General features: G+C 70.9%; 52 protein-coding genes, 3 tRNA genes and 1 other RNA gene (1 of these 56 running past the window's edge). 17 read left to right on the top strand and 39 right to left on the bottom strand.

All coding sequences use genetic code 11. From position 1 onward, the window contains the following. Window positions 1-265 carry the 5' end (the start) of a TetR/AcrR family transcriptional regulator gene (locus ACE3O1_RS02000; protein ID WP_374311895.1) on the bottom strand. 281 nt of this gene lie to the left of the window's left edge, so 265 of the gene's 546 nt are visible here — the first part of the coding sequence; it begins with the start codon at window positions 263-265; its stop codon lies off the left edge, out of view. Window positions 266-332: 67 nt separating this feature from the next. Between ACE3O1_RS02000 and ACE3O1_RS01995 the strand changes: the two genes are divergently transcribed. Next, complete coding sequence (locus ACE3O1_RS01995) at window positions 333-785, top strand: DUF2867 domain-containing protein (RefSeq protein ID WP_374311893.1); 453 nt, start codon at window positions 333-335, stop codon at window positions 783-785. A 1-nt stretch (window position 786) separates the two neighbouring features. Here the strand turns inward: ACE3O1_RS01995 and ACE3O1_RS01990 are convergent, their stop codons facing one another. The 6 genes from ACE3O1_RS01990 to sigK all read right to left on the bottom strand — a co-directional run bounded on the left by ACE3O1_RS01990 (window position 787) and on the right by sigK (window position 5,308). Further along, window positions 787-1,674: an aminodeoxychorismate lyase gene (locus tag ACE3O1_RS01990; protein ID WP_374311891.1), complete on the bottom strand. Its 888-nt coding sequence runs from the start codon at window positions 1,672-1,674 to the stop codon at window positions 787-789. A 443-nt stretch (window positions 1,675-2,117) separates the two neighbouring features. After that, the gene (locus ACE3O1_RS01985; protein ID WP_374311889.1) at window positions 2,118-2,756 is read right to left on the bottom strand and encodes a DNA-directed RNA polymerase subunit beta; all 639 of its coding nucleotides are present in this window, start codon (window positions 2,754-2,756) and stop codon (window positions 2,118-2,120) included. A gap of 169 nt (window positions 2,757-2,925) precedes the next feature. Then, window positions 2,926-3,333, bottom strand: a complete 408-nt coding sequence (locus ACE3O1_RS01980; RefSeq protein WP_374311887.1) for a VOC family protein — start codon at window positions 3,331-3,333, stop codon at window positions 2,926-2,928. Between the two features lie 59 nt (window positions 3,334-3,392). Beyond that, on the bottom strand, window positions 3,393-3,734 hold the full coding sequence (locus tag ACE3O1_RS01975; RefSeq protein ID WP_374311913.1) for a helix-turn-helix transcriptional regulator: 342 nt from the start codon (window positions 3,732-3,734) through the stop codon (window positions 3,393-3,395). Between the two features lie 123 nt (window positions 3,735-3,857). Continuing rightward, a complete protein-coding gene (locus ACE3O1_RS01970) occupies window positions 3,858-4,706 on the bottom strand; it encodes an anti-sigma factor domain-containing protein (RefSeq protein WP_374311911.1) in 849 nt (282 codons plus the stop codon). Then, window positions 4,706-5,308 carry an ECF RNA polymerase sigma factor SigK gene (sigK, locus tag ACE3O1_RS01965; protein WP_374311885.1) on the bottom strand — a complete coding sequence of 201 codons (603 nt, stop codon included), beginning with the start codon at window positions 5,306-5,308 and terminating at the stop codon, window positions 4,706-4,708. The genes ACE3O1_RS01970 and sigK overlap by 1 nt, the downstream gene beginning before the upstream one ends. Window positions 5,309-5,474: 166 nt before the next feature. Here sigK and ACE3O1_RS01960 point away from each other — a divergent pair, with 166 nt between their 5' ends. Both ACE3O1_RS01960 and ACE3O1_RS01955 read left to right on the top strand, forming a co-directional pair. Next, window positions 5,475-6,137: a fasciclin domain-containing protein gene (locus ACE3O1_RS01960; RefSeq protein WP_374311883.1), complete on the top strand. Its 663-nt coding sequence runs from the start codon at window positions 5,475-5,477 to the stop codon at window positions 6,135-6,137. 166 nt (window positions 6,138-6,303) lie between these two features. Further along, a complete protein-coding gene (locus ACE3O1_RS01955) occupies window positions 6,304-7,704 on the top strand; it encodes a protein kinase (RefSeq protein WP_374311881.1) in 1,401 nt (466 codons plus the stop codon). A gap of 43 nt (window positions 7,705-7,747) precedes the next feature. Here the strand turns inward: ACE3O1_RS01955 and ACE3O1_RS01950 are convergent, their stop codons facing one another. After that, window positions 7,748-8,056 (bottom strand): hypothetical protein, encoded by a 309-nt coding sequence (locus tag ACE3O1_RS01950; RefSeq protein WP_374311879.1) that lies wholly within the window; start codon window positions 8,054-8,056, stop codon window positions 7,748-7,750. A 168-nt stretch (window positions 8,057-8,224) separates the two neighbouring features. On the opposite strand from ACE3O1_RS01950, the gene ACE3O1_RS01945 reads away from it, so the two are divergent. Beyond that, window positions 8,225-8,296: transfer RNA gene (locus tag ACE3O1_RS01945), tRNA-Lys, on the top strand. A 158-nt stretch (window positions 8,297-8,454) separates the two neighbouring features. On the opposite strand, the gene ACE3O1_RS01940 is transcribed toward ACE3O1_RS01945, so the two are convergent. Genes ACE3O1_RS01940 through ACE3O1_RS01930 form a run of 3 tightly spaced genes read right to left on the bottom strand, consistent with a single transcriptional unit; the run spans window position 8,455 to window position 11,865 of the window. Next, window positions 8,455-9,000: a GNAT family N-acetyltransferase gene (locus tag ACE3O1_RS01940; protein WP_374311877.1), complete on the bottom strand. Its 546-nt coding sequence runs from the start codon at window positions 8,998-9,000 to the stop codon at window positions 8,455-8,457. Then, the gene (locus ACE3O1_RS01935) at window positions 8,993-9,571 is read right to left on the bottom strand and encodes an isochorismatase family protein (protein ID WP_374311875.1); all 579 of its coding nucleotides are present in this window, start codon (window positions 9,569-9,571) and stop codon (window positions 8,993-8,995) included. Before ACE3O1_RS01935 ends, ACE3O1_RS01940 begins: the two co-directional genes overlap by 8 nt. After that, window positions 9,568-11,865 (bottom strand): efflux RND transporter permease subunit, encoded by a 2,298-nt coding sequence (locus ACE3O1_RS01930; protein ID WP_374311873.1) that lies wholly within the window; start codon window positions 11,863-11,865, stop codon window positions 9,568-9,570. Before ACE3O1_RS01930 ends, ACE3O1_RS01935 begins: the two co-directional genes overlap by 4 nt. A gap of 55 nt (window positions 11,866-11,920) precedes the next feature. Here ACE3O1_RS01930 and ACE3O1_RS01925 point away from each other — a divergent pair, with 55 nt between their 5' ends. Beyond that, window positions 11,921-12,874 carry an EamA family transporter gene (locus ACE3O1_RS01925; protein WP_374311871.1) on the top strand — a complete coding sequence of 318 codons (954 nt, stop codon included), beginning with the start codon at window positions 11,921-11,923 and terminating at the stop codon, window positions 12,872-12,874. A 19-nt stretch (window positions 12,875-12,893) separates the two neighbouring features. Here the strand turns inward: ACE3O1_RS01925 and ACE3O1_RS01920 are convergent, their stop codons facing one another. Beyond that, window positions 12,894-13,289, bottom strand: a complete 396-nt coding sequence (locus tag ACE3O1_RS01920; RefSeq protein WP_374311869.1) for a hypothetical protein — start codon at window positions 13,287-13,289, stop codon at window positions 12,894-12,896. A 59-nt stretch (window positions 13,290-13,348) separates the two neighbouring features. Further along, window positions 13,349-13,421, bottom strand: a tRNA-Thr gene (locus tag ACE3O1_RS01915). A 215-nt stretch (window positions 13,422-13,636) separates the two neighbouring features. Here ACE3O1_RS01915 and ACE3O1_RS01910 point away from each other — a divergent pair. The 3 genes from ACE3O1_RS01910 to ACE3O1_RS01900 are packed head-to-tail and all read left to right on the top strand — an operon-like array spanning window position 13,637 to window position 16,286. Beyond that, the gene (locus ACE3O1_RS01910) at window positions 13,637-14,536 is read left to right on the top strand and encodes a MetQ/NlpA family ABC transporter substrate-binding protein (RefSeq protein WP_374311867.1); all 900 of its coding nucleotides are present in this window, start codon (window positions 13,637-13,639) and stop codon (window positions 14,534-14,536) included. Between the two features lie 60 nt (window positions 14,537-14,596). Then, complete coding sequence (locus ACE3O1_RS01905; RefSeq protein WP_374311865.1) at window positions 14,597-15,634, top strand: methionine ABC transporter ATP-binding protein; 1,038 nt, start codon at window positions 14,597-14,599, stop codon at window positions 15,632-15,634. Further along, entirely contained in the window at window positions 15,627-16,286 is a 660-nt protein-coding gene (locus ACE3O1_RS01900; protein ID WP_374311863.1) for an ABC transporter permease subunit, read from the top strand. The genes ACE3O1_RS01905 and ACE3O1_RS01900 overlap by 8 nt, the downstream gene beginning before the upstream one ends. Window positions 16,287-16,310: 24 nt before the next feature. On the opposite strand, the gene ACE3O1_RS01895 is transcribed toward ACE3O1_RS01900, so the two are convergent. The 9 genes from ACE3O1_RS01895 to ACE3O1_RS01855 all read right to left on the bottom strand — a co-directional run bounded on the left by ACE3O1_RS01895 (window position 16,311) and on the right by ACE3O1_RS01855 (window position 25,305). Then, on the bottom strand, window positions 16,311-17,867 hold the full coding sequence (locus ACE3O1_RS01895) for an alpha/beta hydrolase (protein ID WP_374311861.1): 1,557 nt from the start codon (window positions 17,865-17,867) through the stop codon (window positions 16,311-16,313). After that, entirely contained in the window at window positions 17,864-19,036 is a 1,173-nt protein-coding gene (locus tag ACE3O1_RS01890; protein ID WP_374311859.1) for a DNA polymerase III subunit delta', read from the bottom strand. The genes ACE3O1_RS01895 and ACE3O1_RS01890 overlap by 4 nt, the downstream gene beginning before the upstream one ends. Before the next feature lie 39 nt (window positions 19,037-19,075). Continuing rightward, window positions 19,076-19,711 carry a dTMP kinase gene (tmk, locus tag ACE3O1_RS01885; protein WP_374311857.1) on the bottom strand — a complete coding sequence of 212 codons (636 nt, stop codon included), beginning with the start codon at window positions 19,709-19,711 and terminating at the stop codon, window positions 19,076-19,078. Continuing rightward, entirely contained in the window at window positions 19,708-22,404 is a 2,697-nt protein-coding gene (topA, locus tag ACE3O1_RS01880; RefSeq protein ID WP_374311855.1) for a type I DNA topoisomerase, read from the bottom strand. The genes tmk and topA overlap by 4 nt, the downstream gene beginning before the upstream one ends. A 68-nt stretch (window positions 22,405-22,472) precedes the next feature. Beyond that, on the bottom strand, window positions 22,473-22,790 hold the full coding sequence (locus ACE3O1_RS01875; RefSeq protein ID WP_374311853.1) for an Rv3654c family TadE-like protein: 318 nt from the start codon (window positions 22,788-22,790) through the stop codon (window positions 22,473-22,475). Beyond that, on the bottom strand, window positions 22,790-23,125 hold the full coding sequence (locus tag ACE3O1_RS01870) for a TadE family type IV pilus minor pilin (RefSeq protein ID WP_374311851.1): 336 nt from the start codon (window positions 23,123-23,125) through the stop codon (window positions 22,790-22,792). The genes ACE3O1_RS01875 and ACE3O1_RS01870 overlap by 1 nt, the downstream gene beginning before the upstream one ends. Further along, on the bottom strand, window positions 23,122-23,343 hold the full coding sequence (locus ACE3O1_RS01865) for a DUF4244 domain-containing protein (RefSeq protein ID WP_374311849.1): 222 nt from the start codon (window positions 23,341-23,343) through the stop codon (window positions 23,122-23,124). The genes ACE3O1_RS01870 and ACE3O1_RS01865 overlap by 4 nt, the downstream gene beginning before the upstream one ends. 55 nt (window positions 23,344-23,398) lie before the next feature. Further along, window positions 23,399-24,307: a type II secretion system F family protein gene (locus ACE3O1_RS01860; RefSeq protein ID WP_374311847.1), complete on the bottom strand. Its 909-nt coding sequence runs from the start codon at window positions 24,305-24,307 to the stop codon at window positions 23,399-23,401. After that, window positions 24,295-25,305, bottom strand: a complete 1,011-nt coding sequence (locus ACE3O1_RS01855; protein WP_374311845.1) for a TadA family conjugal transfer-associated ATPase — start codon at window positions 25,303-25,305, stop codon at window positions 24,295-24,297. The genes ACE3O1_RS01860 and ACE3O1_RS01855 overlap by 13 nt, the downstream gene beginning before the upstream one ends. Window positions 25,306-25,727: 422 nt before the next feature. On the opposite strand from ACE3O1_RS01855, the gene acs reads away from it, so the two are divergent. Beyond that, complete coding sequence (acs, locus tag ACE3O1_RS01850) at window positions 25,728-27,695, top strand: acetate--CoA ligase (RefSeq protein WP_374311843.1); 1,968 nt, start codon at window positions 25,728-25,730, stop codon at window positions 27,693-27,695. 53 nt (window positions 27,696-27,748) lie between these two features. On the opposite strand, the gene ACE3O1_RS01845 is transcribed toward acs, so the two are convergent. Both ACE3O1_RS01845 and ACE3O1_RS01840 read right to left on the bottom strand, forming a co-directional pair. After that, window positions 27,749-28,216, bottom strand: coding sequence for a RidA family protein (locus ACE3O1_RS01845; RefSeq protein WP_374311841.1), 468 nt, complete (start codon window positions 28,214-28,216; stop codon window positions 27,749-27,751). Window positions 28,217-28,218: 2 nt separating this feature from the next. Beyond that, window positions 28,219-28,434 (bottom strand): hypothetical protein, encoded by a 216-nt coding sequence (locus ACE3O1_RS01840; protein ID WP_374311839.1) that lies wholly within the window; start codon window positions 28,432-28,434, stop codon window positions 28,219-28,221. A 111-nt stretch (window positions 28,435-28,545) separates the two neighbouring features. Here ACE3O1_RS01840 and ACE3O1_RS01835 point away from each other — a divergent pair, with 111 nt between their 5' ends. From ACE3O1_RS01835 to ACE3O1_RS01820, 4 genes are all read left to right on the top strand, one after another. After that, complete coding sequence (locus ACE3O1_RS01835) at window positions 28,546-31,275, top strand: transglycosylase domain-containing protein (protein WP_374311837.1); 2,730 nt, start codon at window positions 28,546-28,548, stop codon at window positions 31,273-31,275. Next, complete coding sequence (locus ACE3O1_RS01830; RefSeq protein ID WP_374311835.1) at window positions 31,275-32,216, top strand: metallophosphoesterase; 942 nt, start codon at window positions 31,275-31,277, stop codon at window positions 32,214-32,216. Before ACE3O1_RS01835 ends, ACE3O1_RS01830 begins: the two co-directional genes overlap by 1 nt. 62 nt (window positions 32,217-32,278) lie before the next feature. Beyond that, window positions 32,279-32,352, top strand: a tRNA-Pro gene (locus ACE3O1_RS01825). A gap of 26 nt (window positions 32,353-32,378) precedes the next feature. Beyond that, entirely contained in the window at window positions 32,379-33,146 is a 768-nt protein-coding gene (locus ACE3O1_RS01820) for an HAD-IIB family hydrolase (RefSeq protein ID WP_374311833.1), read from the top strand. 6 nt (window positions 33,147-33,152) lie between these two features. Here ACE3O1_RS01820 and ACE3O1_RS01815 read toward each other — a convergent pair whose 3' ends face one another. Both ACE3O1_RS01815 and ACE3O1_RS01810 read right to left on the bottom strand, forming a co-directional pair. Next, complete coding sequence (locus ACE3O1_RS01815; protein WP_374311831.1) at window positions 33,153-34,430, bottom strand: alpha-hydroxy-acid oxidizing protein; 1,278 nt, start codon at window positions 34,428-34,430, stop codon at window positions 33,153-33,155. Window positions 34,431-34,444: 14 nt separating this feature from the next. Beyond that, window positions 34,445-35,170 carry a FadR/GntR family transcriptional regulator gene (locus ACE3O1_RS01810; RefSeq protein WP_374311829.1) on the bottom strand — a complete coding sequence of 242 codons (726 nt, stop codon included), beginning with the start codon at window positions 35,168-35,170 and terminating at the stop codon, window positions 34,445-34,447. A 73-nt stretch (window positions 35,171-35,243) separates the two neighbouring features. Here ACE3O1_RS01810 and ACE3O1_RS01805 point away from each other — a divergent pair, with 73 nt between their 5' ends. Then, window positions 35,244-36,077 (top strand): DUF1295 domain-containing protein, encoded by an 834-nt coding sequence (locus ACE3O1_RS01805; RefSeq protein WP_374311827.1) that lies wholly within the window; start codon window positions 35,244-35,246, stop codon window positions 36,075-36,077. Window positions 36,078-36,080: 3 nt separating this feature from the next. Here the strand turns inward: ACE3O1_RS01805 and galE are convergent, their stop codons facing one another. The 12 genes from galE to pta form a co-directional block, all read right to left on the bottom strand. After that, window positions 36,081-37,097: a UDP-glucose 4-epimerase GalE gene (gene galE, locus ACE3O1_RS01800; protein WP_374311825.1), complete on the bottom strand. Its 1,017-nt coding sequence runs from the start codon at window positions 37,095-37,097 to the stop codon at window positions 36,081-36,083. A gap of 9 nt (window positions 37,098-37,106) precedes the next feature. Beyond that, window positions 37,107-37,766, bottom strand: coding sequence for a thymidine kinase (locus tag ACE3O1_RS01795; RefSeq protein ID WP_374311823.1), 660 nt, complete (start codon window positions 37,764-37,766; stop codon window positions 37,107-37,109). Between the two features lie 42 nt (window positions 37,767-37,808). Further along, window positions 37,809-39,284 (bottom strand): malate:quinone oxidoreductase, encoded by a 1,476-nt coding sequence (locus ACE3O1_RS01790; RefSeq protein ID WP_374311909.1) that lies wholly within the window; start codon window positions 39,282-39,284, stop codon window positions 37,809-37,811. Between the two features lie 151 nt (window positions 39,285-39,435). Then, window positions 39,436-40,506, bottom strand: coding sequence for an aspartate-semialdehyde dehydrogenase (locus ACE3O1_RS01785; protein ID WP_374311821.1), 1,071 nt, complete (start codon window positions 40,504-40,506; stop codon window positions 39,436-39,438). 257 nt (window positions 40,507-40,763) lie between these two features. Continuing rightward, entirely contained in the window at window positions 40,764-42,050 is a 1,287-nt protein-coding gene (locus ACE3O1_RS01780) for an aspartate kinase (RefSeq protein WP_374311819.1), read from the bottom strand. 97 nt (window positions 42,051-42,147) lie between these two features. Continuing rightward, window positions 42,148-43,116, bottom strand: a complete 969-nt coding sequence (locus ACE3O1_RS01775) for a DMT family transporter (protein ID WP_374311817.1) — start codon at window positions 43,114-43,116, stop codon at window positions 42,148-42,150. A 92-nt stretch (window positions 43,117-43,208) separates the two neighbouring features. Continuing rightward, window positions 43,209-43,802 carry a recombination mediator RecR gene (recR, locus tag ACE3O1_RS01770; RefSeq protein WP_374311815.1) on the bottom strand — a complete coding sequence of 198 codons (594 nt, stop codon included), beginning with the start codon at window positions 43,800-43,802 and terminating at the stop codon, window positions 43,209-43,211. Window positions 43,803-43,805: 3 nt separating this feature from the next. Next, window positions 43,806-45,965, bottom strand: a complete 2,160-nt coding sequence (locus tag ACE3O1_RS01765) for a DNA polymerase III subunit gamma and tau (protein WP_374311813.1) — start codon at window positions 45,963-45,965, stop codon at window positions 43,806-43,808. 40 nt (window positions 45,966-46,005) lie between these two features. Beyond that, a complete protein-coding gene (locus ACE3O1_RS01760) occupies window positions 46,006-48,528 on the bottom strand; it encodes a glycoside hydrolase family 65 protein (protein ID WP_374311811.1) in 2,523 nt (840 codons plus the stop codon). Further along, a complete protein-coding gene (locus ACE3O1_RS01755) occupies window positions 48,525-49,286 on the bottom strand; it encodes an HAD family hydrolase (protein WP_374311907.1) in 762 nt (253 codons plus the stop codon). Before ACE3O1_RS01755 ends, ACE3O1_RS01760 begins: the two co-directional genes overlap by 4 nt. 30 nt (window positions 49,287-49,316) lie before the next feature. Continuing rightward, the gene (locus ACE3O1_RS01750) at window positions 49,317-50,543 is read right to left on the bottom strand and encodes an acetate/propionate family kinase (protein WP_374311809.1); all 1,227 of its coding nucleotides are present in this window, start codon (window positions 50,541-50,543) and stop codon (window positions 49,317-49,319) included. After that, complete coding sequence (pta, locus tag ACE3O1_RS01745; protein WP_374311807.1) at window positions 50,540-52,684, bottom strand: phosphate acetyltransferase; 2,145 nt, start codon at window positions 52,682-52,684, stop codon at window positions 50,540-50,542. The genes ACE3O1_RS01750 and pta overlap by 4 nt, the downstream gene beginning before the upstream one ends. Before the next feature lie 71 nt (window positions 52,685-52,755). On the opposite strand from pta, the gene ACE3O1_RS01740 reads away from it, so the two are divergent. Then, window positions 52,756-53,439 (top strand): NUDIX domain-containing protein, encoded by a 684-nt coding sequence (locus tag ACE3O1_RS01740; protein ID WP_374311805.1) that lies wholly within the window; start codon window positions 52,756-52,758, stop codon window positions 53,437-53,439. Here the strand turns inward: ACE3O1_RS01740 and ffs are convergent. Next, window positions 53,434-53,530, bottom strand: an RNA gene (gene ffs, locus ACE3O1_RS01735) — signal recognition particle sRNA small type. The two genes, ACE3O1_RS01740 and ffs, sit on opposite strands and share 6 nt — an antisense overlap. A 154-nt stretch (window positions 53,531-53,684) precedes the next feature. On the opposite strand from ffs, the gene ACE3O1_RS01730 reads away from it, so the two are divergent. Continuing rightward, entirely contained in the window at window positions 53,685-54,722 is a 1,038-nt protein-coding gene (locus ACE3O1_RS01730; protein ID WP_374311803.1) for an AAA family ATPase, read from the top strand. A gap of 7 nt (window positions 54,723-54,729) precedes the next feature. Beyond that, window positions 54,730-55,817: DUF58 domain-containing protein (locus tag ACE3O1_RS01725; RefSeq protein ID WP_374311801.1), on the top strand; the 1,088-nt coding region annotated here is incomplete at its 3' end.

Raw genomic sequence — 55,817 nt, 5'->3', positions numbered from 1 at the left:
CGATGAGCTCGAGGAGTGCCGGCAGGCGAGCCGATGCGGGCTGGACGCGCTCCACCTCGTCGATCAGGTGCTCGGTCTCGAGCTCGCGCCAGCGGCCGAGGACGGCGTCGACCAGTTCGCGCCGGTCGGCGAAGTGCCAGTAGAACGAGCCCTTCGTGGCGCCGAGGGCGCGCGCCACGGGCTCGACGGCGACTGCCGTGATGCCGGCGGCGCTGAAGCTCTCGTACCCGGCGGCGATCCAGTCCTCACGGGTGAGCCTTGCCATTTCCGTACCGTACCGTATAGTCTCGCCTTCACGCACCATACGGATGCGTATGGCTCTCGGAGGCGGGATGAGGCAACCGGCGTTCTGGTCGCTCGCTTTGGCTGACATCAGCGACCCCGACTACACCCACGTGTGGATCGACGTGCTCCCCGCGCACGCCACGGCCGATCCGGCGGCGTGGGCGCGCAACCTCTTCTCGCGCGCCGCGCTCCCCCGCTGGCTGGCCGCCGCGGTCGTCGTCGGATCGATGCTGCGCCGCGAGCGGCCACGCTGCGACGCCTTCGCCGTGCGGCGCGTCGAGGGCGAGGAGGCCCTCGTGTCGGTCGATGCGCGCCGCGTCGACATGCGCGTCGGGATCGGCGTGGACGAGGAGCGCGCGCTCGTGCGTGTCGTGACCGCCATGCGGTTCAAGGGGCGCGGCGGGAGGCTGTGGTCGCTGCCGCTGCGGCTGTCGCTCGCCGTGCTCATGCGGGGCATGATCGCGCGCGCCCGCCGCGAACTGTCGGGCGTCACCCGCTGACTCAGTCCCGCGGGCTCAGCAGATACTCGTTGAAGGAAGCGGTCAGCGCGCGGTCGACCGCAAGCTCGGCGCCGTCGATGGCCGAGATCGGAGCCGCCAGACGCACGCTCGACAGCAGCCACGCGGCATCCGCTTCGGTCAGCGCCGAGACGGGGATCGTCTCGTACGCGGTCTCAAGACCGAGCTCTTCGAGATGCGCGAAGAGGCTCAACTGGGTCGTGCCGTGAAGGATGCCGGCATTCGGCGCCGGCGTGACGAAGCGGCCGCCCACCCGCAGGACGAGGGAGGCCGTCGGCGCCTCGAGCACGAAGCCGTCGGAGGTGACGAAGACGGCGTCGTCGGCGCCGCGCCGCTTCGCCTCGCGGATCGCGGCCATGTTGACCGCGTACGACAGCGTCTTCGCGCCGAGGAGCAGCCAGGGGGCCCGGGCAGGGGTGTCGATCGCGTAGCCCCGATCGAGCGTGACCACCCGCACGCCGCGCTCGCGCGGGACGGAGTTGTCCGGCGCCTGAGCCGCCGTCACCCATGCCGTGGGTGCCGGTCCGTGCTCGACGCCGCGGCTCAGGATGAGCTTGATCACGCCCTCTCCCTCCGGCGGGCAGTGGGCGGCCGCAGCGGCCACAGCCTGGCGCCACTGCGCGAGGTTCGGCGCGGGGAGGTCGCACAGCGACGCGGAGTGGGCGAGGCGCTCCAGGTGGGGCACGACCTCCTGCGCGTGGCCGTTCACGACGCCGATCGACTCGAAGATCCCGTCGCCCCGCTGCGTGCTGAGCTCGCCCACGCTCAGCGCCGGCGCCGCCGGATCGATCTCACGGAACGTCGGCGCGAAGTCGTCGCGGAGGTCGTCGGATGCCGCGGGTTCGAGCACGAGTGCGAAGCGCCAGGTCATGTCAAGAGCCTACGGCCGGGAATGCCCGGCGCCCCGCCTCGGTTACACTGGATCGGCCGGGCCGCAGTAACCCCGGGCTCCATCTTCTGCCGCTGCGAGCGGCCTCGCGCCGAGAGGCGTTCTGCGGCCCGGCACTTCTGACGCGGCGCGGATCGATGCGAGCGCAGCCCGCGTCGATGCGCGCCGGGTCACGGTTGAGTAAGCGCGCAGCGCCGTATCGAACCACACGGCCGCCCGCCCCTGCCGCTCCGGCCGCCCGCCCCTGCCGCCCCGGCCACCCGCGCCCGCCCCGGCCACCCGCGCCCGGCGCATAACTCCTGCAGTTTGGGAGGTTCGGCGGGCGAGCAGGGCGATATCCGGCCCGCAGCGGCGAAACTGCAGGAGTTATGCGCCGCTCAGACAGCGCCGGCGCCGCCTGAGAACGGCGATCCGGGATGCGCCGTTCAGGTCAGGGCGTCCCGCCGCCACAGCGCGGCGCACGCGGACAGGTCGGCGGCGTAATCCGAGAGCCGCAGCGCGCGCGTCGTCAGCACGGATCCCCGCTCCGGCTCGGTCGGGTCGTAATCGTCGGCGAGGTGCGTGGCGCCGGCCGCCTGGACGCGGCAGAATGCGGCCGCGCGGTCCAGCGCGACGGCGAAGTCCCCCTCGAAGAGACCCCGCAGGATCTGGTCGATGAGCGCCACGAGCTCGTCGGGTCCGGCCGGCGTCGGGGCTCCGGCGACGACCTCGTCCGCCGAGATGAGCTCGGCGCGGCCGCGCTCGTACAGCAGCGCCGCCGTCCTCGCATCGTCGTGGATCATCAGCTGCAGCAGGTACAGCCGCCAGAGCGCGCCGGGGAGGGTCTTCGCGGGCGAGCGGGACCACAGCTCGGCGATGTCGTCGATGCCGTGCTCGTCGGTGAACGCCACCAGGCGATCCACGACCTGCCCGTCGGGGTCGGCCCTCACGCGGGTGAGCAGGGCGTGCGCGGTCGAATGCGCGACGCGCGACACCTCGGCGGGGTCGTCGGCCGCGAACAGCCGGTCGAACAGCTCCGCCGGCCGGCGGACGGGCTTGTGGAAGCCGCGGTACTCGTCGCTCACCCCGTCAAGGCTACCGGCCTCCTCGGCACCGCTGGCCGGTGCGCGTCGACGCCGCCCCGAACGGAGGACATCTCAGCGGGAGAGCGGCGGGATGCGGCATCCGATGCGTCGACCGCGCCTTCAGCCCTGCTCCCTGGGCGCACAGCGGCGTCCCACGGCAGGCACATCGTCACACCTGGTTGATGCGGATGTGGTTGCCCGACGGGTCGCGGAACGCGCAGTCGCGCGGACCCCACGCCTGCTCGATGGGCTCCTGGAGCACTTCCGCGCCGAATGCCCGCAGGCGCTCGAACGTGGCGTCGATGTCGGTCGTCGAGAAGACGTACGGGCCGGGACCCGACCCCTTCACGACGAGGCGCTGCAGCGCATCGCCGTCCTCGGGCGAGCGGCCGGCGAGCGGATCGGACACGACGAGCGAGAGGCCCTCCTGTCCGGCCAGGCCGAAGCTCACCCAGCGGTGGCCGTCGTAGGCGACGTCGTTGACGATCTCGAGTCCGAGTCCGTCGCGATAGAACGGGATCGCGGCCTCGACGTCGTCGACGGTGATGGGACAGTAGGCGAGAGAGATGCTGGTCATGGATGCCACGCTAGATCAGGCCCCGCGGCCGTGCTTCTCCGATCCTGCTGGATCGCCCCTCACCGCCGCGGGCGCGTGAGGATCTTCGCGACGCACAGCGGCATCGCCTCGGCGGCGTCGTGGGGCCGCGACCGGTAGGAGCTCGGCGTCTCGCCGACGATCTCGGTGAACGTCGAGCTGAACGAGCCCAGCGACGTCGCACCGACGGCGGTGCAGGCATCCGTCACCGAGGCTCCCGCGCGCAGCAGCGCCATCGCGCGCTCGATGCGCCGCGTCATGAGGTACGCATACGGGGTCTCGCCGTACGCGGACTTGAACTCCCGGGAGAAGTGCGCGGGCGACATGAGCGCCTTCGCAGCCATCGTGGGCACGTCGAGAGGCTCGGCGTAGTCGCGGTCCATGAGGTCGCGTGCGCGGCGCAGGTGCACGAGAGTGTCGGTCGACTGAGGGGCGGATGCCACGCCCTCACGCTACCGCTCGTGCACCCCCACCGGCTCGGTCGGTCGGGCCCAGCCGTTCGGGGCTCAGGCGGTCGGGATCTGGACGATCGGCTCGGAGGACGGCTGGCCGTCCGGCGATCCGCCCTCGGGCTCGACCGTCACGGCGATGACGTCGCCGGCCTCCAGCGCGCCCTCGAGCAGGGTCGTCGAGCCGCCGTCCGCGGTCGGCTCGAACGTGCCCGCAGAGAGCGCCTCGCCGTCGCGGACGAACCACAGCTCGAAGCTCTGGTCCTCGGCGATCTCCGGGAGCCCCGTCGAGACCAGCACCGCCTTGCCGACCGACTCCGACCAGTGGGCGGTCATCGTGCCGCCGTCCTCGAGGTCGGCGGTGGCCGCCTGCGAGTCGGGGGCCGCCTCGATCTGCTGGAGGGCCGCCGTCTCGGGCGTGCGGTTGACGTACTCGTTGACCGTCGCCGCCCCGAAGCCCAGGACCACGAGGATCACGAGCGATGCCGCCAGCGTGAGGAGGCCGCGCGTCCAGTTGCGCCGTGAGATTGCCTGGATGGCTGTCGTCGTCGGCGCGGGATCGACGACCGGGGTGTCGCCGGGGACATCCGGTGCAGCGACGACGGGTTCCGCGGCGGCCACGGGATCGGCGGCCACGGGATCGGCGGCTGCGGCGGCCGCGGCGTCGATGTCAGGCAGTTGCGGCATCGTGGCGATGCGCGAGAGCAGGTTGGAGCGGAGGGTGAGCGGAGGTGCGGCGGAGGGAACGCCGTCGGCCAGAGCGTCGATGGTCGCGGCATCCGCCTCGATCCAGTGCTCCCATTCGGGGTGCGCGGCTCGCGCGGCGTCGAACGTGCGGCGATCGTCGGGCGACAGCGCGTCCAGCGCGTAACCGGCCGCCAGCTCGGCGAACTCCTTCTCGTCCATCACGCGGTCACCCCCATCTCTGCCCTCAGGCGGGACAAGCCGTCCCGCATCCTCGTCTTGATCGTCCCCAGTGGAGCGCCCACCAGTGCGGCGATCTCGCTCTGACTGTAACCGCCGTAGTACGCCAGGGTGAGGGCCTCGCGCTGCACTTCGGGCAACGCGGTGAGAGCGGCCGCGACCTTCTCGCCCTCGATGCGGAGCTCGACCTGCTCGGCCACTCCGTCATGTGGGACGTCGAGGTTGCGGAAGCCCGCACGGACGTCGCGATCCGTGCTCGCCTGCGCCGACCGCACGCGGTCGACGGCACGGCGATGCGCGATCGTGAGCACCCAGGACCTTCCCTGGCCTCTGTTCGGAGCGAAGCGGGAGGCGGATTGCCATACCTCGAGGAAGACCTCCTGCAGGACCTCCTCGCTCTGGGCCCGGTCGACGAGCACGCGCAGGATGAGTCCGAAGACGCGCGGCGAGATGAGGTCGTAGACCCGGGCGAACGCCGCCTGGTCGCCGCGCGCGACGCGCTGGAGCAGCTCTCCGACATGGTCGACGGGTTCGGCGCCGTCCTCCGGCACGTCGATCCCGTCGATCACCATGCCTTCCAGCATGCCGTACTCCCGGCCCGCTCCCCGGCATCGTTCGTCGCGATCCGGTTCCAATCCGTTTCGCGAGGCCTTCCGAACAGCCCGTGTAGCCGCTCCTGCGGCGCCACACCCCCGCACCGCGGGGCCCTGCAGATCACGGTCCACACCGGACCTCGAAGAGGAGAAAGTCATGTCCCGCATCACCAGGAAGCGCGTCTCGGCCGGTCTCGCCCTCGCACTCGCAGCCACCTTCGCCCTGTCGGCCTGTTCGATGGGCGGAACCGCCGCACCCTCCGAGGAGCCCTCGACCCCCGCGATGGAGGAGACCGAGGAGCCCATGGAGGAGATGGACCCGGCGGCCAACCTCGTCGGTCCCGGCTGCGCCGACTACGCGGAGGCCGTTCCGGACGGCGCCGGCTCGGTCGCAGGCATGGCGCAGGATCCGGTCGCCACGGCGGCTTCGAACAACCCGCTCCTGACGACGCTCGTCGCGGCGGTGAGCGGTCAGCTCAACCCCGAGGTCGACCTGGTCGACACGCTGAACGGTGACGAGTTCACCGTCTTCGCACCCGTCGACGAGGCCTTCGCCGCCATCGACCCGGCCACGATCGAAGCGCTCAAGACCGACACCGAGACGCTCACGTCGATCCTGACGTACCACGTGGTCCCCGGCCAGGTCGCACCCGCCGACATCCCCGGCACCCACACCACCGTGCAGGGTGCCGACCTCGAGGTGACCGGAGAGGGCGACGCCCTCATGGTCAACGGCGCGAACGTCATCTGCGGCGGCGTGCAGACCGCCAACGCGACCGTGTACCTCATCGACTCGGTGCTGATGCCTCCCGCTCAGTAACCGACCCGCCGGCTCCGGCCGGTTCGGGGGCGGCGTGGCCGCCGGTGCCTGGCGAGGTGCACCGGCGGCCTCGTCGCTGTATGCACGGATGCCGCGCGCGCGTCAAGGCCGTCGTCGCTCGGCCTGCGCGGGCGTAATGTCGGATCCCGTTCGGCCCGACCGTTCGATGCCCCCCGTCGACGGCGAGACCGGCGGGAGGACCATGTCGGATCTGCGCGAAGCCGGCGAGCTGTCGACCGGCGAGATTCTGGACCATCGCTACGTGCTGCGCGAGCGCATCGGCGAGGGCGGGATGGCGCGGGTGTACCGCGCCGACGACGAAGCGCTCGGACGCGCCGTCGCGATCAAGGTGCTGAGAGACGTCGACGCGATCGGATCTCTCGACCGCGCGAGGTCCGAGACGACGCTGCTCGCATCCCTCAACCACCACGGGCTCGTGACCCTGTTCGACGCGCACATCAGCGACGACACGGTCAGCTATCTGGTGATGGAGTACGTCGAGGGGATCACGCTGCGCGAGCGGATCGCGCAGGGGCCGATCCCTCCCCCGCAGGTCGCCTCGATCGCCGTCGACCTGGCGGAGGCGCTGCACGTCGCACACTCGGCCGGGATCGTCCACCGCGACATCAAGCCGTCCAACGTGCTGCTGTGGAAGTCGCCGCTGCCGGGCCGCGAGTGGCGGGCGAAGCTCGCCGACTTCGGGATCGCGCACCTCCTCGACTCCGCCCGCGTGACCACGCCGGGAATGATCATCGGAACGGTCGCCTACGTCGCGCCGGAACAGGCACGCGGCGACGCCCCCGCTCCCCCGGCCGACATCTATGCCCTCGGCCTGCTGCTCATGGAGGCGCTCACCGGAGAGCGGCCGTTCGCCGACGCGGAGGGGATCGGCGCGGTCATGGCCCGTCTCGCCGCCCCGCCGGAGGTTCCGGGCTCGCTCGAGCCGGAGTGGCGCGGCCTGCTGCGCGGCATGACCGCCATGCGGCCGGAGGACCGGCCGTCGGCGCTCGAAGTGGCCATCACCGCCGAGCGGCTGGCGCTCGGGGAAGCGCCGCTGCCGGCATCCCTCGCCGACGAGCCGACCCAGCAGGCGGCCATCCTCGACACCGGCCCGACGCGCCTGCTGCCCGCTGCGGCTGCAGTGGAGGGCGGGGTCACGGCGCCGATCGCTCCCCCTCTCCCGCCCGCGGTGCCGCCGGCGGGCGCTCTTCCGACCGCTGCGCCTCCGGCCTCCGATGACCAGCGACCGCGGACCAGGCTGATCGCGATCATCGTCGCAGCGCTGCTGGTGATCGGCGTGGCCACGGCCGCACTCTGGTGGTCGGCTCAGATGGGCGCGGACGGCAGCGAGCCCCAGCCCAGCCCGAGTGTGGTCGACACCCCAGAACCCCAGCCGAGCGAGACTCCGGCCGACACCCCGGCACCCGCGGAGGAGGAGGGCGCTGGGGACGATGGCGGCGCGGGAACCGGCAACGACAACAGCGGCCCCGGCAACAACAACGGGAACGGCAACGGCGGCGGAAACAGCGGGAACGGCAACGGCGGCGGAAACGGCAACGGACCCTGAGGGTCTTCTCTGCTGGTCTCCGCGAGCGAACGAGGCGGTGGCGCTACTCGACGCCTCTCATCGCCCGTGAGCGCCAGTTGTCACCGCCACGCTCGAGCGTGACGATCGCGTGGCAGTTCCGGCAGCGCACGTCGCACTTGGCAATCTCCTCGGCCAGCTTCGGGATGCTGAACCCCTCCTTCACCATCGCCATGACGTCCTTGCGCTTGGCGGTTCCTGGTCGGTGGTCGAAGTCGAGGACGCGAAGGTCGCCGAGGCCGCAGTCGACGCACGGGTGGGCGCGCAGGTACCCGACGAGGAATTCCTTGGCCTCCACCCGTCGCTTCGCGGTTCGCTCGACGATGAGGCGCACGTGCCGTTCACGGTTGCGCGCGTAATAGGCACGCGAGGATGCTCGGCTGCACTCGCGGCAGACCTCCTGCAGCCCATCCGCCCGCGATGCCTTTCGATTGAATTCCGCGAGTGGCTTAGACTGCCGACAGGTGCCGCAGAGTTTCGTCACGCCGCTCTCGCTCCTTCCGCCCCCGTAGCTCAGAGGCAGAGCAACCGGCTTTTAACCGGTGGGTCGAGATATCGTAATTCTCCGGGGGCACAACCGTTCTACCGCCCGCTTCCGACATGACGACGTCGTCGAGTCACCCCTCAGCTCAGCGCAGAGCGCGCCGTCCGCCGGGCGTGCGCGCTGAGGTCGGCACCCCGCCGGGCGAGGAACTCCTCGAGCCGCGCCGGACGGCGCCGGCCGTGAGCGGCTCAGGCATCGTCGATGGGTCGGGACATCTCGAGCTCCCGGCCGTTCTGGCCCACGATCGTGCCGCCGGTCGGGACGAAGCCCAGCCCCGCGTAGGCGGCGCGAGCACGCGCGTTGTCCTCGTGGACGTCGAGGAACAGGATGTCGCACCCGCGCGCGCCCGCCCACTCCGACGCCGCCGAGACCAGTCGGGCGAGGACACCGCGGCCGCGCTGCTCGGGGGCGACGTACACAGCGACCAGGAGCGCTGTGCCCGCCTCGCGGACGCGCCCGAAGTAGTCGGGCAGGGCGGGTTCGGGCACGAGGGCCGTCGCCGTGCCGACCCACGCGGATCCGAGCTCCGCGACGAACTGCGCCGTCGAGGACGACAGCGCTGCGGTCGCCGCTCGCTCGTCCCAGAAGGAGCCGGGCCGCGCAGCGGCGGCCTCGTGGGTCTCGAGGAACGCGATCCCCGCCGCCGGATCCTGCAGCGCCTCGAGGCGCAGCGCGCGCACCCGCGAGCCCTCGCCGGCGAGCACTCGCCGTACCCGCACCGGGGCGTCAGACACCGGACTCGGCGAGCTCGGCTCCGGCGTGGGCGAGTTCGGCGAGCGCGGCGTCGCTCGATGCGGCCGCGACCCCGGCGACGAGGTCGGTCAGCACGCGCACGCGGCGGCCGTGCTCGATCGCGTCGAGCGCCGACGCCCGCACGCAGTAGTCGGTGGCGATCCCGGCGATGTCGACGTCGACCACGCCGTTCTCCTCGAGGAGGTGCGCGACCGTCTCGCCGTCGTCGGTCGTGCCCTCGAACAGCGAGTACGCCGGGCGACCCTGCCCCTTCTTGACGTGGTGCGTCACCGCCCCGGTGTCGAGGCCGGGGTCGTAGTCGGCGCCCTCGGTGCCGCTCACGCAGTGCACCGGCCACGAGTCCACGAAGTCGGGTTCCGGGTGGAAGTGCCCGCCGTTGTCGTTGTGGGCGTCGTGCCAGTCGCGCGAGGCCACGATCACGGCGTAGTCGCCGGCATGACCTTCGAGGAATCGGGTGATCCGCTCGGCGACGGCGTCGCCGCCCTCGACCCCGAGCGCCCCGCCCTCGGTGAAGTCGTTCTGCACGTCGACGATGAACAGCGCCTTGCTCATGACTCGAGCGTACGCCTGTACTCCTCTCGTGTGAGCGGATGCCCGTCCTCGGCCACGTTCGCCGGCTCGTCCTCCGCCGCGCGGCCGGGCGCGGCATCCGCTCGTGTCTCCACACCCTGGCGCCACAGCTTCGACGGCCACCAGATCGCCCGGCCGATGTCGTACGAGAGAGCGGGGACGAGCAGCGAGCGCACGACGAACGTGTCCAGGAGCACGCCGAAGGCCACGATGAACGCGATCTGCGCGAGGAACAGGATGGGGATGACCCCGAGCGCCGCGAAGGTCGCCGCCAGCACGAGTCCAGCCGACGTGATGACGCCGCCGGTGGCGACCAGCCCTCGCAGGATGCCGGGTCTCGTGCCGTGCGGGACAGACTCCTCCCTCACCCGCGACATCAGGAAGATGTTGTAGTCCACGCCCAGCGCGACGAGGAAGACGAACCCGTAGAGCGGCACCGCGGGGTCGGCACCCGGGAAGGCGAAGATCCCGTCGAAGACGAGCGCGGCCACTCCGAGCGAGGTCGCGAACGAGAGGATCACGGTCGCGATGAGCAGCACCGGCGCGAGGATCGACCGCAGCAGCAGCATGAGGATCAGCAGGATCACCAGCAGGATCACCGGGATGATCACGGTGCGGTCGCGGATGGACGTGTCGTTCGAGTCGATGTCGGTCGCCGTCTCGCCGCCGACGATCGCCGTCCCCGCGCCGAGCGCCTCGTCGAGGTCGGTGCGCAGCTCGCGCACGGTTTCCTCGGCGGCGACGGAGTCTGCCGCGTCGGTCAGGGTTCCGATCACGAGCACGTCGCCCTCCGACACGGTCGGCTCCGGGGCGGGGGTGCCCGGCGGGCCCACCGCGGTGAATACCGGCTCGCCGTCCTCGACCTCGACGGCGGCCTGGCCGGTCGGCGAATCCTCGGATGCCACCGCCGCGGACTCGATGCCGTCGCTGGCCTCCAGGATCTCGACCGTGCCGGCGAGGTCCGCCTCGGGGACGATCACGTAGGCGGGGCTGCCCGATCCTGCCGGGAAGTGCTCCGCCAGGACCGCCTGCCCGTCGCGCGCCTCGGACTCGCCCAGCACGAGATCGCTCGAGGGGACGCCGTCGGCCTTCAGCTGCGTGATGCCCACCGCGCCGACGAGCAGCACCACCGTGCAGACGATCCACACCGCGCGGGCGTGCTGTGCGACGAAGCGCGCCTGACGGGGCCAGAGCCCCTTCACCGGCTGGGTGAGGTCGTCGGGGATGGTGGGGATCGGCTGCGTGGGGATGAACGGCCAGAACGCCGTCCGGCCGAACAGCGCCAGGAGCGCCGGGAGGAACGTCAGCGCCGAGAGGACCGAGAACGCGATGCCGATCGAGGCGATCGGTCCGAGTGCCCGGTTGGTCGCGAGGTCGGAGAGCAGCAGGCAGAGCAGTCCCGCGATGACCGTGCCGCCCGAGGCCAGGATCGGCTCGAACGAGCCGCGCCAGGCGCGCAGCGTGGCATCCCACCGCTTCTCGCCGTCGGCGATCGCCTCGCGGAACCGCGCCACGTACAGCAGCGCATAGTCGGTCGCCGCGCCGATCACGAGGATGAAGAGGATGCCCTGCACCTGGCCGTTGAGCACGAAGATCCCGGCGTAGGCGAGCCACCAGACCGTCAGCAGCGCGACGCACAGCGCGAACACCGAGGTCAGCAGCACGAGCACCGGGAGCAGCGGCGAGCGGTAGACGATGATCAGGATCACGAACACCGCGATGAGCGCGACGGCCAGGAGCAGTCCGTCGATGCCGAGGAATCCGGCCACGAGATCGGCCGTGAATCCCGCAGGGCCGGTCACCCAGCCCTCGAGGGGCGAGGCGAGGTCCTCGACGACGAGTGCCCGGATCTCGTCGACGATCTCGGCGACCTCGCCCGATGCGTCGACCGGGGCGAAGATCTGCGCGGCCTCGCCGTCCTCCGACACGATCGGCGGCGAAACTCCGTCGAGGACACCGTCGAGCTCGGCGATGTCGTCCGCCAGCGTCTGAACATCGGCCAGCTGCTCCTCCGTGAGGTCGCCGTCGCCGGTGACGACCACCACCGCGGGGATGCTGTCATCCCCGAGGAACTCCGGCAGCCGCTCGTTCACCTGCGTCGCGTCCGCGCTCTCGGGCAGGAAGGACGACCGGTCGTTGGAGGACACCTCGTCGACCTTGCCGAAGTACGGGCCGCCGACGGACCCGACGACCAGCCAGACGAGCACGAGCACAGCCGGAATGCCGATGCGCAGCCACCGAGTGGGAGTGCGACGGGCGTGGTGGGGGTTCGCCATGTCGCTAGCTTATCTAGCGAAATCGTCCTCGCGCGACCTCCATATGCTGGGGTCGATGATGCCCGCCGTGCTCGCCCTCTCCGGCGCCCTCGTCTACGGGGCGGCGGACTTCTTCGGCGGGCTCGCGGCGAAGAGCCTGCGATCGATCGTGGTCACCGCGGTCGCGGCGCTCTCGGGGCTGCTCGCGCTTCTGATCGCGCAGCCATTCGTCGGCGGAGAGTGGACCGCGGGCGACATCGGGTGGGGGGTGCTGGCGGGGGGATTCGGCGCCCTGGCGATCGCGCTCCTCTACGCCTGCCTGGCGATCGGTCCGATGAGCATCCTGTCCCCTCTCACCGCGGTCGTCTCGGCGATCGCCCCGATGCTGTGGGGGCTTCTCGTCGACGGGGAGGAGCTGTCCGCCCTCGCCTACGCCGGCCTCGGGGTCGCGCTCGTGGCGGTCGTGCTCGTCGGCTTCATCCCCGGCGAGAAGGTGGTGCGTCCCAGCATCCGCGGCCTGCTGATGGCGATCGGCGCGGGCCTCGCGATCGGCGGCTTCCTCATCGCCATCGATCAGACGTCGGACGACAGCGGGCTCGTGCCGCTCGTGCTCAGCCGTTCGACCACGGTCGTCGTCACCGGCGTCGCCATCGGCATGCTCGCGATCGGCGCCGTCCGGCGCCGGACGGGCGCGGCATCCATCCTCCGCCCGGCTGCGGGGCTCGGCGTCACCCCGTCCGGTCACGCCGACCTCGAGCACGCCACGCCGTCGCACCCCTCCCCTGCGCCGACGGTCGCGCGGGCGTGGTGGCTCGCCGTGACGTGCGGAATCGTGGATGCCGCCGCCAACGCCCTCGCACTGCTCGCGCTGCGCGGCGGCGACCTCTCGATCGTGTCGGCGCTCACCGCCCTCTACCCGGCGGGCACGATCCTGCTCGCGGCGGTCGTGCTGCGCGAACGGGTCGCGGCCGTGCAGTGGGCCGGACTCGCGCTCGCGCTCGTCGCCGGCGGGCTGCTGGCGATCGGCTGATCCCGGCTCAGCCGCGCGCTCAGCCGCGGGTGAAGAGCAGGATGCCGGACACGACGACGGACAGGACTCCGACTCCGATCAGCCCGGCGGCCAGATAGGCGACCGCACGCACGGCGGGAGACCCCTGGGTCAGCCGCATGCGCCCCTGCGAGCCGCGGCGGTAGTAGATGTCGGCCATCTCCTTGCCTTCCAGCGCGCGCTCCTGGTCGTGCGAGAGCACCGCCTGGTTGACTCCGCCGTCCTCGTCGAACCAGCGCACGAGCCGCCCATGGTCGGAGTCCTCGAGCACGCCGCGTGCGGGCATCCAGGTGCCGTCGAAGAGGTACATGATCAGGGCGATCCCGGCGACGAGAGCCCCGACGGCGAAGCCCACCCACGAGAAGATCTCCACCAGGGCGTCGATCGCGGAATCCATCGGGTCCTCATCGTGAGCGGATACGGAAAACGGCCGCCAGAGCGGCCGCTTCCGATTCGAGCCACCTAAGGGAATCGAACCCTTGACCTATTCATTACGAGTGAATCGCTCTGCCGACTGAGCTAAGGTGGCGCGCTCCGCTTGCGCGATGCACGATCAACGATCTTACAGGGTCGCGGGAGCGCTCGCGAACACGCCGGGCGCTCCGTCGTGACCACGTGTTACGCCTCGATTCGGGGGCCCCGAATCCCCGACGTAGCGTCGAAGACGTACCGCGACGGAGCGAGCGCGGTCGATGATCGTGTTCGCCCTGGCCGCCGCGGGTCCCACGCACAGGAGCATCACACATGTCGAAGAAGTTCACGATCGCGGCCGCAGCGGCCCTCCCCCTCGCCCTCCTCCTCGCCGGCTGCGCCGGCGCGAGCGCCGACGCCGGGTCGGGTGACGGCGACACCTCGAACGAGGTCGTCCGCATCGGCGTCGTCGGTGCCGGCGACCCCTACTGGGAGACTTACAAGGCGGCAGCCGCTGCCGAGGGGATCGAGATCGAGCTCGTCGACTTCAGCGAGTACACGCAGCCCAACCCCGCCCTGTCGGCCGGCGAGCTGGACCTCAACCAGTTCCAGCACGTCATCTACCTCGCCACCTACAACGTCGCGAGCGACGACGACCTTCAGCCCATCGGCGCGACAGCCATCTATCCGCTCGGCCTCTACTCCACCCAGTACGAGTCCGTCGAGGACATCCCCGACGGTGCGACCGTCGCAGTGCCCAACGACGAGAGCAACCAGGCCCGAGGCCTGCTCGTCCTTCAGTCGGCCGGTCTCGTCGAGCTGAAGGACGGCGGCTCGATCTTCTCCACGGTCGCCGACGTCGAACCGTCGTCGAAGGTGAAGGTCGAGGCGCTCGACGCCGCACTCACCGCGACGTCGCTGCCCGATGTCGCCGCTGCGATCATCAACAACGACTTCGTCGAGGATGCGGGCCTCAGCTTCGAGGACGCGATCGCCGTCGACGACCCCGCGGACCCCAACGCGCTGCCGTACATCAACATCTTCGCGGCGCGCGCCGAGGATGCCGAGAACCCGACGTACCTCAAGCTCGTCGAGATCTACCAGAACACGCAGACCGTCCTCGACGGCGTGCAGGAGGCGTCGGGCGGCACCGCCGTCTTCGTCGACACGCCGGCAGCAGACCTCGTCGCCTCGCTCACCGACGTCGAGGCCGACATCCGCGCCACCCAGTAATGCCCGTGCGTGCGGCCCGCTCCGAGAGCGGGCCGCACGCGCATGTCTCCAGGAAGCACCATGAGCCTCATCCGCCTGAGCGGCGTCTCGAAGATCTTTCCCCCGCCGACCAAGGACGCCGCACCTGTCACCGCGGTCGACGGCGTCGACCTGTCGATCGCCGCGGGCGAAGTCTGCGGCATCATCGGCTACTCCGGCGCCGGCAAGAGCACCGTCCTGCGCCTGGTGAACGCCCTGGAGACCCCGACGGCGGGCACCGTCGAGATCGACGGGCGCGACGTCACCGGGCTGCGCGAGCGCGAGCTGCGGGAGCTCCGCTCCGACATCGGGATGATCTTCCAGCAGTTCAACCTGTTCGAATCGCGCACGGTCGCGGGGAACATCGCCTACCCGCTCGAGATCGCCGGACGCTCCCGTGCCGAGATCGCCGCGCGCGTGACCGAGCTGCTGCAGTTCGTCGGCCTCGCCGACAAGGCCCGCAGCTACCCGGAGCAGCTGTCCGGCGGCCAGAAGCAGCGCGTCGGCATCGCGCGCGCTCTCGCCACGAACCCCCGGATCCTCCTGGCCGACGAGGCCACCAGCGCACTGGACCCCGACACGACGCAGGAGGTGCTCGCCCTCCTCCAGCGCGTGAACCGGGAGCTCGGCGTCACGATCCTCGTCATCACTCACGAGATGGACGTGATCCGCACGCTGGCCGACCGCGTCGTCGTGATGGAGCACGGCCGCATCATCGAGTCCGGCGAGGTGTTCGATGTGCTCTCGGCACCGCGGCACGCCGCCACGCAGCGGTTCGTCGCGAGCATCATCGAGGACGTCCCCGGCGGCGACCAGCTGCAGACGCTGCGCGACCGCCACCCCGGACGCATCGTCACCTTCACCGTCCGCGACGGGGACGTGACCCAGGCGGACGTCTTCGCGACGCTCGCGGCGCACGGTGTGCGCTTCGAGCTCATCCACGGCGGGATCAACGACATCCGCGGCCGCGTCTTCGGCCACCTGACGCTGTCGCTGACAGGCGAGGACCGGGCGGTGACCGACGCGATCGCGGCGGCATCCGCCTTCGCCCCGCTGATCGAGGAGGACGTCCGTGGATAGGCTCATCGACCTGCTCCCCGAGCTGTGGACGGCCACGGTCGAGACGCTCTACATGGTGACGTTCAGCCTCATCCTGGGCGGACTCGGGGGCCTCGTGCTCGGCGTCGCCCTCTACGCGACCCGAGCGGGCGGGCTGTTTCCCAGCCGCGCCGTGTCGGGCACGCTCAACGTCGTCGTCAACACGGTGCGGCCCATTCCCTTCGTGATCCTCCTCACCGCCCTGCAGCCCCTCGCGCGCAGCGTCGGCATCCCCGGCATCGGCACCAACTTCGGTGTGTTCGTCATCTCGATCGCATCGCTCTTCGCGATCAGCCGCATCGTCGAGCAGAACCTGCTCACGGTGCGGCCGGGCGTGATCGAGGCCGCGCGCGCGGCCGGCGCCAGCCGGTCGCGCATCCTGTTCCGCCTCGTGCCGCGAGAATCGCTCGGGCCTCTCATCCTCGGCTACACCTTCATCGTCGTGGCGCTCGTGGACATGACGGCGATGGCCGGTGCCGTCGCCGCCGGCGGCCTGGGCGACTTCGCGATCGTCTACGGCTTCAAGCAGTTCAACCCGTGGGTCACGTGGGCGGCCGTGGTGGTGATCATCGTGATCGTGCAGGGCGTGCAGTTCTTCGGGAACTGGCTGGCACGGCGGGTGCTGCGCCGCTGACCGAGCGGATGCCGCGGCCGCAGCTCAGCCGCAGGTCAGTCCGTCCTGCGGGACCGTGCCTTCGAGCAGGTAGCTCTCGACGGCCTCGTCGACGCAGTCGTTGCCCTTGTTGTAGCCGGTGTGCCCCTCGCCCTCTCGGGTGACGAGGACGCCGGACGAGAGCTGCTCGGCCAGCGAGACCGACCATTCGTACGGAGTCGCCGGGTCGTTGGTCGTTCCCACCACGACGATCGGGGCGGCCCCGTCGGCCGTGATCTCGCCGCGCGTGCCGGTCGCCGGATACGGCCACACCGCGCACGGGTCGGGACCGAACCAGTACGGCGCAACGGTCGGCGCCTCGGCTTGCAGCCGCTCCTCCGCCGCCGCGATGTCGGCGTCGCTCGGGTCGGCGGGGTAGTCCACGCAGTTGTACGCCCGGAAGGCCTCGGTCTGGTTGCCGACGTACGAGCCGTCCACGCGGTCGTAGTAGAAGTCCGCGAGGAGGAAGGCGTACTCCGGGTCGCCCGCGAGCGCGTCCGTGAGCGCCATCGTGAGGTACTCCCAGCTCTCCTCGGAGTACAGCGCCGCGATGATCGCCGTGAGCAGCGCGTCCGCGCCGAGCTCGCGGCCGTCCGCCGCAGGGAGCGGGGTGCGGTCGACGGCCGCGAGCAGCGCACCCAGATCGGCCATCGCGTCGTCCACCGAGCCGCGGAAGGGGCACTCGCTGCTCTCGAGGCAGTCGGCCATGTACGCCCGCAGGGCGGACTCGAACCCGATCCCCTGCACCACGTTCACGTCGAGGCTCGAGATCGAGGGGTCGACCGCGCCGTCGAGCACGAGACGACCGACCTTCTCGGGGAAGAGCTTCGCGTAGGTCGCCCCGAGGAACGTGCCGTAGGAGTACCCGAGGTAGTTCAGCTCGCTGTCGCCGAGCACCGCGCGCAGCAGGTCGACGTCGCGCGCGGAGTTCTCGGTGGTGATGTACGGGAGGATGCCGTCGCTGTTGGCGTCGCACGCCTCGGCGAAGCCGGTGTGACGGGCGAGGAGCTCGTCGGTCCAGGCATCCGACCCCCGCTCGTTCTCGGGGATGTCGTAGAGGTAGGCGTCCATGTCGGCGGCGTCGTAGCAGGTCACCGCCGTGGACTCCCCCACACCGCGGGGATCGAAGCCGATGACGTCGAACTGCTCGCGCAGCGGCTCGCCGACCGCCAAGGTCAGCGAGTCGCGGATGAGGCCCACGCCGCTCGCACCGGGACCGCCCGGATTGGTGAGCAGCGAGCCGATCGCGTCGCCGCCGGTCGCGCGGCTGCGGATGACCGAGAGCTCGATCTCGCCTTGGGATGCATCCGCCCAGTCCATGGGCGCGGTCACCGTCGTGCAGTCGAAGCCGTCCCCGCAGTCGGTCCAGTCGAGCTCCTGCTCGTAGAAGGGCAGAAGCTCCTCGGGCACGCCGGCGGTGTCGGGCGCGGGGCTGGCTGTCGACGCCGGCCGGTCCTCGGGGATCAGCGCGTACAGGCAGCCGCTCAGCGCGACGGATGCCGCGGCCAGCGCGGCCACGACGGCGATGGATCGGCGGCCACGGCGGGGGGAGGGCGCGTTCACGGGATCCTTCCGCTCGCGACGGTCACGAGCATGCTCTCGAGGGCGAGGGTGGGGGCGGCGTTGAGCTCGACGTTCTCGCGGGTCACGGCGATGCGGTCGACGACCGTGAGCGTCCGTTCAGGCGTCCAGGCGGAGGCCAGTGCGCGCAGGTCGGGCTCGAGCTCGGTGTTGATGAGGGCGGTGTCGCGACCGAACTGCAGCATGAGCACATCGCGGAACATCGACTCCAGGTCGGTGAGGACGCGGTCGATGCCGTCGCGCAGGCTGCGCGTCGCCCGCCGCTTCTGATCGTCCTCGAGCGCCGAGAGCTGCGAGCGCACGGCGGGCGGAACCGCCGCTCCCTCGGCGATGCCCAGGGTCCTCAGCAGGGAGGAGCGCTCCGCCTCGTCGCGCTCGACGGTGAGCGCCTTCGCGTCGTCGGTGGCGGCCTGCACGATGCGCCCGGCCACGTCGACCGCGTCGCCGACGCCGCGCACCCGCAGGACGGCGCGCAGCATGTCGTCGCGGCGGGCGCGGGCCGCGGCATCCGTGGCCAGTCGCTGCGCCATGCCGATGTGCCGCTGGGCGTGCCGAGCGGACTGCTCGGCGACGGCGGGATCCACTCCGGTGCGCTCGACGATGAGGCGCGCGACATCGGCGATGTCGGGCTCGCGCAGCCGCAGGGTGCGCACCCGCGAGCGGATGGTCGGAAGCAGGTCGGCGTCGCTGGGCGCGCACAGCACCCACACGGTGCGCTCGGGCGGCTCCTCGAGGGCCTTGAGAAGGACGTTGGAGGTGCGCTCGGCCATGCGATCGGCGTCTTCCATGACGATGACGCGGTAGCGACCCAGCGACGGAGAGAAGTACGAGCGCTCGACCAGCGCGCGGGCGTCCTTGATCGAGATGATCACGCCCTCGGTGCGCAGCGCCGTCAGGTCGGGGTGGGTGCCCGCGAGCACCTGATGCATCGCGTTGTCGTCGCCAGGCTCGGCGATGAGGGCGGCGGCGAAGGCGTAGGCGAGCGTCGACCTGCCCGAACCCGGCGGACCGGTGATGAGCCACGCATGGGTGAGCGAGGCGGGATCGGATGCCGCGTCCTGCAGCGTCGCAACCGCCTCGGGCTGCCCCCAGACCTCGCCCCAGGGCACATCCGGCCGGGCGACGGTGGCGGCGCCCGGGGTCGATTCCATGCCTGTCAGCCTAGCCGCGGCCACCGACCATTCCTCCGCTCAGCGGACGAGCGGGGCGACGCGCTCCTGCACGGCTGCCGCCAGGCGGGCGGGCGGCAGGGTGGCGTCGAGCACCAGGAACCGCTCCGGCTCCGCTGCGGCGAGGGCGAGGAACTCCTCGCGCACCCGCACGTGGAACGACTCGCGCTCCGCTTCGAGCCGGTCGAACGGCTTGTCGTCCGCGTCCAGGCGACCGCGCGCGACCGACGGGTCGAGGTCGAGCAGGACGGTGACGTCGGGGAGGAGCCCTTCGGTGGCCCAGAGGGACAGCTGCCGCACCTCGTCGGTGCCGAGCACGCGCCCCGCGCCCTGGTACGCGACCGAGGAGTCGAGGTAGCGGTCCTGGATCACGACTTCGCCACGGTCCAGCGCCGGGCGCACGACGGTCTCCACGTGATGCGCGCGATCGGCGGCGTAGAGGAGGGCCTCGGCGCGCGGGGCCACCTCGCCGCGGTGGTGCAGCACGATGTCGCGGACGAGCGTGCCGACCTCGGTGCCGCCGGGCTCGCGCGTGCGGACGACGCGGCGGCCGGCATCCGTCAGCCACTTCTCGAGCAGGGCCGCCTGCGTCGTCTTGCCCGCGCCGTCTCCGCCCTCGAACGTGATGAACAGCCCTCGGGTGCCCTCAGCGGTCACTTCTTCGCCGGGGCCTTCTTCGTGGTGGTGCGCCGCGTGGCGCGCTTGGGGGCGGGGCCCTTGGCGCGCTTCTCGGCGAGCAGCTGGACGGCACGCTCGTAGGTCACGTCGTCGGCGCTCTCCCCGCGAGGGATCGTCGCGTTCGTCTCGCCGTCCGTCACGTACGGTCCGAAGCGGCCGTCTTTGAGCTTGATGGGCTTGCCGCTGGCGGGGTCGTTCTCGAACTCCTTGAGGGCGCTGCTGGCGCCGCGAGCACCGTACTTCGGCTGCGCGTACACGGCGAGCGCCTCGTCGAGGGTGATGTCGAAGATCTGCTGCTCGCTCTGCAGCGTGCGCGAGTCCGTGCCCTTCTTCAGATACGGGCCGTACCGGCCGTTCTGCGCGGTGATCTCGTCGCCGGACTCGGGGTCGGCGCCCACGACGCGCGGCAGGTCGAGGAGGCGGAGGGCCGTCTCGAGATCGACGGTGTCGACCGACATCGACTTGAAGAGGGAGGCCGTGCGCGGCTTCGGCGCCGCCTCCTTCTTCGCGCCGCGCTTCTTCGGTGCGGGCGGCGCCTCGACGATCTCGCCGGTCGCCTCGTCGACCTCTTCGTCCGCGGGCGGGTCGATCTCCTGGACGTACGGACCGAACCGGCCGTCCTTCACGACGACGAGCTTGCCGTTGGCGGGGTTCTCGCCGAGGACGCGGTCGCCGGCGACCGGGGCGTCGATGAGCTCCTGCGCCTTGGCGGGCGTGAGCTCGTCGGGCGCAAGATCCTCGGGGATGTTGACCCGGCGCGGCTCGCCCTCGGGGTTCTCGGGGTTCGGGACCTCGAGGTAGGGCCCGTACTTGCCGAACCGCAGCGTGGCGACATCCCCGATCGGCGTCGAGTTGAGCGCACGCGCGTCGATCTCGCCCAGGTTCTCGACGATGTTGCGCAGGCCCACCTGTGCGTCGGAGCCGAAGTAGAACTCCTTCAGCCAGTCCTCGCGCTTCTGCTCGCCGCGCGCGATGGCGTCGAGGTCGTCCTCCAGGGCGGCCGTGAAGTCGTAGTCGACGAGGTCGGCGAAGTGCTCTTCGAGCAGGCGCACGACGCTGAACGCGAGCCAGCTGGGAATCAGCGCCTGACCGCGCTTGGTGACGTACCCGCGGTTGAGGATGACGTCGATGATGCTCGCGAAGGTGGACGGGCGTCCGATGCCCTTCTCCTCGAGCGCCTTGACGAGGCTGGCTTCGGTGTAGCGGGGCTTGGGGCTCGTGGAGTGCCCCTTCGGCTCGACCTCCTTCAGCCGCAGCGTGTCGCCGACGGCGACCGCCGGGAGGGACTGGTCGTCGGCCTTGTCGGCGTCGCCGCGCTTCTCGTCCTTGCCCTCCTCGTATGCCTCGAGGAAGCCCTTGAAGGTGTAGACCGTGCCCGAGGCCGTGAACTCGGCGCGCCGCCCGGCGGCCTCGACGGCGAGCGTGACGGTGGTCGTCTCGTACTTCGCGTCGGACATCTGGCTGGCCATCGTGCGCTTCCAGATGAGGTCGTACAGCCGCTGCTCGTCGCGGTCGAGCTCGCCGGCGACCGACGCGGGCGTGCGGAACTCCTCGCCCGAGGGGCGGATGGCCTCGTGCGCCTCCTGCGCGTTCTTGCTCTTGCTCGCGTAGGTGCGCGGGTTGAGCGGCACGGCCTTCTCGCCGTACATCTCGACGGCCTGCGCGCGTGCGGCCTGGACGGCCTGCGTGCTCAGCGCCGTCGAGTCGGTGCGCATATAGGTGATGAAGCCCTTCTCGTAGAGGCGCTGCGCGACGCTCATCGCGTGCTTGGCGCTCATCGAGAGCTTGCGACCGGCCTCCTGCTGCAGGGTCGACGTCGTGAACGGCGCACGGGGGCTGCGGGTGCCGGGCTTGGATTCGAGGGCGGAGACGGATGCCTCGCCCGCCGCCTGGATCGCTTCGGCGAGTTCGCGGGCCTCGGTCTCGGAGAGGACGAGCACGGCCTTCTTGAGGGAGCCGGCGTCGTCGAAGTCGGTGCCGCGGGCGAGGGCCGCGCCGTCGACGCGCGCCAGCCGCGCGGCGAACGAGTCCGCTCCCTTGACCGCGAGCGTCTCGATGTCCCAGTACGACGCGGAGACGAACGCCATGCGCTCGCGCTCGCGCTCGACGACCATGCGGGTGGCGGCCGACTGGACGCGGCCGGCCGACGTTCCCTGCTGGACCTTGAACCACAGCACGGGGCTGACGTCCCAGCCGTACAGCCGGTCGAGGATGCGCCGGGTCTCCTGCGCGTCGACGAGGGCGAGGTCGAGCTCGCGGGTGTTGCCGACGGCGGCGCGGATGGCGTCCTTCGTGATCTCGTGGAACACCATGCGGCGCACCGGGACCTTGGGCTTGAGCGTCTGGAGAAGGTGCCACGCGATGGCCTCGCCCTCGCGGTCCTCATCCGTGGCGAGCAGGAGCTCGTCCGCTCCCTTCAGCGCGCGCTTGAGCTCGGCGACGGTCTTGCGGCCGCGCTCGCTCTCGACGTAGTAGGGGTCGAAGCCGTTGTCGATGTCGATGGAGTACTTGCCGTACGCCTGCTTCTTGTCGGCGGGGATGTCCTTCTTGTCCGCGAGGTCGCGGATGTGCCCGACCGAGCTGAGCACCTCGTAGTCGTCACCGAGGTACCCCTGGATCGACCTCATCTTCGTCGGGGACTCGACGATGACGAGCTTCTTGCCATCTGCCAAAGGGGGCGTCCTTTCTCCGTCGCACACCATACACGCCATATTTCGGTGTGGAGCCTGTGAGACCCGTCTCATGACGGCGGTCCCGCACGCGCCCGGGCCGCGGCGGTGAGCACGCCGAAGCGTGCGGACACCGTCACGGTCGCGATGAGTCCGTCGAGGTCGCACCCCACGATGAGAGCTCCGGATGCCTCGGCCACCTGCGCTGCGCGCTCGCACGGCACGCCCGTCACCGCTCCCGAAGCGGCATCCGCCGCGGCGAGCGCCGCCGCATCCGCGGCGCCCGCCAATCGCTGTCCGAGGACCGAGGCGGTGGACACGGCAGCCAGCCCCACCGTGAGCGCAGCGGCCGACGCGATGATGCCCACGGCCAGCGAGGATCCGGGCATCAGCGTCCTCCGGTGAGCGCGCAGCCGGTCGCCTCGAGGCGGACGCCGAGCACTGCGGGCGCGGACGCGGTGACGCACACGAGATCGCCGCGTACCTCGATTCGTCCTCGGGCCCCCGGCGCACCCGCGGCGAGCACATCGTGGACCCGTTCGTCGATCTCGCCCCGGCCGGCCAGTCGGGCCGCGTCGGCGACGGCGTCCTGCAGCCGCACCTGCCGACCGCCCGCTGCGAGCACCCCGGCACCGAGGAGGAGGACGAGCACGATCGCCGGGAGGACGACCGCGAACTCGGCGACGACCGAGCCGCGGTCGCCGCCGAGACGGGCTCCGGTCATGCCACCGTGAGCGCGCGGCGGACGAGATCGGTGAGGATGCCGCGAACCTCGTCGGACCGCATGATCACGACCAGGAGGCCGGCGAACGCGACGGCCGCCATCGTGGCGATGGCGTACTCGGCGGTGGCCGCCCCGGTGTCGTCGGCGTGCGGCTCGGCGAACAGCCGGGAGGCGCGGCGGGCGGTGAGCAGGGGAAGGGCGGAACGGTGCACGTGCATCTCTTTTCTGTGTGCGGATGGGAAAGGCGGGCACGGAGCGGGCACGGTACAGGGGTCAGAGGGTCAGGCTCATGGTCGACATCACGCTGAGCATCATCGGCGCGACGCCGAGAAGGAGGAAGGCCGGGAGAGTGCAGACGCCGAGCGGCAGCAGGAGCCGCGACGACAGCCGCGCAGCGCGGAGCCTGCCCTCGACGCGCGCGCGGTGCCTGGCCAGGGCCGCCGATGCGCGAAGCAGTTCCACCGCGGGCACCCCGGCGGAGCGGGAGAGGGAGAGGATGCCGTCGGTCGAGGCATCCGCCGACGCGCCGGCCTCGGCGACCAGTGCTCTCGCGCGGTCGATCGACACTCCGCCGCTCAGCGCGATCGCCAGCAGTTCGGCGCCGTGCCCGGCGGCACCGGACTCGGCACGCGCCCGGCGGACGAGCGCTGCCGACCAGCGCTGCGCCGCGAAGGTGAGCACGGCGCCGGCGGCGAGGCACGCCATGCCGAGCGGGTGTCCGACCAGCACGCCGAAGGTGTCGAAGCCGAGTGCCGCCCCGAGGCCGACGGCCACGAGCGGCAGCCATCCCATGAGGCGTGCCGTCCCCGCGGGCTCGGCGAGCGCGACGCGCACCTCGTCGGCCGTCTCGTGCTCGTCCCGGAGGGCCGCGGCGAGGCCACGCAGGCTCTCGGCCAAGGGTGCGCCCACCGTCGATGCGACGCTCCACGCCGCCGCCACGTCGCGCCACGCGCCGACGGCCTCGGTGCCCGGCCCCGCCGTGGCGATCGCGTGCGAGAGCGGCTTCCCGTCCGCCGCAGCAGCCGCGATCCCCCGCGCGGCGTGATCGCCCGAGTCGGCGAGGTGCGCCCAGGCGCGCGCGGGCGTCACCCCCGCCTGGAGCAGCACGGCGAGGCGCAGGACCGTCTCGGCGACAGCCGCGGCATCCGTGTCCTCCTCGGGGCGACGGGTCAGCCGGCGCACGGGATCTCCTCGATCGCGAGCCGGCCGCGGTCGTCGACGATCGGCCTGCCCATCGCGGCGAGTCGCCGCGCGCCGTCGCCCGTGCGCTCGACGTGGATCACGCGCCCGATCGCGCTCGCCACCTGCCGCGCCAGCGCCCGGTCGTTCAGACCCGCGAGCGCGCCGAGCGCCTCGAGGCGCGCCGGCACGTCGTGCAGTCCGTTCGCGTGCACCGTGCCGGCGCCGCCGTCATGACCCGTGTTGAGGGCCGACAGCAGCTCGCGCACCTCTTCACCGCGGCACTCCCCCACGACGAGACGATCCGGGCGCATCCGCAGCGCCTCGCGCACGAGGCGGGCGAGTCCGATGGCGCCCGCGCCCTCGAGGTTGGGCTGCCGCGCCTCCAGCCGGACGTGATGGGGATGGTCGACCCGCAGCTCTGCGACGTCTTCGATCGTGATGATGCGCTCGTGTGCCGGCGCGCATCCGAGCAGGCTCGCCAGCAGCGTCGTCTTCCCGGCGCCGGCGGCCCCGGACACGAGGATGTTCTCGCGTCGCGAGACGAGTTCCTCGAGCGTGCGGCGCGTCGCGGCGTCGAACATCCCCGATGCCTGCAGGACGTCGAGGCTCGGCCTGTCCAGGCGCGGGACGCGGATCGAGATCGCCGTGCCCTCGGCCGACACCGGCGGCAGGATCGCATGCACCCGCATCCCGCCGTCGAGGCGCACGTCGACGGCGGGGCTCGCGTCATCGAGGTGCCGTCCGCCGAGGGCGATGAGCGCGACGGCGAGGTCGCGCACGTCCTCTTCCGCAGCCTGCCACCCCGGCTCGGAGACCGGGCCGTTCCCGCGGTCGACGAAGAGCCCGGCCCGACCGTTCACGAAGATGTCCGTCACGGCGGGGTCGTCGAGGTACCCGGCGAGCGCGTGGAGCGACGGATGCCGCTCCCGCCGCACCACGGGGGCCGAGACCTGCGCCGGCACCGAGCCTCGTGGCTGGACGACGAAGGGCTCAGGCATCCCCCGACGCTACGACTGCGGGAAGAGGACGATCGCCGCCACCGCCTCGACCGGGGAATCCCGCGCGGTCGACGCGCCTGGGGAGGAGGGTCCCGACCCCGCGCATCCCGCTGGCGCAGGTCGCCAAATGAAGGGCGGCATCCCATGGGGGGAATGGGATGCCGCCTGCGCGACACCGCATTTCGGGGGGTGATTCGGGTGCCGCAATGCCAGAATCGATGTTCGGCCGCTGGACAGCATATGCGAGGAAAGGTGCCTCGCAAAACGGTTCATGAGAGCCTTCTCACCGATATATCGGTCGCGGTACAGGAATGGGCTCTCCCCACTATCGGGGGTAGTGACGGCGGCCCCCCGTGGCTACATTTCGATTCAGACTCGCCGGGCGTCCCGGCACGGCCCCAGCCCGCAAAGGAGCGTGCTCAATGAGCAGCCAGATCGACCACCTTCTGAACGAGGACCGGCGCTTCGCGCCGACCGACGACTTCGCGGCGAACGCCGTCGCCACCTCCGAGCTCTACGAGCGGGCCGCGGCCGACCGCGAGGGCTTCTGGGCCGAGCAGGCCCGCGAGCTGCACTGGCACACGCCGTTCACGCAGACGCTCGACTGGTCCAACCCCCCGTTCGCGCAGTGGTTCGCCGACGGCGAGCTCAACGTCGCCTACAACTGCCTCGACCGGCACGTCGAGGCAGGCAACGGCGACCGGGTCGCGCTGCTGTGGGAGGGCGAGCCGGGCGACGAGCGGCGCGTGACCTACGCCGAGCTGACCGACGAGGTCAAGCGCCTCGCCAACGTGCTGGAGGGCCTCGGCATCGGCGCGGGCGACCGCGTCGCGATCTACCTGCCGATGATCCCCGAGGCGGTCGCCGCGATGCTCGCCGTCGCGCGCATCGGCGCGATCCACTCGGTCGTCTTCGGCGGCTTCTCGGCCGACAGCCTGCGCGCGCGGATCGACGATGCCGGCGCTCGGCTCGTGATCACCGCGGACGGCGGCTACCGCAAGGGAAAGGTCTCGCCCCTCAAGCCCGCGGTCGACCTGGCACTGGGCGACCGCAACGGCTCCGGTCCGCAGGAGACCGTCGAGCACGTTCTCGTGGTCAAGCGCGGCGGGAACGACGTCGACTGGACCGAGGGACGCGACCTGTGGTGGCACGACGTGGTGCCGCAGGCGTCCGCCGACCATCGCGCCAAGGCCTTCCCCGCCGAGAATCCGCTCTTCATCCTCTACACCTCAGGAACGACCGGAAAGCCCAAGGGCATTCTCCACACGTCGGGCGGCTACCTCACCCAGGCCGCGTTCACGAACCGGGTGGTGCACGACATCCACCCCGAGAGCGACGTGTTCTGGTGCACCGCCGACATCGGGTGGATCACGGGTCACAGCTACGTCACGTACGGCCCCCTCGCCAACGGCGCGACGCAGGTCATCTACGAAGGGACGCCGGACGCACCCCACCCGGGTCGCTGGTGGGAGATTGTCGAGAAGTACGGCGTCACGATCCTCTACACCGCCCCCACCGCGATCCGCTCGTTCATGAAGATCGGCCGCGCGGTGCCCCAGAAGTTCGACCTGTCCTCGCTGCGCCTGCTCGGCTCGGTGGGCGAGCCGATCAACCCCGAGGCGTGGATGTGGTACCGCAAGATCATCGGCGGCAAGACCGCGCCGATCGTCGACACGTGGTGGCAGACCGAGACCGGGGCGATCATGATCTCCGCGCTCCCGGGCGTGACCGAGACCAAGCCGGGCTCGGCGCAGGTGCCGCTCCCGGGCATCTCCGTCGACGTGGTGGACGAGGACGGCTCGCACGTCGGCAACGGCAACGGAGGCCTGCTCGTGCTCACCGAGCCCTGGCCGTCCATGCTGCGCGGCATCTGGGGCGATCCGGAGCGGTTCGTCGAGACGTACTGGGAGAAGTTCCAGAAGCAGGGCTACTACTTCGCCGGCGACGGCGCGCGCCTGGACGACGACGGCGACGTCTGGCTGCTGGGCCGGGTCGACGACGTCATGAACGTGTCGGGGCACCGCCTGTCGACGACCGAGATCGAGTCCGCCCTCGTGGGCAACGAGGCCGTCGCCGAGGCGGCCGTCGTCGGCGCCTCCGACGAGACCACCGGCCAGGCGGTCGTGGCGTTCGTCATCGTCAAGCAGTCCTACCTCAACGAGCACTCCGCCGAGGGACTGGCCCAGTCGCTGCGCGGATGGGTCGGCGAGCAGATCGGGCCGATCGCCCGCCCGCGCGACGTCTACATCGTCGGCGAGCTCCCGAAGACCCGCTCCGGGAAGATCATGCGGCGCCTCCTGCGCGATGTCGCCGAGGGCCGCGAGGTGGGCGACACCACCACGCTCGCCGACACCGCTGTGATGAGCGTGATCTCGGCGCAGGTCAAGTGACAGGAAGACGGATGCCCCGACACACACCGTGCCGGGGCATCCGTCTGTCGCACTCAGGCGAAGGAGAAGACGACCTCGACCTCGACGGGCGCGTCGAGCGGCAGCACGGGCACGCCGACCGCGGAGCGGGCGTGACGTCCTGCGTCGCCGAAGATCTCGCCGAGCACCTCGCTCGCGCCGTTGATGACGCCGGGCTGCCCCGTGAACTCGGGGACGGATGCCACGAACCCGACGACCTTCACGACTCCGGTGAGCCGGTCGACGCCCCCCAGGGCCGCCGCGGCGGCTGCGACGGCGTTGAGCGCGCACTGGCGCGCGTAGGCCTTGGCGTCGGCGGCGGGGACGAGACCGTGGCCCTCGCCGACCTTCCCGGTCGCGGGCAGCGCGCCGGAGACCATGGGGAGCTGGCCGGCCGTGAAGACCAGGTCGCCGTGCGCCTTGGCAGGCACGTAGGCCGCGACCGGCGGGACGACGTCCGGGAGGTCGATGCCGAGTTCCGCGAGCCGCTGCGTGACCGACATGCTCATGCCCCCTCGAACTGCTGAGCGGCCTGAGCCGCGGCACCCAGTCCCGCGTTCGCCTCGCCGGCGCCGCTGGGACGCTTGAGGTAGGCGACCAGTCCGCCCTCCGGGCCGGGCACGACCTGCACCAGCTCCCAGCCCTGCTTGCCCCAGTTGTTGAGGATGGCGGCGGTGTTGTGGATCAGAAGGGGCGTGGTGAGATACTCCCACGTCGTCATCGCGGCTCCTCGAGTCGGCGAGCGGAAATCGGCTTGGTGAAGGCTGGGAAACACCCCGCGGGCGCACGTCCGTCAGGGAATCGCCCAGGTAGTTCCCTTACGATCAAGCCTATGCCTGATACCAATCGATCGGCTAGCGGTGTGCTCGGCGGTCTCGCCGGCCTCGTCGGCCTCAGCGCTGTCGCGGGCGTTCTCGTCGCGGCGACCGTGACTCCCGCCATCGCCGTATCCGGCGCCGCGGCCACGAGCGCGATCACGATGTTCGACAACCTGCCGAGCGTCCTCGACATCGACAAGCTCATGCTTCCGACGACGCTGTGGGTGAAGACCGACCCCACCACGGACGATTACGTCGTCATGACCCAGTTCTACGACCAGAACCGCTCCCCGGTCGACTACAACGAGATCGCCCCGGCGATGTACGACGCGATCCTCTCCAGCGAAGACCCGCGGTACTACCAGCACGGCGGCGTCGACCTCATCGGCACGACCCGCGCGGTGCTCTCGAACATCCAGGGCGGCGGCGAGACGCAGGGCGGATCGACGATCAGCCAGCAGTACGTCAAGAACATCCTCGTCCAGCGCTGCGAAGCGCAGGCCAAGACCGAGGAGGAGAAGCTCGACTGCTGGACCGATGCGACGACCGCCGTCGGCGACGAGGGCATCCAGCGCAAGCTCCAGGAGATGCGCTACGCGATCGCCCTCGAGAAGAAGTACGACAAGGAGGACATCCTCCTCGGCTACCTCAACATCGCGAACTTCGGCGGCACCACCTACGGCATCGAGGCGGCCGCCAAGCGCTACTTCGGAGTGTCGGCGAAGGACCTCAGCCTCTCGCAGGCGGCGACGCTGGCGGGCATCGTCCAGAACCCCAACACGTACCGCATCGACCGGCCGAAGGGCTCGATCTTCGACGCCGACGGTGTGGGCTACAACAAGGCGCCCGACGGGTCGATCGACGACGTCAACCCGCAGCAGATCGCCGCGCTGACCTCGAAGCTCGATGCGGGCGAGATCACGCAGGAGCAGTACCTCGCCGCGGCCGACGGCTATTCCGCCACCAAGGGCCGCCAGCTGTACGTGCTCACCCGCATGCTCGACGACGGAAAGATCACCCAGGAGCAGTACGACAAGGCCGTGATCCAGCCCATCGCGCCGAAGCTCACCTCACCGAAGGTCGGTTGCGCCGAAGCGACGGGCCTGGAGTACTTCTGCCAGTACGTGCGGTACGTCATCGAGCGCGACCCCGCGTTCGGCGCCACCCCCGAGGAGCGCACCGAGAACCTCCGCCGCGGCGGTCTGAACGTCTACACGACCGTGGACATGCGCCTGCAGAATGAAGCGCAGACGACGATGAACGCGCTGGCGCCCTCGGCGGTCCCCGGAGGCTTCTTCGGTTCGACCTCGATCAGCCTCGAGGCATCCACCGGCCGCATCCTGGCCATCGCGCAGAACACCAAGTTCAGCGAATCCGTCACCGACGACCCCAATTACTCCTCGATCGTCTATGCCGGCGACCGCAAGTTCGGTCAGTCGGACGGCTTCAACGCCGGTTCGACGTTCAAGCTGTTCACCCTCATCGACTGGCTCGAGAAGGGGCACTCGGTCAACGAGGTGATCAACGGCCGCAACCGGATCATCCCGCAGTTCAAGGAGACCTGTTACAACGGCGGGGTCATCTACAACTCGACCTACGACCCCAAGAACTTCCAGAACCAGGCGGGCTATGTCGGCACGCCGATGCAGTTCACGCGCGACTCCCTCAACACCGGGTTCCTCGCGATGGCCGCCGAGCTCGACCTGTGCGACCTGGGCAAGGTCGCCTCCAAGATGGGCGTGAAGCTCGGCACCGGCGCGGAGATCGAGACGAAGTACCCGAACCAGGTCATCGGCTCGGACGCCGTGTCGCCGCTGGCGATGGCCGGCGCCTACGCCACCGTGGCGAACAACGGCATCTACTGCCAGCCGCAGGCGATCGACCGGGTGACCGACTCCGACGGCAACGAGATCCCCAAGCCCGAGCGCAACTGCAGCCAGGTGATCGACCCGGCCGTCGCGGCCACCGCCGCCTATGCGCTCGCGGGCGTCGTCGCCCCCGGTGGCACCGCGTGGCCGGGAAACCCGTTCGACGGCACGCCGATCATCGGCAAGACCGGTACGCACGAGCTCACCCAGACGTGGATCGTCGAGTCGAGCACGAAGGTCACCACCGCCGTGTGGACGGGCAACACCACCGGCGAGATCTCGCTCTACGACAAGTACTGGACCGGGAGCTACGAGCCGCTGAGCCGCATCCGGTTCCAGATGGCCAGGCAGCTGCAGGCTCTCGCGAACCAGCTGTACCCTGCGGGCGCGTTCCCAGGTCCTGACAGCAATCTGTCCCGCCAGGTGTACACCGACCTCCCCGACGTGACGGGCAAGACGATCGCCGAGGCCCAGCAGATCCTGCAGGGCGCCGGATTCGAAGTCACGGTCGGCTCGCCGGTCGACTCCGAGATGGCCAAGGACCTCGTGGCGGCGCAGAGCCCCGGTGCGGGCCGGGTGGCCGGCGGCACGGTCGTCACGATCAGCCCCAGTAACGGCCAGGGACTCACCGTTCCGGACGTGTCCGGGCGCGATCTGGACCGCGCGATCTCCGAGCTCAGGCAGGCAGGGTTCGGCAATGTCCTGCCGGGTGCCTGCCGGGAGGACGAGGACGCCGATCCGCAGGGCGAGGCCACGGGCACGAAGCCGGGCGCCGGAACCGTGACGAACCGCAACACCGCGATCACGGTCGACTACGCTGCTCCGGACTGCGGTGGCGGCGGCGACGGCGACAACGGCGGCGGCAACGACGATTGATGCGCCGTAGCACGACCGGCTCCGCCCTCACCGCGCTCGGCGTGGTGGGGGCGGTCGGCGCGGGTGCTGCGGTGTGGGGCATCGGCATCGAGCGGTATCTCTTCACCGTCCGCTGGCACGAGCTGCCGATCCTGCCTGCCGGCTCCCGCCCGCTGCGCATCCTGCACCTGTCCGACGCGCACATGGCGCCGTGGCAGCGCCGAAAGCAGCAGTGGATCGCGGCGCTGGCCGACCTCGAGCCCGACCTCGTCGTCAACACCGGTGACAACATGGGACACGTCGACGGACTTCGCGGGCTGCGTGCGGCCTTCGACCCGCTGCGGGGCGTCCCCGGTGTCTTCGTCCACGGATCGAACGACCACACCGCCCCGTCGCCGCGCAATCCGTTCAAGTACCTCGTCGGGCCATCCAAGGCCACCGGGCAGCCGCGCTCCGAGCCGCTCGACACTCAGGCGCTGGACGGCTACCTCCAGGATGAGCTGGGCTGGCTCGACCTCAACAACGCCGTCGGATCGCTGGAGGCCGCCGGCATGCGCGTGGACGCCTTCGGAGTGAGCGACGCCCACCGCGGGTGGGATCGGCTGGGCGTTCTTCCCTCGCTGCTCGACGGCCTCCGCAACGGTCCTCCCCCCGCCCTGACCATCGGCGTCACCCACGCGCCCTATCGCCGCGTGCTCGACGAGTTCACCGATCTGGGCGCCGATGCGCTCTTCGGCGGTCACACCCACGGCGGTCAGGTGCGGATCCCCGGCTCTCCCGCCGCACTCGTGGCGAACTGCGACATCCCGCTGCGGCAGGCGCGTGGCCTCAGCACGTGGTCGCACGCGGGCAGGACCGTTCCCCTCAATGTGAGCGCCGGCCTCGGGCACTCCATCTACGCCCCCGTGCGCTTCGCGTGCCGCCCCGAGGCCTCTCTCATCACCCTCGCCGCCGCCGGCTGAGGCCCCGGCGCCACCGGTTCGGAGCACGGCTCGGGATCGGTTAGACTCGGAGGGTTGCAAAACGGGGTGTGGCGCAGCTTGGTAGCGCGCGTCGTTCGGGACGACGAGGCCGCAGGTTCAAATCCTGTCACCCCGACAGTGAGAGGACGAGGCGAGGAGCAGATGACAACTCCTCGCCTCGTCGCTTTCGATCTGGATGACACCCTGGCGCCCTCGAAGAGCGCGATCGACTCGCGCATCGGGCGCCAGCTCCTCGCTCTCGCGGAGCGCGTCGAGGTCGCGATCATCTCGGGCGGTCAGCTCGCCCAGTTCACATCGCAGGTGGTCGATCGGCTGCCGGATGCCTCGTCCGCGACCCTCTCGCACCTCCACCTGCTGCCGACCTGCGGCACGCAGTACTACCGCCTCACTGCCGACGGCGTCGTGACGGTGTACGCGCACACCCTGACCGACGACCAGAAGTCCCGTGCTCTCGCGGCCGTGGAAGCCGAGGCCCGCCGCCTCGGGCTGTGGGAGAGCGAGACGTGGGGCGACATCCTCGAGGACCGCGGCTCGCAGATCACGTTCTCGGCGCTCGGGCAGCGCGCTCCCCTCGAGGCGAAGCTCGCGTGGGACCCTTCCGGCGAGAAGAAGAACACTTTGCGCGCGGCCGTCGCCGAGAGGATTCCCGACCTCGAAGTGCGCTCGGGCGGATCCACCTCCGTCGATATCACCCACCAGGGCATCGACAAGGCCTACGGCATGAACCGGCTGTCCGAGCAGACCGGGATCGCCCTGGACGACATGCTGTTCGTCGGCGACCGCCTCGATCCTGCCGGCAACGACTACCCCGTGCTCGCCATGGGCGTCGCGTGCCATGCGGTCCACGGGTGGGAGGACACCGCCGAGTTCCTCGACCGCCTCCTCCCCACCCTGCCCGCGCGCGGCTGAACCGCGTCAGACCTTCGCGGCGCGCGACCGCGCAGGCGTCCGAGCTGGTGCGGCGCTCACCGGCTGGAGCCGGGACAGCTGCGTGACGTGCCTGGGCTCGAGCTCGGCGAGCGCGGACACCCCGAGCAGCTGCATCGTGCGCTCGATCTCCGTGCGGAGGATCTCGATCGTGCGGTCGACTCCGGCCCGGCCGCCCGCCATGAGGCCGTAGAGGTACGCCCGGCCGATGAGGGTGAACTTCGCCCCGAGGGCGATCGAGGCCACGATGTCGGCGCCGTTCATGATGCCCGTGTCGATCATCACGGTGGCGTCCTTGCCCACCTCGCGCACGACCTTCGGCAGCAGGTGGAACGGGATCGGCGCGCGGTCGAGCTGACGCCCGCCGTGGTTGGACAGGATGATGCCGTCGACGCCGGCGTCGATGAGGCGCACCGAGTCCTCGACGTTCTGGACGCCCTTCACGACGATCTTCCCCGGCCAGATGTCGCGGATGACGGCGAGGTCGTCGTAGCTGATCGTGGGGTCCATCGCGGAGTTCAGCAGCTCTCCGACCGTCCCGCCGGTGGCCTGCAGCGACGCGAACTCGAGCTTCGGCGTGGTGAGGAAGTCGTACCACCACCACGGTCGCGGAATGGCGTTGACGATCGTCCCGAGCGTGAGCTGCGGCGGGATCGAGAAGCCGTTGCGCTTGTCCCGCAGGCGCGCACCGGCGACGGGCGTGTCGACCGTGAACTGCAGGGTGTCGAATCCCGCCTCGGCGGCCCGACGGGCGAGGCCGTAGGAGATCTCGCGGTCGCGCATCACGTAGAGCTGGAACCAGTTGCGTCCGTGTGGATTGGCCGCCTTCACACCCTCGATCGACGTGGTCCCGAGGGTCGAGAGGGTGAACGGGATGCCGGCGGCTCCTGCCGCCGACGCACCGGCCACCTCGCCCTCGGTCTGCATGAGACGCGTGAATCCCGTCGGCGCGATGCCGAACGGCAGCGCGCTCGGACCACCGAGGATCTCGATCGACGTGTCGACCTCGGGGGCGGGACGCAGGATGCCCGGGTGGAACTCGATGTCCTCGAACGCCTGGCGCGCGCGCGACAGCGACAGCTCCCCTTCGGCGGCGCCGTCGGTGTAGTCGAACGCCGCCTTCGGCGTGCGGCGCTTCGCGATGGCGCGCAGGTCGTAGATGGTGAGCGCCGCGTCGAGCCGGCGCTTCCTGCCGTCGAACTCGGGCTTCTTGAACTTCATGAGCTCCAGGAGCTCGGCGGGGTTGGGCAGCTGGCGCTGGACCATGAGGCGTGCTTCCTTCATTCGATGCGGCGGGACAGACCCGCCTCGGCGTAGTAGCCGGTGATGTGGTCGTGGACGAGGGTGCGGGCACGCTCGGCGTCGCCGGCGTCCACGGCGCCGAGGATCGCACGGTGCTCATGACGAAGGCGCTCGGCCGCGGCATCCCAGTCCGAGATGCCCTCCGCGCCCGCCTGGACGTACGACTCGATGGCAGTGCGCAGGCCCGCCATCATCGCCGCGATGACGACGTTGCCGGATGCCTCGGCGAGCGCCTGGTGGAGCTGGGCGTCGAGCGCCAGAAACTCCCTCGGCGTGAGGTCCGCGGCATCCATCGCGTGCAGGATGGTGTGCGCCGGGGTCGTGTCGCGCCCGGATTCGGCGGCGAGCGCGTCGACGACGGCCGACTCGAGCACCAGCCGTGTGCGGACGACGTCGTCCAGGGGGAAGCCCTGGGCGGCGACCTGCAGCCGGAGGAGCGCCGACATTCCCCCCTGCGGCGTGGCGATGATGATGGCGCCGGAGGACGGACCCGAGCCCGTCCCGGTGCGGATGAGGCCCATGACCTCGAGCACGCGCAGGGCTTCGCGGACGCTGGACCTCCCCACGCCCAGCTTGGTCGCGAGCTCGCGCTCGGGAGGCAGCCGGTCGCCGGGCTGCAGGCGGCCGTCGAGCAGGTCGGACTCGACGTGCTCCAGCACGAGCTGCCATGCCCGTGCGGTCTGCGTCTGCGGTGACAGTGCCACGGAACTCCTCCGCCGTTGTGGTCAGACCACAGTAGCGTGTGGTCCGACCACACGCAACCGCTAGCCTGGCGGCATGGATCCCCTCCTCGTCGTCCTCATCGTCGCGGGTGCCGCCTCGGCGTTCTGCTGGATCGCCTCGCTCGTCACCAAGGACACCTCCTGGGTCGACCGCCTGTGGTCGGTCGTCCCCGTCGTCTACGTGTGGATCTTCGCCGTGGCCGCGCTGGCCGCCGGCGAGAACGCGACCCGGCTCGTGGTGATGGCGCTGCTCGTCACCGCGTGGGGCGCACGCCTGACGTTCAACTTCGCCCGCAAGGGCGGGTACACCGGCATGGAGGACTACCGCTGGGCGATCCTCCGCGGCCGCATGAAGCCCTGGCAGTTCCAGCTGTTCAACCTGTTCTTCATCGTGCTCTACCAGAACGCCCTGCTCGTGCTCATCACGCTTCCGGCATATGCCGCGTGGCAGCATCCGGCGCCCTTCTCGGGATGGGATGCCGCCTTCGCCGTCGTGTTCGCCGCGTTCCTGGTGGGCGAGTACATCGCCGACCAGCAGCAGTGGGACTTCCACCAGGCGAAGAAGGCCGCGGGCGGGACGCTGGAGCCCGGGTTCGTGACGACCGGCCTGTTCGCCTACAGCCGGCATCCGAATTTCTTCTTCGAGCAGGCGCAGTGGTGGGTGTTCTACGCCCTCGGCGCCGTCGCCGTGGTCGCGGAGGGCGGCGGGTGGCTCAACTGGACCATCGTCGGCGCCGCGCTGCTCACGCTGCTCTTCATCGGCTCCACGATCTTCACCGAGTCGATCACGGCGGCGAAGTACCCCGCCTACGCCGAGTACCGGCGCACGACGTCGATGCTCGTCCCGCTCCCCCGCCGGCGCGGCGCGGCAGCGCCTCAGACGCCGTAGCGCTCAGCCGGGGTAGCCGTCTGGATTCTGCGTCTGCCAGTTCCAGTAGTCGCGGCACGCATCGTCGATGGTGAGCCGCGTCGACCAGCCGAGCGCGCGCTCGGCCTTCCCCGGGTCGCAGTACGAGGCCGCGACGTCTCCGGGGCGACGGGCCGTGAGCCGGCGCGGGATCTCGCGGCCGCTGGCGCGCTCGAACGCGGCGATGAGCTCGAGGACCGAGACGGGCTTCCCTGTACCGAGGTTGTAGACCTCGTATCCGGCTTCGGCGCGCTCGAGGGCGGCGACGTGCCCGGCGGCGAGGTCGGTCACGTGGATGTAGTCGCGCAGCCCCGTGCCGTCGGGGGTGTCGTAGTCGGTGCCGAAGACCGACACCTCGGGCAGCGCGCCGATGGCCACGCGGGAGACGAACGGCATGAGGTTGTTCGGGATGCCGTGCGGGTCCTCGCCGATGAGGCCCGACGGGTGCGCGCCGACGGGGTTGAAGTACCGCAGGCTCACCGCGCTCAGCCCGGGGTCGGCGGCCGCGGCATCCGAGAGGATCTCCTCGATGATCCGCTTGGTCTTTCCGTAGGGATTGGCCAGGTCGATCCCCGTGGGCGAGTCCTCGCTCAGGGGCAGGTGCTCGGGCGTGCCGTAGACGGTGGCGGAGCTCGAGAACACGACGGTGCGGATCCCCTCGGCCGCCATGACCTCGAGCAGGGTGATCGACGTGCCGAGGTTGACGTCGTAGTACCGCACGGGCTGGGCCACCGAGTCGCCGACGGCCTTGAGCCCGGCCAGGTGGATCACCGCATCGACGGGCGCGTGCTCCCGCACGAACGCGGAAAGGGCCTCGCGGTCGCGCACATCGGCGACCAGCAGCGGAACCGAGGCTCCGGTGATGCGCTCGATGCGGGCCACCGCCTCGGCGCTCGTCCCCGACAGGTCGTCCACGACGAGGACATCGTGACCGGCCTCGATGAGCGCGACGGCGGTATGCGCGCCGATGTAGCCGGCCCCGCCGGTCAGGAGAACTCGCATCCTCCCAGACTAGTTCCCGGGGATGCGCCCGCCCGACTCGCGCAGGTAGCACTCCGCGCACATCGACTCGTACGTGACCCGGTCGGCCGAGAGCTCGTCGATGGCCACCTGGTCGCCGTCGAACACGAAGCGCCCGCCCACGAGCCGCGCGTTGAAGAGCGCCTTGCGGCCGCACCGGCAGATCGTCTTCAGCTCCTCCAGACTGTGCGCGAGTTCCAGCAGGCGGCGCGAGCCGGGGAACGCGTGCGTCTGGAAGTCCGTGCGGATGCCGTAGGCGAGCACGGGGACGCCGTCGAGCACCACGATCCTCAGCAGGTCGTCCACCTGCTCCCGCGTCAGGAACTGCGCCTCGTCGATCAGGAGGCACGCGACGTCCGGGGCGGTGCCGGTCTCGGACGACTCGGGGATGAGCGCATCCTCGGCCCGGTCCTGGACGCGGGCGCGGTGCTCGGCGAAGAGAGCACGGAGATCGGCGCCGGGGGGGATCAGGAAATCGACGGCGCGCTTCATGCCCAGCCGACTGGAGATCTGATCAGCGCCCTTGGTGTCGATCTCGGGCTTCGCCAGCAGCACGTGCTGCCCGCGCTCCTCGTAGTTGTAGGCGGCCTGCAGGAGCGATGTCGACTTTCCGGAGTTCATCGCGCCGTAGCGGAAGTACAGTTTGGCCACCCCGCGAGTCTACGGATATCGGCGGTCGCCCCGCCGCCGGGATCAGGCGGTGAGCGCGAGTGTCTTCGCCGTGTCGGCGAGCAGCTCGTCGGCCACCTCGGGCCGGGGATTGAGCACCTCGCCGTAGCTGGGGATCAGGGCGCGCAGACGCGGCTCCCAGTCGTCGACACGGTCGGGGAAGCAGGTCTTCAGCAGCCCGAGCATGATGGACGCCGCCGTCGACGCCCCCGGTGACGCTCCCAGGAGCCCGGCGATCGTGCCGTCGGCTCCCGTCACGACCTCGGTGCCGAACTGCAGGATGCCGCCCTTCTCGGGGTCCTTCTTCATGACCTGAGCGCGCTGGCCGGCCTGGATGAGCTCCCAGTCCTCGTCCTTCGCCGTGGGCATGAAGGTGCGCAGGCTGTCGACCTTGCGCTTGTGGTTCTTGAGCAGTTCGCCGACGAGATAGGTGATGAGCGACGGGTTGTCCCACGCGACCTTGAGCATCGGGCCGAGGTTGTGGGGCCGCACCTGGGTCAGGAGGTCGAGCATCGAGCCGTTCTTGAGGAACTTCGGGCTGAACGTGGCGAAGGGCCCGAACAGCAGCGACGATTCGCCGTCGACGACGCGCGTGTCGAGGTGGGGCACCGACATGGGCGGGGCGCCGACCGACGCCTGCGAGTACACCTTCGCCTTGTGCTGCGCGACGACGGCGGGGTTCGTGGTCTTGAGGAACTGGCCGCCGATGGGGAACACCCCGTAGCCCTTGATCTCGGGGATCCCCGAGCGCTGCAGGAGCTTGAGAGCCCAGCCGCCCGCTCCCACGAACACGAACTTCGCGCGGAGCTCGCCCGGTGTGCGGCCGATCGAGCGGCGATACCGGACGCGCCACGTGCCGTCGGGGAGTCGCTTGAGGCTGCGGACCTCGGTGTTGGTGCGGACGTCCGCGCCGTTCTCGGCCAGGTGGGCGAGCAGCTGGCGCGTGAGCGCGCCGAAGTCGACGTCGGTGCCGGCGGGCACGCGGGTGGCCGCGAACGGCTCGCCCTTGCGCCGCTTCTGCATGAGCAGCGGCGCCCACTGATTGATGACGCGGGAGTCCTCGCTGTACTCGATGCCGGCGAACAGCGGCTGGTCCTTGAGCGCCTCGTAGCGCTTCTTGAGGTAGGCGACGTCCTTCTCACCCTGCACGAACGTCATGTGCGGCGCCGAGTTGATGAACGTCGTCGGGGCGTCGAGCACGCCGCGGTCGACGAGCGACGACCAGAGCTGGCGGCTCTGCTGGAACTGCTCGTTGATCGAGATCGCCTTGGCCGGGTCGACGGAGCCGTCCTTGCCCTCGGGCATGTAGTTGAGCTCGCACAGCGCGGCGTGGCCGGTGCCGGCGTTGTTCCAGGCGTTGGAGCTCTCGAGCGCCACGTCGGACAGCCGCTCGAGCACCGCGATCTTCCACGTCGGCTGGAGCTCCTGCAGGAGGGTGCCCAGCGTCGCGCTCATGATCCCGCCGCCGATCAGCAGCACGTCGACCGTGCCGGCGGGCAGATCGCTGTCGTCGGGGTGGGGCAGGGCGTCGGAGGGCGTTTCGGTCACCCGACGATTCTAGTTCGGCGTGAAAGCCTCACCGGCCGCGGCCTCCGATCGCCCGCGAAAGAACGAGACTTCTTGCGAGAGCGGCAAGCGCGGGATGCCGCTGTCAGGCGTGGGCGCCGAGCGAGGCGGCGACGACCTCGGCGATCTGCACCGCGTTGAGGGCGGCGCCCTTGCGGAGGTTGTCGTTCGAGATGAAGAGCACGAGGCCCTTCCCCTCGGGCGCCGACTGGTCGGCGCGGATGCGGCCGACGTAGCTCGGGTCATTGCCGGCGGCCTGGAGCGGCGTCGGCACCTCCTCGAGCGCGACGCCCGGCGCCGAAGCGAGGAGGTCGCGTGCGCGGTCGGGCGTGATGTCGCGGGCGAACTCCGCGTGGATCGACAGCGAATGGCCGGTGAACACCGGGACTCGGACGCACGTGCCGGCGACGCGCAGGTCGGGGAGCTCGAGGATCTTGCGGCTCTCGTTGCGGAGCTTCTTCTCCTCGTCGGTCTCGTTCAGCCCGTCGTCGACGAGGTTCCCGGCGAGCGGGATGACGTCGAACGCGATGGGCGCGACGTACTTCTCGGGCTGCGGGAAGTCGACCGCCGAGCCGTCGTGCACGAGATCCAGGGTGTGGCCCTGGGCCAGCACGCCCTCGACCTGGCCGAGGAGCTCCTGAGCTCCCGCGAGACCCGAACCGCTCACGGCCTGGTAGGTCGACACGATCAGCCGCTCGAGTCCGGCCTCGGCATCCAGCACCTTCAGCACCGGCATCGCGGCCATCGTGGTGCAGTTCGGGTTGGCGACGATGCCCTTCTTCGCCTCGGCGATCGCGTGGGGGTTGACCTCGCTGACGACGAGAGGCACCTCGGGGTCCATGCGCCAGGCGCTGGAGTTGTCGATCACGAGGGCGCCGGCCTCCGCGAAGCGGGGCGCGTGCGCCCGGCTGCCGGTCGCGCCGGCCGAGAACAGGGCGATGTCGATGCCTGCGGGGTCGGCGGTCGCGACATCCTCGATCACGACGGTGTGACCACCGAAGTCGACCGACGTGCCCGCCGAGCGCGCGGTGGCGAACAGGCGCAGTTCGCGGATCGGGAAGTTCCGCTCGAGGAGGATCTCGCGCATGACCGTGCCGACCTGGCCGGTGGCGCCGACGACGGCGACGGAGAGTCCTGTATCGGAGATGCGGGTCATGAGGGATCCTTGGTGCGAAGAGGTCGCGCAGACGCCATCGGAGCGCGGGATGGTGCGATTCTACCGGCCGGGCTGCCGCGGGCCGGTCGTGTTACCGCGCGTGGACCGACGCCTGTCGGCGGATTCCCGCCACATCCAGGGCCCGGCCCGGCGCCGAGATCAGGCAAATCGACGAGGTCAGGATGGATGGCGCCGAACGGGCCTGATCTCGTCGAATCGCCTGCGGCGGTCGACGGCAGGAGGGCCGAGGCGGAGGTTCAGCGGCCGGTGCCGGCGTAGACGACGGCGTCGCCGTCGCCGTCGAGGCCGTACGCGCTGTGCACGACACGGGCGGCCTCCACGAGGTCGTCGCCGCGCACCACGACCGAGATGCGGATCTCGGACGTCGAGATCATCTCGATGTTGATGCCCGAGACGCTCAGCGCCTCGAAGAGGGTGGCCGAGACGCCGGAGTGGGTGCGCATGCCCGCGCCGACGACGGACAGCTTGCCGATCTGGTCGTCGTGCACGAGGCTCTCGAAGCCGATCTCGGATTGGTCGCCCGCGAGCGCCTTGAGCGCGGTCGCGGCATCGGTCTTCGGGAGCGTGAACGAGATGTCGGTGCGCCCCGTGGCGGCCGCCGACACGTTCTGCACGATCATGTCGACGTTCGCGCCGGACTTGGCGACGACCTTGAAGATCTCGGCCGCCTTGCCGGGGACGTCCGGAACGCCGATGACGGTGACCTTGGCCTGGCTGAGATCGGTCGCGACACCCGCGACGATCGGCTCTTCCATCTCATCTCCTGATTCGCCGTCGGGGAGGGTCATCCCCGGGCCGAGCACATAGGTTCCCACGCCCGAGCTGAATGTCGAGCGCGCGTGGATCAGCACGCCGTGGCGGCGCGCGTACTCCACCGCGCGGATGTACAGCACCTTCGCGCCGTTGGCGGCGAGCTCGAGCATCTCCTCCGCCGACACGACACCGAGTTTGCGCGCCTTGGGCACGACGCGGGGATCGGCCGTGAAGATGCCGTCGACGTCGCTGTAGATCTCGCACACGTCCGCATCGAGCGCGGCGGCCAGGGCGACGGCGGTCGTGTCGGAGCCGCCGCGGCCCAGCGTCGTGATGTCGCGGGTGTCGCGGTTGAAGCCCTGGAAGCCGGCGACGATGACGATGGCGCCCTCGTCGAGAGCTTCGCGGAGGCGAATGGGCGTGACATCGACGATCCGCGCCGAGCCGTGGTCGGCGGTGGTGATCATGCCGGCCTGGCTGCCCGTGAACGAACGCGCCTCGAACCCCATCGAGTGGATCGCCATCGCGAGCAGCGCCATCGAGATGCGCTCTCCGCTCGAGAGCAGCATGTCGAGCTCGCGCGGCGCCGGGATCGGAGCGACCTGCGCGGCGAGGTCGAGCAGCTCGTCCGTCGTGTCGCCCATCGCGCTGACGGCGACCACGACGTCATGGCCGGCGCGACGGGCATCCACGATGCGCTTCGCCACGCGCTTGATGCTCTCGGCATCCGCAACCGACGACCCGCCGTATTTCTGGACGATCAGCGCCACGTTCGAACTCCCGGGGAATGCGAGCGCGATCGGATGCCGCGCCCAAGCGTCCATCTTACGGACGCGCCGATTCCTCCCCGGCCATGTGTCGAGCGCGCTAGCCCGGCGCGACGGGCGGCAGCTCCGCCGCGGACCCGGGCTTCGGGTCGGGTTCGCCTGCGGGCTCGGGATCTCGCACCTTGAGCGTGCCGCCGGTGGCAGCGAGCCAGCATCCGAGGATCACGAGCGGGAAGCCGATCAGCAGTCCGACGGTGAGAGGCTCGGCGAGGATGATCGTGCCGAGGACGATCGCGACGACGGGATTGACGTAGGTGAACAGCGGCGCGCGCACCGGCCCGACACGGGCGATCAGGGCGAAGAAGACGATGAACGCCACCGCCGTGCACAGAACGCCCAGCAGCACGAGCGCCACGGTGCTGTCGATCGTCGGCACCTCGTGCTGGGTGAGCAGCCCGATCGGCAGGTAGAACAGCCCGACGGCGAAGAGCGAGAGGGTGATCGTGCCCAGGGCGGGCACGTCCTTGAGCTTGTGAGCGACGATGAACGGCGCGATCGCGTAGCAGACGGCGACGAGCAGCACTTCGCCGACGGCCAGGAGGCCTCCCCCGCCTTGGACGGCGAGACCGGGGCCGGCGACGACGACGGCGACACCGGCGAAGCCGATCACAAGGCCGATCGCCCGTGCGGGCTTGAGCACCGACCGGTCGCCGCCCGTGAAGGCGATCAGTGCCGCGAACAGCGGCACGGTGGCGACGAGAAGACCGGTGAGCCCCGACGGCAGGGTCTGCTCGGCGTGGCCGAGCAGCAGGAACGGTCCGGCCATCTCGATCGCCCCGAACGCCAGGACCCACCCGATCTTGGGCAGCGCCGGTCGCAGCGCCCCCTGACGAAGCGCGAACGGCAGCAGGAGCACCGCGCCGATGAGCGTGCGCCCGGCGACCACCGCGGCGGGCGAGTAGGAGTCGACCGCGACCTTGATGAAGAGGTAGGGCACGCCCCAGACCAGCGCCATGATGGCGAACAGCACCCACGCGCGGGCGTCGAATCGCGTCACAGGGCTGTTCACGTCGTCACTTCCATCGCTCCAGGATCGTCGCAGGCGCCGGTCGCGGCGATGCGCACGACTGCCAATGTACGGCGCACGTCGGACAGACGGCCTCAGACGGAGCGGCGGCCCTCGAAGGCTCGCCCGAGAGTGACCTCGTCGGCGTACTCGAGGTCGCCGCCCACCGGGAGGCCGGAGGCGAGGCGCGTCACGGAGATCTCGAGGGTGTGGAGCAGCCGGCTGAGGTAGGTCGCCGTCGCCTCGCCCTCGAGGTTCGGGTTCGTCGCCAGGATGACTTCCTGCACCGTGCCGTCGGCGAGGCGCTGCATGAGCTGCGTGATGCGGAGGTCGTCGGGCCCGATGCCCGCGATCGGGCTGATGGCCCCGCCGAGCACGTGGTACAGGCCACGGAACTCGCGCGTGCGCTCGATCGCCGCGACATCCTTCGCGTCCTCGACGACGCAGATCAGGCCCGGGTTGCGGCGCGGGTCGCGGCAGATCGAGCAGCGGTCCTGCTCGGACACGTTTCCGCACACCTCGCAGAAGCGCACCTTCTCGCGCACCTCGGCGAGCAGCTGGGCGAGGTGCGAGACGTCGAAGTTCGGCGTCTGCAGGATGTGGAACGCGATCCGCTGCGCGGACTTCGGCCCGATGCCGGGGAGACGCCCGAACTCGTCGATCAGATCTTGGACGATGCCGTCGTACATGGGCTAGCTGAACCTCGTCGGCGGCTCGTACGGCTCCTCGCGCACGAAGGTCGCGCCGAGCATCTGGCGGACGACCGCTTCGCCGTACCGCTGCACGCCGCCGTTGCGCGTCGCCGCCACCGGCGGCAGCGGCGGCGCGACCACGGGCGGGACGGGGGCGTCGGGTGCGGCATCCGGAGCCTCGTCGGCGTCGTCGATCTCGATCGACGGCTCGACGTCGGCCGCGCGCAGCACGTCGCCCTCGCGCGCGGGAGCGAGCGTCGCGACCCGCGCCGGCGCCGCGTCTTCGGGCTCGTCGTCGACGGCGAACTGGCCCGGAGCCGCCATCGCGGCCGGGCCGGGATCGGGCGGAGGCGCGTCCGCGTCGGTCGGGATCGGGGCGACGGCCCACTCGGTGACCGGAGCGGCAGCGGCGGGTGCGGAGGCCCGCTCGGCGGCTGAGCGCGCCGGCGGCGCGGCCGGACGGGCGGGAGGCTCCGCAGGCGCGGGCGGCGCCGCCCCCGCAGGGCCGTCGTGCTTCGCGAGGTACTTCACGCGGATGCCGAGAACGGCCAGGATCGCCTGGCGCAGGTCTTCGCTCGGACCCCCACCGGCGGCGCGCTGCTTGAACTTCGCGACGTCTGCCTGGCTCGCGAAGGCGAGGGTGAGCACGTCGTCGTCGAGGCCGGCGACCTCGGCGTTGGAGGCGAGAAGCCACGACGTGCGGCTGATGTCTTCAAGGCGGGCGAGCACCTCGGGCCAGGCATCGCGCATGCGCTGGACCGTCACCGGGCCCGCAGGCGCCGGCGCGGCGACCGATGCGGCCTCGGCCGCGGGAGCCGCAGGGGAAGCCACGGGAGCGGCGGGCGTCGGCTCGGCAGGCGCCGATACGGCGGGAGCCGCCCGCGCCGGCTCGGGCGCGGCCAGCACAGGTTCGGCGGGCGCCTGCACAGGTGCGGCCGGCGCCGGCGCGCGTTCGACTACGGCAGGCCCTGCGGCGGCCGGCGGGAACGCGGCCGCACGCTCGACGACGGCGGCAGCCCGCGGGGCCGCAGCTGCGGGAGCGGGATCGGATGCGGCATCCGCCCCCCGCGCCATGACGCGGGCGACCATGAGCTCGAGCTGCAGCCGGGGCGAGGTGGCGCCCGTCATGTCGTCGAGCGTCGCGATCACGAGATCGGCCGTGCGCGAGAGGCGTGCCGTGCCGAACGCGTCGGCCTGGCGCTGCATGCGCGCGAGATCTTCGGTCGACACTCCGCGGAGCACGGCGGCGGCACCCTGGCCCGTCGCCGAGACGATGATCAGGTCACGCAGGCGCTCGAGAAGGTCGTCGACGAAGCGCCGGGGGTCCTGCCCGGTCTGCACCACGCGGTCGACGGCGTTGAACGCCGCGGACGAGTCGCCCGCCGCGAAGGCGTCGACGACCTCGTCGAGGAGCTCGGCGTGCGTGTAGCCCAGGAGTGCCACGGCACGCTCGTAGAGGACGGTGCCGTCTTCGGACCCGGCGATGAGCTGGTCGAGCAGCGACAGGGTGTCGCGCGGAGAACCGCCGCCCGCGCGGACGACCAGCGGAAGCACGCCGGCCTCGACCTGCACGCCCTCCTCCTCGCAGAGCGACTGGACGTACTCGAGCATCGCGGCCGGCGGCACGAGCCGGAACGGATAGTGGTGCGTGCGCGAGCGGATCGTGCCGATGACCTTCTCGGGCTCGGTCGTGGCGAAGATGAACTTGACGTGGTCGGGCGGTTCTTCGACGAGCTTGAGCAGGGCGTTGAACCCCTGCGGCGTGACCATGTGCGCCTCGTCGAGGATGAAGATCTTGAACCGGTCGCGCGCCGGCGCGAACACCGCGCGCTCGCGCAGGTCGCGGGCGTCGTCGACGCCGTTGTGGCTGGCCGCGTCGATCTCGACGACGTCGAGCGAGCCGCCGCCCCCGCGACCGAGCTCGATGCAGCTGTCGCACGTGCCGCACGGGGTGTCGGTCGGGCCTGCGGCGCAGTTCAGGCAGCGGGCGAGGATGCGGGCGGACGTGGTCTTGCCGCAGCCGCGCGGGCCGGAGAACAGGTACGCATGCCCGACACGGTCACCGCGCAGCGCCGTCATGAGCGGTTCGGTGACCTGCGACTGCCCGATCATCTCGCCGAACGACTCGGGCCGGTAGCGGCGGTAGAGGGCGGTGGTCACCCCCACAGCCTACGGCGAAGGACCGACATCCGACCCGCCGTCACTGCGCGTCCGCTCCGTGCTCGATATCGGCCGCTCCCACGACGATCGGGATGGTCGAGGTGACGGTCGGCACCGAGGCGGAGAGGTACGACCCGTCCTCCCGCTGCACGTCGGTCAGCTGCCCCAGCGTCGGCCGGCCCGGGATGACCCGGCCCTGACCGTCGAGCGGCACCACGACCTCCTCGCCCTGACCGACCACGTAGCCGGTGCCGCGCACGCTGAATCCGACCGGATCGCCCTCCGAGGCTGCGACGCGCAGCGCATCGCGCGTGATGGTGATCTGCAGCCGGGTGCCGTGCCAGTGGAGCACGAAGGACAGCTCCGGCCAGTCGGCGGGGAGGCGCGGATCGAAGGAGAGCTCGCCGAAGTGGTCGCGCATGCCGCCGAAGCCCGAGACGAGCGCCGTCCACACCCCGCCCGCGGACGCGACATGCACGCCGTCGGAGGCGTTGTGGTGCAGATCGGCGAGGTCCACGAAGATCGACTGCTGGAAGTACTCCAGCGCGAGGTCCTGGTAGCCGACCTCGGCGGCGAGGATCGCCTGCACGACGGCCGACAGCGTGGAGTCGCCCGTGGTCAGCGGGTCGTAGTACTCGAAGTCGGCGAGCTTGTCCTCGTCGGAGAAGTGGTTGCCCTGCAGGAACAGGGCGAGCACGACGTCGGCCTGCTTGAGCACCTGGTACCGGTAGATGACCAGCGGGTGGAAGTGCAGCAGCAGCGGATGCTTGTCGGCCGGGGTGTTCTCGAGGTCCCAGATCTCGCGCTCGAGGAACACGTGATCCTGCGGGTGGATGCCGAGGGCCGAGCTGAACGGGATGTGCATCGCCTCGGCGGCGCGCTCCCAGCCCTCCGGCTCGGAGGGGTCGAGGCCCAGGCGATCGACCATGCGGCGGTAGTCCTCGCCGTCGAGCTCGGCCATCTCGCGCACGGTGCGCGCGGCGAAGCGGAGGTTGAAGCGGGCCATGACGTTGGTGAACAGGTTGTCGTTGACCACCGTCGTGTACTCGTCCGGGCCGGTGACGCCGTGGATGTGGAAGGTCTCCTCCCCCGCACCGTCCACCGTGCGCCAGAACCCGAGCGTCGCCCACAGCCGGGCCGTCTCGACGGCGATGTCGACGCCCTCGCGGTGCAGGAACTCGACGTCGCCGGTGGAGCGCACGTACTTGGCGAGCGCGAAGCTCACGTCGGCGTTGATGTGGTACTGAGCCGTCCCGGCGGCGTAGTAGGCGGATGCCTCTTCCCCGTTGATCGTGCGCCACGGGAACAGCGCGCCGTGCTCGTTGAGCTGGTAGGCGCGGCGCCGTGCGGCGGGCAGCATGAGGTAGCGCATCCGCAGTGCGTTGCGCGCCCAGAGCGGAGTCGTGTACGCGAGGAAGGGCAGGACGTAGATCTCGGTGTCCCAGAAGTAGTGGCCGCTGTAGCCCGAGCCGGTCATACCCTTCGCGGGAACGCCCTGGCCGTCGGCGCGCGCCGAGGCCTGCGCCAGCTGGAACAGGCACCAGCGCGTCGCCTGCTGCAGGTCGTCGTGCCCGCCGATCTGCACATCCGAGCGCTCCCAGAAGCCGTCGAGCCAGGCGCGCTGCGACTCGAACAGCGCAGCCACGCCGTTGGTGCGGGCGCGATCGAGCGCCCGGCGACCGCGGTCGACGAGCTCGCGCGCGGGCACGCCGCGCGACGTGTGGTAGCTCACGATCTTCGTCACCCGCACCGGCACGCCGGCCTTCGCCTGCACGCGGAACACGTTCTTCGCGATGTCGGGCTCGCTGAGGTAGCGCGAGTCGTACTCGTTCTCGGTGTCGATCGTGTGGTCGGCGACGACCGCGATCGTCATCCCCGAATCCGTGACGCGGTACGACAGCGCCGACCGGTCGCCGTCCTGCCAGTACTCCTGCGGCTGCAGCACGCGCTCCTGGATGCGCTCCGCCTTGCGGGGATCGAACCTTGCGCGCTTGTTGGGGCTCGAGGGCATGCCGCCGTACACGTCCTCGCCGTCCTGCCGGTTCAGCAGCTGGCAGCTGACCGTGACCGGGGCGTCGGCGTTGAGCACGGTCACCTCGACGGTCATGACGGCGAGGTGCTTCTCCTCGAACGACACCATCCGCTCGAAGTCGATCCGCACGTCCTTGCCCGACGGCGTCACCCACAGGATGTGCCGGCGCAGGACGCCGTCGCGCATGTCGAGCACGCGCTCGTACTCGCGCACGTCGGCGAGGTCGAGGGAGAGCGGCTCGTCGTCGACGTACACCCGCATGACCTTCGCGTCGGGTGCGTTGATGATCGTCTGGCCCACCTCGGCGAAGCCGTAGGCCTGCTCGGCGTGACGGATCGGGAACGTCTCGTGGAACCCGTTGATGAACGTGCCGTGCTCGTGCGCGTGCCGCCCTTCCGGGTGGTTGCCGCGCATGCCCAGGTAGCCGTTGCCCACGGCGAACAGGGTCTCCGTAACGCCGACGTCTTCGAGGTCGAACTCGGTCTCGATGAGCCGCCAGGGGTCGACGGGGAAGCGATCGCGGTCGATCATGCGGTGTGCTCCTCGGTGGGGTCGGAGGGGGCGGCGGTGACGAACTCCGCCAGATCATTGACGACGACATGGGCCCCGGCATGACGCAGCGCCTGCTCGCCGGCGCCGCGATCGACCGCGACGACGAGCGCGAAGTCCCCCGCGGCGGCCGAGGCCACACCGCTGAGCGCGTCTTCGACGGCGGCGCTGCGTGCCGGCTCGACCCCCAGCATGCGGGCGGCCTCGACGAACACGTCGGGCGCCGGCTTGGAGGCGAGGTGGTCGCGCTCGGCGATCACGCCGTCCATCACGACGGCGAACCGATCGCGGATGCCGGCGACCTGCAGCACCTCTTCGGCGTTCTTCGAGCTCGAGACGACGGCGACGGTCGTGCCCGCGGCGGCCAGCGCGTCCAGCAGCGCGAGGGAGCCCGGGTAGGGCGCGATGCCCTCTGCGCGCAGCACGCGCTCGAACACCACGTTCTTGCGGTTGCCGATGCCGCAGACGGTGTCGGCGGTCACGGGATCGGAGGGATCCCCCCACGGCACTTCGACGTCGCGGGAGCGCAGCAGCGCGGCCACGCCGTCATAGCGCTTCTTGCCGTCGAGGTGGTCGAAGTAGTCCCGCTCGGTATAGGGCGGACTGATCTCCCACGCGGCGAAGAGCTCGGTGAACATCGTCTGCCACGCGTGCATGTGCACTTCGGCGGTGGGGGTCAGCACGCCGTCCAGGTCGAACAGGACGGCGTCGTAGGAGGTGAGATCGGGCAGGGAATCCAGCGTCACGTGACCAGCGTATCGAGGGGCACGTCACACGCGAGTTACAGCGAGCGTCTGTCGGGCGATCTCGAGCTCCTCGTCGGTGGGGACGACGAGCACGGTCACGCGTGAGGCATCCGTCGAGATCTTCCGGATGCCGCGGCCCGGCGCGAGATTCCGCTCCTCGTCGATCTCGATTCCGGCGAACCCGAGGGTCTCGAGGGCTCCGGAGCGAACACGCGGCGCGTTCTCCCCGACCCCCGCGGTGAACGAGATGACGTCGGCGCCGCCGAGCTGCGCGAGATAGGCGCCGGCGTAGGCGCGCAGGCGGTGCACGTACACCTGGAAGGCGAGCAGCGCGCGCTCGTCGCCCGCCTCCATGGCGGCTCGGATGTCGCGCAGATCCGAGGAGCCGGCGAGTCCGAGCATGCCGCTGCGCTTGTTGAGGAGGTCGTCGAGCTCGTCGATCGAGAGCCCCCCGCGCCGCGCGAGATGGAAGAGCACGGCGGGGTCGAGGTCGCCGGAGCGCGTGCCCATCACGAGGCCCTCGAGCGGCGTGAAGCCCATGGAGGTGTCGACGGAGCGTCCGCCGTCGATGGCGGTCACCGACGCCCCGTTGCCGAGGTGGAACACGATCTGCCGGAGCTCGGTCAGCGGGCGGCCCACGAAGGCCGCGGCGGCCTCGCTCACGTACTTGTGCGAGGTCCCGTGGAATCCGTAGCGGCGGATGCGGTGGGATGCCGCGACCTCGGCGTCGATCGCGTAGGTGAAGGCCTCGGGGGCGAGCGTCTGGTGGAACGCCGTGTCGAACACCGCGACGTGCGGGACGTCGCCGAACGCCTTCCTCGCCGCGACGATGCCGGCCAGGTTCGCCGGATTGTGCAGCGGGGCGAGCACCGAGAGCTCGTCGATGTTGATCTCGACCAGCGGGGTGATGAGCGTCGGCTCGAAGAACCGCGCCCCGCCGTGGACGACGCGGTGTCCGACGGCGACGGGCGGGTGGTCGTCGAGGGACGGCCCGTCTTCGGCGAACGCCTCGAGCATGACGCCGAAGCCGGCGGTGTGGTCGGGGATCGGCAGCTCGCGCGTGTACGTCGCGTCGGTGAACGTCGCCCCTCCCCCGTCCGGTGACGGCGCCGTGACGTTGTGGGTCGCGCGACCCGTCTCCTCGCCGATCCGCTCGACCAGGCCCGACGCCAGCGTGACCTCGGCGTCCATGTCGATGAGCTGGTACTTGAACGACGACGAGCCCGAGTTGACGACGAGGACGGGGGTCATGCGGATGCCTCCCCCTGCGCCTGGATGGCGGTGATGGCGATCGTGTTGACGATGTCGTCGACCAGGGCTCCGCGGGAGAGGTCGTTGATCGGCTTGTTCAGTCCCTGCAGGACGGGCCCGATCGCCACCGCACCGGCGGATCGCTGCACCGCCTTGTAGGTGTTGTTGCCGGTGTTGAGGTCGGGGAAGACGAACACGGTCGCCCGGCCGGCGACCTCGGACCCCGGCATCTTCGCGGCGGCGACCGCGGCGTCCGCGGCGGCGTCGTACTGGATGGGTCCCTCCACGAGCAGCTCGGGCGCCCGCTCGCGCACGAGGGCCGTGGCATCCCTCACCTTCTCGACGTCCGCACCCGAGCCGGACTCGCCCGTCGAGTAGGACAGCATGGCGATGCGCGGGTCGATGCCGAACTGCGCGGCGGTCGCCGCCGACGACACCGCGATGTCGGCCAGCTGCTCGCTGGTCGGATCGGGGATCACGGCGCAGTCGCCGTAGACGAGGACCCGGTCGGCGAGCGCCATGAGGAACACGCTCGAGACGACCGAGACGCCGGGCTTCGTCTTGATGATCTCGAACGCCGGGCGGATGGTGTGCGCCGTCGTGTGCGCCGCCCCCGACACCATGCCGTCGGCCTGGCCGAGGTGGACCATCATCGTTCCGAAGTACGAGACGTCCGTCACCGTGTCGGCCGCCTGGGCGAGCGTCACGCCCTTGTGGCTGCGCAGGCGCGCGTACTCCTCGGCGAAGCGCTGCACGTGCACAGCGTCGAACGGAGACAGCACCTCGGCCGCCTGGATGTCGATGCCGAGCTCGATCGCGCGGGCCCGCACCTCGAACGGCTCGCCGAGGATGGTGAGGTCGGCGATCCCGCGCTTGAGCACGGTGGCCGCGGCGCGCAGCACCCGGTCGTCGTCCCCCTCGGGCAGCACGATGCGCTTGCGCTCCGCCCGCGCACGCTCGATCAGCTGGAACTCGAACATGAGGGGCGTGACTACCGTCGCGCGGGCGACGCCGAACGCCTCCAGCAGCTCGTCGGTGTCGACGTTCTGCTCGAACAGGGTCAGGGCGGTGTCGTAGCGGCGCTGCGAGTCGGCCGCGAGGCGTCCGCGCGTGCTCATGATGCGCGCGGCCGTCTCGTAGGTGCCGAGATCGGTCGTGATGATCGGCACGTTCGAGCCGAGCCCGTCCAGCAGTCGCATCACCGGCTCGGGCAGCTCGAAGCCGCCGTTGAGGACGATGCCCGAGATGGAGGGGAAGGTCCCCGACGCGTTCGCGAGCAGGGTCGCGAGCAGCACCTCGGACCGGTCGGCCGGGATGATCACGACGGCGCCCTCGAGCAGGCGGGGCAGGACGTTCACCATCGACATCCCGGCCACGACGACGCCCAGCGCCTCCCGCGTGAGGCGGTCGGGATCGCCCGCGAGCAGCTCGCCACCGACCGAGCGCATGATGCCCCGGATGGACGGCGCCACGAGGAAGCGGTCCTCGGGGATCGCCCACACCGGGATGCGCGCGGCCGCCGGAGCGCCGGATGCCTCGAGCGACGCGCGGATCGCGGCGATCACCTCGTCGGCCTCTCCGGGCTCGGCGCGGTTGGCCACGATCGCGAACAGCTCGGCCCGGCCGTGCGCGAGCTCGGTCAGTGCCAGATCGGCGATCTGGCCCATCTCGGCGGGCGTCCGGGGCAGCGAGGATCCGAGCTGCTCCGGCTGCGTCTGGCTCTGCGCCGAGCGCCCGCCCAGCACCAGCAGCACCGGGGCTCCGAGGTTCGCCGCGATGCGGGCGTTGTAGGCGAGCTCGGCGGGGCTGCCGACGTCGGTGTAGTCGCTGCCGAGCACGACGACCGCGTCGCACTGGGCCTCGACGGCCTTGTAGCGCTCGACGATCGCCGCGAGCGCGGCATCCGGATCGTGCCGCACGTCGTCGTAGGTGACGCCGATGCACTCGTCGTACGGCAGGTCGACGCCGTCGTGGTCGAGCAGCATCTCGAGGACGTAGTCGCGCTCGATCGTCGAGCGGGCGATCGCGCGGAAGACTCCCACGCGCGGTGTCGCGTGACTCAGGGCGTCGAGCACGCCGAGCGCGACGGTGGACTTGCCCGAGTGGCCCTCTGCCGACGTGATGAAGATGCTCCGTGCCACTCTTCCACCCTAGGTGGCGGGCGGATGCCGCGGCCAGGCACGGTGCGGACGCGCGCGGCTACGCTCGCACCATGGACGCACCTCGCCCCGGAATCGATGTCCCCGACCATCGCGGCCGCACCGGCCTCGACCGGGTCGGGCGCGATCTGGACCGCAACCCCGACGTCCGCGTGACCGACGTGGAGGTGCTCGCGGCGGCGTGGCACGTGCTGCGGCGCACCACGCTGGAGTACCGCACGCCCGCCGGCGAATGGGAGGTCCAGCAGCGCGAGACCTACGATCGCGGGAACGGCGCGACCGTGCTCCTCTACGACCCCGAGCGCCGCAGGGTGCTGCTCACGCGCCAGTTCCGCTACCCGGTCTACGTGAACGACCACCCCGACGGGATGCTGATCGAGACCGCGGCGGGGCTCCTCGACGAGGACGACCCGGCCACGGCGATCCGGCGGGAGGCCGCCGAGGAGACGGGCGTCGAGATCGGCGACCTCCAGCACGTGTGGGACGTCTTCATGAGCCCGGGGTCGGTCACCGAGCGGCTGCACTTCTTCGCAGCGCCGTACGACGGCCGGGCCCTCGCCTCCGATCGCGCCGGCCTCGCGGAGGAGGGCGAGCACATCGAGCTGCTCGAGCTGGACATCGACGACGCGCTCGCCATGGTGCGCGACGGGCGCATCCAGGATGCCAAGACCATCATGCTGCTGCATTGGGCGGCGCTGGACGGCCCCTTCGCGCGCCCCGCCCCCCGGGAAAAGTAAGACTCTCCGCGAACCCGGCAGAGCCTGGTTACCCTTGCTACGTTTCCGTCCTGGGGGAGTTGGCCTGGATGCCGCCTCGCGGAGAGCTGGGTCCAGTCTACCCGGCTTCCGGGCGGTCGTGAGCCGCCATGGGCGCCGCACACCCCCAGCCTTCTCCCAGTGCCGGGGCGTCCTCCTCGCGATTAGGATCGGGGCAAGTGCGCGAGGATGCGCCCCGACGAGGCACCGCACCCGAGGAGGCCGCAGTGACGGAGACCGCGACGACGGATGATCTCGGTACACCCTCTGCGGGCGCATCCGGGGCGACCGGCGCGATCACGCCCGAGCGGTTCGCTCGCACGACCGAGGCCATCCTCGCGTCCGTCGGCAGCGTGATCGACGGCAAGCCGGAGGCCGTGCGCAGCGCTCTGGTCTGCCTGCTCGCGGAGGGGCATCTGCTCATCGAGGACGTGCCGGGCGTCGGCAAGACGATGCTCGCCCGCGCGCTGGCGGCCTCCGTGGACGCGACGGTCCGCCGCATCCAGTTCACTCCCGACCTGCTGCCCGGCGACGTCACGGGCGTGAGCGTGTTCAATCCCGTCGAGCGGGAGTTCGAGTTCAAGCAGGGCGCGATCTTCGCGAACATCGTGATCGCCGACGAGATCAACCGCTCCTCCCCCAAGACGCAGTCCGCGCTGCTGGAGGCCATGGAGGAGGGGCAGGTCACGGTCGACGGGCGCACGCACTTCCTGCCCACGCCGTTCCTCGTCGTGGCGACGCAGAACCCGCTCGAGATGGAGGGTACCTACGCCCTGCCCGAGGCCCAGCGCGACCGCTTCATGATGCGCATCTCGATGGGCTACCCCGATCAGCGCTCCGAGGCGCTCATGCTGCGTCAGCGCGACACCCTGAACCCCCTCGACCAGCTCTCGTCCGTGGTGTCGGCCGACCAGGTCACCGATCTGGTGGCATGGGCCCGCGCCGTCCACGTGGCGCCGACGATCGAGGACTACGCCGTCGCCCTCGCCCACGCCACCCGCACCCACACCGACCTGCGGCTCGGCGCCAGTCCGCGCGCGACCCTGCAGCTCGTGCGCGCCGCCAAGGTCTGGGCGGCGCTCGACGGTCGCGGCTTCGTCATCCCCGACGATGTCTCCGCCCTTCTGGCGCCGGTGTTCGCGCACCGCCTCATCCCGACCCGCTCGGCCGGCGGGGCGCGTGCGCGCGGCGCCGCCGACGCGGTCACGACGATCCTCGAACGCATCGCCGCGAGCGTGCGCGTTCCCATCGCCGCCCGTCAGTGAGCCCGCGATGAGACGCCTGTGGCCCCTGACCGTGCGAGGCACGGGCGCGCTCATCCTCGCCATCACCTGCTTCGTGATGGCGAACGAGTTCGGCGTGACCGAGCTGATGTACTTCGGGATCCTGCTACTCGCCGTCATCGTGGCCAGCGTCGCGTCGCTCTATCTCTCGCGCCGCTCCGACGTCGTCTCGCGATCGCTCGCGCCGGATGTCGTCACGGTGGGCCGCGAGTCGCTCGTGTCGGTGACGGTCGGGGTGCGGACGGCTCTCCCCACTCCCCCGGGCGTCTGGCACGATGTGCTGCCCAAGGGCCTGCGGGGCAAGGCGGAAGGGATCTTCCCCGCGCTCGGCTCGGGCCTGCGGCGCAGCGACCGGGTGGTGGAGCTGTCGTACGCGGTGACCGGGGTGCGCCGCGGCATCCATTCGATCGGCCCGCTCTCGGTGCGCTCGACCGACCCGTTCGGCCTCGCCCGCCGGCAGACGCTCTTCGGCGAGCGCACGCCGGTGACCGTCGCGCCGGCGCTCGTGGACCTGCCGCCGCTGACCGACTTCGCCGGCGAGACCGGCGGCACGCTGCACACCACGACCAATCAGCTCGGCCAGGGCGCCGACAATCTCGTTGCGCGGCCCTACTCGCCGGGGGACTCGATGCGGCGCATCCACTGGCGGGCCACCGCCCATCGCGACGAGCTCATGGTGCGGCAGGAGGAGCAGGAGTCCACCCCCGAGGCGAGCGTGGTGATCGACCGCGGCGCGCTGCGCTGGTCGACCGAGGCGATGCACGCCCCCGGCGCCGACCCCGGCTTCGAGGCGGCGGTGTCGGCCTGCGTGTCGGCGGTCGCCCGGCTCGTGCACGACGGGTACGCGGTCGAGGTGATCGACTCCGACGGGACGGTGCTCTCCGACCGCATCGACGGCGGCGACATGGCGGAGGTCGAAGTGATGCTGACGCACTTCGCGACGCTCACGGCCCGTCGCGACGACGGGCTCACGCGCCTGCCCCGCCTGTTCGCGGGAGACATGACCGGGCCCGTGATCGTCATCGTCGGGCGCCTCGACGCCACCGACGTCGAGGCCAACGCCCCGGTGGTGCACCA

It is taken from the genome of Microbacterium sp. (genome assembly GCF_041909575.1).
Lineage (GTDB): Bacteria > Actinomycetota > Actinomycetes > Actinomycetales > Microbacteriaceae > Microbacterium.
Note: the sequence above shows the minus strand (reverse complement) of the source record. Positions and strands in the feature narration are given on the sequence as shown.

What these genes read in the sequence shown, in the direction of transcription:
- ACE3O1_RS01890 (WP_374311859.1), bottom strand. Translation starts at nt 19,036, where the DNA reads ATGGAATCGACCCCGGGCGCCGCCACCGTCGCCCGGCCGGATGTGCCC.
- ACE3O1_RS01910 (WP_374311867.1), top strand. Translation starts at nt 13,637, where the DNA reads ATGTCGAAGAAGTTCACGATCGCGGCCGCAGCGGCCCTCCCCCTCGCC.
- ACE3O1_RS01815 (WP_374311831.1), bottom strand. Translation starts at nt 34,430, where the DNA reads ATGGTCCAGCGCCAGCTGCCCAACCCCGCCGAGCTCCTGGAGCTCATG.
- ACE3O1_RS01830 (WP_374311835.1), top strand. Translation starts at nt 31,275, where the DNA reads ATGCGCCGTAGCACGACCGGCTCCGCCCTCACCGCGCTCGGCGTGGTG.
- ACE3O1_RS01870 (WP_374311851.1), bottom strand. Translation starts at nt 23,125, where the DNA reads ATGACCGGAGCCCGTCTCGGCGGCGACCGCGGCTCGGTCGTCGCCGAG.
- ACE3O1_RS01930 (WP_374311873.1), bottom strand. Translation starts at nt 11,865, where the DNA reads ATGGCGAACCCCCACCACGCCCGTCGCACTCCCACTCGGTGGCTGCGC.
- ACE3O1_RS01785 (WP_374311821.1), bottom strand. Translation starts at nt 40,506, where the DNA reads ATGACCCGCATCTCCGATACAGGACTCTCCGTCGCCGTCGTCGGCGCC.
- ACE3O1_RS01740 (WP_374311805.1), top strand. Translation starts at nt 52,756, where the DNA reads ATGGACGCACCTCGCCCCGGAATCGATGTCCCCGACCATCGCGGCCGC.
- ACE3O1_RS01975 (WP_374311913.1), bottom strand. Translation starts at nt 3,734, where the DNA reads ATGGACCGCGACTACGCCGAGCCTCTCGACGTGCCCACGATGGCTGCG.
- ACE3O1_RS01925 (WP_374311871.1), top strand. Translation starts at nt 11,921, where the DNA reads ATGATGCCCGCCGTGCTCGCCCTCTCCGGCGCCCTCGTCTACGGGGCG.
- ACE3O1_RS01875 (WP_374311853.1), bottom strand. Translation starts at nt 22,790, where the DNA reads ATGCCCGGATCCTCGCTGGCCGTGGGCATCATCGCGTCGGCCGCTGCG.
- ACE3O1_RS01935 (WP_374311875.1), bottom strand. Translation starts at nt 9,571, where the DNA reads ATGAGCAAGGCGCTGTTCATCGTCGACGTGCAGAACGACTTCACCGAG.
- acs (WP_374311843.1), top strand. Translation starts at nt 25,728, where the DNA reads ATGAGCAGCCAGATCGACCACCTTCTGAACGAGGACCGGCGCTTCGCG.
- ACE3O1_RS01750 (WP_374311809.1), bottom strand. Translation starts at nt 50,543, where the DNA reads ATGACCCCCGTCCTCGTCGTCAACTCGGGCTCGTCGTCGTTCAAGTAC.
- recR (WP_374311815.1), bottom strand. Translation starts at nt 43,802, where the DNA reads ATGTACGACGGCATCGTCCAAGATCTGATCGACGAGTTCGGGCGTCTC.
- ACE3O1_RS01805 (WP_374311827.1), top strand. Translation starts at nt 35,244, where the DNA reads ATGGATCCCCTCCTCGTCGTCCTCATCGTCGCGGGTGCCGCCTCGGCG.
- ACE3O1_RS01995 (WP_374311893.1), top strand. Translation starts at nt 333, where the DNA reads ATGAGGCAACCGGCGTTCTGGTCGCTCGCTTTGGCTGACATCAGCGAC.
- ACE3O1_RS01845 (WP_374311841.1), bottom strand. Translation starts at nt 28,216, where the DNA reads ATGTCGGTCACGCAGCGGCTCGCGGAACTCGGCATCGACCTCCCGGAC.
- ACE3O1_RS01955 (WP_374311881.1), top strand. Translation starts at nt 6,304, where the DNA reads ATGCCCCCCGTCGACGGCGAGACCGGCGGGAGGACCATGTCGGATCTG.
- ACE3O1_RS01855 (WP_374311845.1), bottom strand. Translation starts at nt 25,305, where the DNA reads ATGCCTGAGCCCTTCGTCGTCCAGCCACGAGGCTCGGTGCCGGCGCAG.
- ACE3O1_RS01820 (WP_374311833.1), top strand. Translation starts at nt 32,379, where the DNA reads ATGACAACTCCTCGCCTCGTCGCTTTCGATCTGGATGACACCCTGGCG.
- ACE3O1_RS01980 (WP_374311887.1), bottom strand. Translation starts at nt 3,333, where the DNA reads ATGACCAGCATCTCTCTCGCCTACTGTCCCATCACCGTCGACGACGTC.
- galE (WP_374311825.1), bottom strand. Translation starts at nt 37,097, where the DNA reads ATGCGAGTTCTCCTGACCGGCGGGGCCGGCTACATCGGCGCGCATACC.
- ACE3O1_RS01990 (WP_374311891.1), bottom strand. Translation starts at nt 1,674, where the DNA reads ATGACCTGGCGCTTCGCACTCGTGCTCGAACCCGCGGCATCCGACGAC.
- sigK (WP_374311885.1), bottom strand. Translation starts at nt 5,308, where the DNA reads ATGCTGGAAGGCATGGTGATCGACGGGATCGACGTGCCGGAGGACGGC.
- ACE3O1_RS01835 (WP_374311837.1), top strand. Translation starts at nt 28,546, where the DNA reads ATGCCTGATACCAATCGATCGGCTAGCGGTGTGCTCGGCGGTCTCGCC.
- ACE3O1_RS01905 (WP_374311865.1), top strand. Translation starts at nt 14,597, where the DNA reads ATGAGCCTCATCCGCCTGAGCGGCGTCTCGAAGATCTTTCCCCCGCCG.
- ACE3O1_RS01840 (WP_374311839.1), bottom strand. Translation starts at nt 28,434, where the DNA reads ATGACGACGTGGGAGTATCTCACCACGCCCCTTCTGATCCACAACACC.
- ACE3O1_RS01970 (WP_374311911.1), bottom strand. Translation starts at nt 4,706, where the DNA reads ATGGACGAGAAGGAGTTCGCCGAGCTGGCGGCCGGTTACGCGCTGGAC.
- ACE3O1_RS01865 (WP_374311849.1), bottom strand. Translation starts at nt 23,343, where the DNA reads ATGCACGTGCACCGTTCCGCCCTTCCCCTGCTCACCGCCCGCCGCGCC.
- ACE3O1_RS01960 (WP_374311883.1), top strand. Translation starts at nt 5,475, where the DNA reads ATGTCCCGCATCACCAGGAAGCGCGTCTCGGCCGGTCTCGCCCTCGCA.
- ACE3O1_RS01760 (WP_374311811.1), bottom strand. Translation starts at nt 48,528, where the DNA reads ATGATCGACCGCGATCGCTTCCCCGTCGACCCCTGGCGGCTCATCGAG.
- ACE3O1_RS01920 (WP_374311869.1), bottom strand. Translation starts at nt 13,289, where the DNA reads ATGGATTCCGCGATCGACGCCCTGGTGGAGATCTTCTCGTGGGTGGGC.